This is a genomic window from Desulfothermus okinawensis JCM 13304 (assembly GCF_054654515.1).
The window spans coordinates 1-57,432 of the sequence record NZ_BAAIEW010000025.1 but is presented as its reverse complement, the minus strand read 5'-3'; the positions used below and the strand labels follow the sequence as shown (position 1 = coordinate 57,432).

The window sequence follows — 57,432 nt, the reverse complement described above, 5'->3', positions numbered from 1 at the left end:
TACTTTTGATTTTATAATCTACTAACTTTAAAGCCTTTTTGCCCATTCAACTGTCAAAGTCGGGAAATATTTCAATTTTTTGCATATTGTAACCTATCTTCTAGAACCTGTTTGATTAAAATTTGTAGTATTATAATAAATTTTTCATAAGAGCGGAAAAAATAAAATTATAACTATATGTTAGTCCCAATTTTGACAAACTTGGGCTAAACTTTTAGATAAGAACTAATATCATGTCAAAAAAAATATGTCCTTGCAATAGATCAGGGACAACAAGCTCTAGATCAATTATATTTAATGATAAGGGAGAAATTATTCACAAAAAAAAGGGGGCTTAGCCCCCCTTTTTTAACTAAAACACTGGATCATTTGGAACAAGATTCCATATTCCACAGGGACATACATCAGCACAAAAACCACAACCAATACATCTATCCCCATCAACTACCAGTTCAAAATCTCCATTATCCAGCGTAACCCTGCTAATTGCTGCTTGGGGACAAAGGGTTATACAAATACCACAATCCCTGCACTTTCCACAGGACATACACTGATCTGCACATTCTTTCACATCCTTAAATGATACCAATCTTGGATCAAAAAAGGCAGGGTTAACTCTGTTTTTGTCAATTTCAGGACGCTTTTCTATTATTGGTGCGTCTCCTTTAGAAAGGCTATCAATTGCATTTGCTGCTACCCTGCCTGAACCTATTGCATCAGTAATAAGTCCTGGTTTTACAACATCACCAATTGCAAAAACCTTTGAATTTGAGGTTTGATAATATTCATTGGTTTTAATAAAACCCCTTTCTGTCTCTATATCTTCTGGCAAGAAATCCAGCTCTGGCACATCACCAATGGAGATCACAACTGTATCTGCTTGGATTAACTCGCCTGTGTCAGTAATAACCCCTTTTTCAGTTATCTTTTTGGTAAAAACAGGCCATTTAAACCTGGCTCCAGCCTTTTCTGCCTCCTGTCTTTCCTTACCAAAGGATGCTGGTTCCTGGATATCAATAAGTGTAATCTCTTTGGCCCCAAGTCTATGTGCCTCAGTTGCCACATCACAACCCACATTTCCTGCACCTATAACAACAACTTTTTCACCTGGATCTATTTTATCCTTTTTGCTTTTAGAGAGAAATTCCAAAGAAGTAATGAGCCTCTCTTTTCCCTCCACAGGTAAAATCCTGGGTTTTTGAGCGCCAATTGCTATAACCACATAATCATATTCTGAAAGGATTTCCTTAAATTGATCCTTATCTATATTTTCACCTAACTGAACATGTGGGATTACCTTTCTTATCCTCTCTAAGTCCTTTTTCAATACATCCTCAGGTATCCTTGTCTTTGGAATATACTCAGCTATCTTACCACCAAGCTCCTTGTTTCTATCAAATACCACAACATCGTGTCCTTTGAGCCTAAGCTGCCAGGAACAGGATATACCTCCAGGCCCACCACCAATAACAGCCACCTTTTTTCCTGTAATTGGTGGGAGATCTGGCAATTTGGCCTCCATGGATGCCTTTCCAAGCAAAGTTACATCAACAGGAGTCATATTGAATTTCTGTTTTGTGCAATTTTGCATACACAGGTTTGGACACAAAAAACCACATACTGTAGTTGGAAATGGGGTATAAAAAAGGGCCATATCTGCCGCTTCTTCAAATCTCCCTTCCCTTACAAGTGCCCACCGCTCTTGAACTGGAATACCAGTGGGACACGCAGCTTCACATGGTGCTGCATATTTCCTGTTTTCCCAAACAGGTTTAAAACGCCTGAGGTCTCCAGTGGTGATTACAGGTATGGGGCTCCTGTCAAAATCAACAAGATCTCCAATTAGACCACCTTCTCCCAATTCCTTGCACCAGACATTTTTGTAAAAATCTGACATGGGTCTAAGTACACTGCTCCTCTTTTCCTGGGGAGATCTTGCTACAATCAGATCCCAATCTTCATATTTTGCCAGTTCTTCATATAGTTCTTCTCGATCGATTTTCTTTAAAAATATCTTTAAGTTTTCACACAGCCACTTCCAGTCCTCTTCTGAGATCTGAACTCTTTTTGCATCTTTTTCACTAAATCCCAGATATTTTCCCCTGACAAAGATTTTTCCACCTACCATTCCAACACACGGTCTATAACCAAGGACGTTTTCTGGATTTTGGGGATTAAATCCGCAAATTACTGCAATTCCACCTGCCATAAACTCAGCAAAATAGTCTCCTACTGATCCCAGCACCCATAGTTGTGGGGGAGTAAACCTGGGGTTAAACTTTGTCATGGTCATGCCCCGGGCACCGATATTTCCTGCAATATAGATCTTGCCCTGGGCCATGGCATTGGCTACTCCATTTGAGGCATGGCCGTGAACTACAATTTCAGCACCTGCATTGAGCCACCCAACATCATCTGAAGCATTTGTGAGCACCTCAATCCTGGTATTTGGAAATCCCATGGAACCCACCCTTTGTCCAGGAGGTCCGCTGACAAATACAACTACTTCTTCATCTCTTGCCTTCCAAAGCCTACCTCCAATACCATGTTGACCACATGCCTCAACCTCAATCTTTCTATATCCCTCTTCAACGGCCTTTTGAATCCGTTCTTCGAGTATTCTGGAATCCACTCTTTTTCCATTTTCCCTTCCAGGGATAAAGTAGGCATCTCTTATCTTTTGTCCCATGACTTAAATCTCCCTTTTAATTAGAACATAGCGTATATACAACTAATTATGATGCTTTAAACAACATATTTAATTTTAAGTCTTTCAGCAGCATGATAATCGTCTATTCCAAGTGCATCTGACATACCTATTGGCAGTGATGTTGACCTGCCAAGGGGGGCAACTATTTTCTTAAGTTCTGTATCAAAGCTTAGGAATACATCTACTAGCCTTTCTGCAACTTTTTCAGGATCCAGTCTTCTGTATATCCTTGGATCCTGGGAAGTAATTCCCTTTGGACAAAGCCCAATATTACAGATATTACACCTATCGGTTTCAGATCCAACACAACCAGCAGCAGCCTGCATAATGTATTTTCCCACCTGGACCGCACTGGCACCCAGCATAAAGAGAGCTGCTGCATTGGCTGCAAGGTTTCCCCTCTTACCTACACCTCCAGCACCTATTATTGGTATCTCATTTTGTCTTCCAAGCTTAACCAGGTTTAGATAGCAATCCCTCACATTGCTGGCTATGGGATGTCCCATGTGGTCCATGGAAACATTGTATGCTGCACCAGTTCCACCATCTTCACCATCTATGGCAAGGGCTCCAGCATAAGGATTTCTCGTTAAATTATTTAGAACAGCAAGTGCAGTGGATGTTCCAGATATCTTAGGATAAACTGGAACCCTGAATCCCCATGCCATGTACATGGATTGGATCATCTTGGCAACAGATTCCTCAATTGAATATTTTGTCTGATGTGTAGGAGGACTTGGCAAACTAACCCCTGGTGGAACACCCCTAATAGCCGCAATTAATTTGTTAACCTTATACCACATAAGGAGTCCGCCATCTCCAGGTTTTGCGCCCTGTCCATATTTTATCTCTACTGCGCAAGGATCTTCTTTCATCTCTGGGATTGCATGAATTATTTCGTCCCACCCAAAATATCCACTGGCAATCTGTAATATAATATATTTTAAAAACCTTGACCTGAGAAGCCTTGGAGGACACCCACCTTCTCCTGTACACATTCTAACAGGCATTCCAAGCTCTTCATTTAAATATGCAACCCCCATAACCAGCCCTTCCCACATATTTGGTGAAAGGGCACCAAAGGACATTCCACCAATTATTAAAGGATAAATTTCTCTAACAGGGGGAATCCATCCATTTTCTTTATAACATTTTAAATTCTCTTCTGGGGGAAGCACCCTGCCAAGGAGTGTCCTTAACTCAAATTCATGCCTTCCAGCGTCTAAGGCTGGATCAGTTAACATAGAGATCCTGATAAATTTAATTCTGTCCAAAATTGTTGTGGGCACATTTCTTCTTCCACCGCGTCTTCTTGGCTGTCCACCTAAGTTTATGTGGAATCTGAGCTTGTCTGGCTCTTCATTGTGATAGGGGACTATTGCGTGATTTGGACACACAGTGGCACACAGTCCACATCCAATACATGCATGGGCTGGATCTGTTTTTTGTTTTATTCCATAGTAAATTTTGTAAACACTGGTATGTGCATCCTTATTATTTATTGGAGTCTCTACTACCCTCTGTCTGAAAGTACCAAGCTCTATTGCCCTCATGGGACATGCGGCCACACATCTCCCGCAGAGCTGACATTTTTCTCTATCCCAATATATAAGCCATGGAAGGTCCTTTAAGCCTAGTTGGGAAGGTGTAATGGGTCCATTTGAGAACACTTTTTTACCTCCTTACGATCTGCAGTGACATACACTGTATCAATATACATTGGTTGAAAATATTCAAAATTATTTTCCCCTAGTTCTTTCTTAAGTACATAATCAAGGCCACATACTTCAGAACAAAATACAAAAAATCCTTTTTTCCCACCTACAATACCAGGTCTTAATTTCTTCCTATCCTGAACCATAACCAAAGTCTTATCTGGCATACATCCAATAACACAATTGGGGCCATCAATTATGAGTCTTCTACAGGAATATTTGAGCCTTCTCAAAAATTCACTATTTGGATGTTTTTTTAGATCCTCATCCTGGAGAGGGGTTATTATGTGTTTGTAAAATTCCACTGGTAGTCCCAGAAAATTGAGCATGTAATGGAATATATGGGTGAACACCTCAGAATCTGATTGATATCCCATATAACCTGGAAATCCCCTTGACTCTAAAAATTCTCTTATGGGCACAAAGGCTGTATTTTCTCCATTGGTCATAGATGCAATACCCTGAATAAAAAATGGATGGCAGGCATATAAATTTATTGCATAATTTGTATTTTGTCTGCCCTGAGCCATAACAATACGTGCCTTCAGGCCCGCTTTGTCCAGGTCAAGATATTCAGCAACAGCCATGGGATCCCCGATTTCTTTTAAAAGTATTGAATCTGGCCAAAAAGAATACACTATCATACTTTCATCCTTAAGGCCCATTTCCCTCAACTTGAGCCTTATCATCATGAGCCTCATCTTTTTTTCTTCAAAAGAAATATCTTCCCAGTCTTCTGGATATTCATATGCCCTGATATGGTACATATACCGTCTGGGAACACCTTTTGGAGGATCTTTTTTAACCTTTATGGAATGATTGTATTTAGTCTTAAATCCCATGGGCATTAGATATTCATCAAGTTTCTTCATGCCCTCTTTTGTGAATATCCCTGATAAAATTGGATATTCTTTTAATTCCTCAAAAACCCCGCCTAGATCTGTTAAATAAAGTCCCACTCCAGAGCCATCATGTCCCTCTTTCATGACATCTAAGGCTTCAATGGCAACCGTTGGAGATTTTGGGACATCACTAGTTAAGGCAAATAATCGGCACATAGTCTATCTCCATTTGTTTTATGAAAATAACCTTAAAGCTATATTAACAAAATTTTGAAATGACATTTTGCCAGAACCTATCCACAATCTTTTTATATTTTTGGATGTCTTCAAAATTTTCTATAAGAGCTGCAACCACTGGTCTTTGTTTGGTGTGTGTGGGTGGCCACAGTCCCGTCTGAATGGCATCTAAAAATTTTTCCTTTGTGATACGGGATGAATTCAAATTTGTCAAAAGCTGAATCCTCTGGATCAAATATAACCAGTTCATATGTATTTGAGATAGAATATTAACAGACTCCTGGTCTTTGCCAAAGGCTGATAGAGACTCAATTAAAAGGGAATTGTAATTTTTAATCGCTATATCATCTAATGGAATTTCACCTGTTAACAACATACCCTGCACAAAAAATTCCAAGTCTATAAGCCCTCCCCTACCAGTCTTAATATCAACTACATGAGATAATTCTTCAGACCTCTCCTTAACAATCCTTTCCCTCATATGGGATATCTTTTGCCAGACTAACTTTTTGTCAAAATTTTGGGAACAAAAATGAAATTTCAGTCTTTTAATTTTATCAGAAAGTGACAGGTTACCAGCTATTGGACGCAATTTTAAAAGGGATTGGATCTCCCATATATCTGCTTCATCCCTGTAATATTCTTCCCATCTCCTTAACGTCACAATTAAAGGTCCATAATTTCCTGTGGGTCTAAGCCTTGCATCCACTTCATATCCTGGACCTTCTTGAAGGGGCATCCTGAGGGCGTTATTAAACCTCTGAACTATATTTCTCACCTTTTTTGGGATAATATGAGGATCTTCTCCCAAAGGTGGTTCATATACATACATGAGGTCAAGGTCTGAAAAATATCCCAACTCCCTTGAACCTAATTTCCCCAGTCCCAAAATTACAAGAGGAAAATCTTCAGGTATATCCAGATAGTCAAGGACCTTTTTATAGGTAATTTTAACAACAAACTCAGCAAGATCTGTCAGGGCCTCAAGTAAATCCTGGATGTTAATTTCACCTTTTAAATCCAAAATGGCCAGTGATAGCATCCTTTCGTTTTTTATCTTTCTTATCCACTCAACTGCACCTTCAAAATTTAGTGGCTCTAAAATATCCTTTGCATACTTTTTCCACAAGTTACAGGATGGTTTATATTGGTCATTGACATGATTTGTTATATCGTTAAGCACCCCTTCAATTAAAGAAGGCTGTTGGCTTAAGAGATTGAATATAAATCTAGAACGTCCAATGGCAGATAAAATTTCAATGGTCTTATTTTGGTTTTGCTCCAAAAATTTTATTAATCCAGGTCTTTTTTGGACCTTTGACAAAAAAGATCCTATTCTCATTGCAAAGCCATAAAACGCATCCCTGGACAATATCCCATTTGACTCATCCAAGAGATTTTTTATTTTTGAGGAGAAGTTCTTATCAAGGTTGCCTATTGGAACTTTGGCTCTTTTGTCTTCAAACTTTACTTCTAAACATGAGTCCTGTTCCTTGATAACAATTCCTTTTGCACCTGAGCTTGAGCTGTCCTGAAAAAGTTCTTTAAAATGTTGATGTATGTTTTTAGAGTGAATCTTTAACTGGTCAAAAAAATCTTCAATATTTTTAAAGCCAAGAGAACAACTTAGTCTCTCTCTGTCTTGAATTGACCTTGGAATTTTTGCCGATTGCCTATTTCTGTCAATCTGAATCCAGTGTTCAACTCTGCGTAAAAAAATATAACCTTGTTTTAGCTCATCTGTTACTTTCCCAGGCATTAAATTTAGTTTTTTCAATTTATCTAAACAAAGAAGTGTATTTGTTTCAGATAGCTCTGGGTATCTGCCTCCATATATTAGCTGAAATGCCTGCGTTATAAACTCCACCTCCCTGATTCCCCCTATACCCAATTTGACATCTTCAGGATAATCTCCTTTCACCTGTTCTGTTTCTTCTAAAATTTTGTCTCTCATGAATTTTATTTCTTCAATTGCCTGAAAATCCAGAAATCTCCTAAAGATAAAGGGACGGACTTCAGTCAAAAATAAGGAGGCGAGATTTCTATCCCCAGCAACCCCCCTTGCCTTTAAGAGGGCCTGTCTCTCCCATGGTTGCCCTGAAATAAGATAATGGTCCACAGCACCTTCAAAAGACTGGACTAACTCGCCATATCTACCCTCTGGCCTCAGTCTCATGTCCACTCTAAATACCCTGTCTCCTTCAAAGTGATCTCCTATAATGTCATTTAATTTTTGGGCCAAAATTGTACAAAAAGAACATGAAATAGAGCTATCTTTTGGCTGATAGATATAAATTAAATCAATATCTGAGGCATAGTTTAGCTCTCTTCCCCCTAATTTACCCAGACCAAACACCACAAATCTACAACTCTCTGCCTCTTTTTTGGTTATATCCAGTGAAAGAAGTTTGGGTTGGCCAAGCAAGAGCTCAAGTCCTGTCTGCAGACACACATCAGCTATATTGGATATCTGTAACACCAGGTCTTGAAATGTAATATTCCCCAACAGGTCCCGAGCCCCAATGCGAAGAAAATGTCTTTGTTTAAATCTCCTAAATGCCCTTTTTATGTCATTTAAGCTTTTAAACCCTAAGACCTCATTTTTTAGCTCTTGATAGAGGTCCATCATGGGATAACTCTTGTAAATAGCTCCCTTAAAAAGCCAGGACCTATAATCCTTATTTTCATATAATCTACCTAAATATCGGGAAAACTCCTGGAGTTGTTCTAATTTTTTTATTTCATTTTCCATCATCTTATGCACATCTTTTTAACATATTAACATGTATAGAAAAATTAAGCCTGCCCATGGACATATGGACAGGCTTAATTTTATACAACTATTTTCTTTAAATTAGATATCATAATATAACATAAATTCATAGGGATGTGGCCTTAATTTAATGGGATCAACCTCATTTTCCCTCTTATAATTAATCCAGGCATGGACAACTTCTTCAGTAAACACATCACCTTTAAGCAAAAATTCATAGTCATTTTCAAGGGCATCCAGGGCTTCTTCCAGGGAACCTGGAGTGGATCCAACATCCTTTAACTCTTCAGGAGATAGGGAATAGATATCCTTATCAAGAGGATCACCTGGGTCAATTCTATTTTCAATTCCATCCAAAACAGCCATAAGCAAAGCACTAAAGGCCATGTATCCATTACAGGATGGATCAGGGAACCTCACCTCAATCCTCTTTGCCTTTGGTGATGGCGAATACATAGGTATCCTTATTGCAGCACTCCTGTTCCTGCTGGAATATGCCAGATTTACTGGAGCCTCATACCCTGGCACCAATCTCTTATATGAATTTGTTGTTGGGTTTGTAAAGGCGCAAAGTGCCTTTGCATGTTTTAGTACTCCACCAATTGCATAAAGGGCTGTTTCACTAATTCCTGCATATTTGTCCCCAGCAAATGTTGGTTCCCCGTCTTTCCAGATACTCACATGGGTGTGCATGCCAGATCCATTATCTGCAAAAAGGGGCTTGGGCATGAAAGTAACTGTGCGACCATGTTTTCTGGCAACATTTTTAATTATATATTTAAACCACATAAGTTGATCACCCATAGTGACCAATGGGGCGAACCTCATGTCTATCTCAGCCTGACCAGCAGTGGCAACCTCATGGTGTTGACACTCAACATATATTCCCACTTTTTGCATTTCCAGAACCATTTCAGTCCTTATATCCTGAAATGTATCTGTTGGAGGAACAGGAAAATAACCTTCTTTGTAACGGGGTTTATAACCTAAATTTGGATTTTCTTCTCTCCCTGAATTCCATATGCCCTCAATTGAATCCACAAAATAAAAACTATAGTTGGAACTGGAATCAAACCTTATGTCATCAAAAATAAAGAACTCGGCCTCAGGACCAAAGTATGCAGTGTCACCAATACCTGTGAACTTTAAATATTCCTCTGCCTTCTGGGCAATGTATCTTGGATCCCTGGAATATTTTTCCCTTGTAATGGGATCTACAATATTTCCAATAAGTGCCAGGGTTGGAACTTCAAAAAAAGGATCTATCACAGCTGTATCTGGATCTGGGATAACCAACATGTCACTTTCATTTATTGACCTCCATCCCCTAATACTTGATCCGTCAAAACCAAAACCATTTTCAAAAGCACCTTCATCTAACTCTTCCATTGGAACTGTAAAATGTTGCCACACACCTGGGAAATCCACAAATCTTATGTCTACCATTTTTACGTTGTTCTCCTTGGCAAAGGCCAATACTTCCTTTGGATTCATCAGTGTCCTCCTAATTTTTTTTTCATATTTTTTTAGCACATTAAATATGCTATTTTTGTGCCACAACCAGATTTTATTGATTTTTAGGCCTTTTTATTTAAATATACAATACAAAAATGTACCTAATTAAAAAAAGAATACAATTTTGCACTATTTTTTTAAACTTTTTTCCATAAGCTTTGCTATTTCCATAAAATCTAAAAAAGAAGAATTGTAAGTTGCTATCCTGTCTAGTTCTCTTGCGACTACTTCCTTACAATGATTATTTATAAATTTCTTTGAGCCAAAAACAGCGTCCTTTGGATTTTCACATATTTGTCTTGCAATTTTTAAAGAGCTATCCAAAAGCTCTTCCTTGTTTTCAAAAATCTCATTTATGAGATTAATTTCCTTTGCCTTTTGTGCTCCAATATCCATCCCTGTATAGGCAAGATATTTTGTATTACCTATGCCAATTATATAGGGAAGGCGCTGCAAACTCCCAAGGTCTGCAACTATGCCAAGCTTCGTTTCTCTCAGAGAAAAGATTGCATCCTGTGATGCAAACCTTAAATCACAGGCTGCAATAAGATCCAGGGCACCCCCAATACAATATCCGTGAACAGCTGCAATATATATCTTTCTTCCTTCAAATATTAAGTCCATACCAAGCTGCATCTCTTTTATTAGTTTATATAATTTGGTCCTGGCAGATTTTCTGGAAGTATCTATTAAATCTGGATATTTGTTTGCAAAATCAAATACATCCAGTCCAACAGAGAAGTGTTTTCCAGTGGAATAAAAAACAACCACAACAACTTCCTTATCTTCTTCAGCATATTTTACCACATCAGGCAACTCTTCAAAAAAATCCATTCGCATGGCATTGTATTTTTCATTGTTCTTAAAGGATATCTTCAATATCCCCTGATCCTTTTCCAGGTTGAAAAATTTAAACTCCATATTTATCTCCTTGTTTTGTTTTTTAAAAAGTACATTTTTGTAATTTTATAACTTAAAACCATGTGCTATTGGAAATCTCCATCCAATTCCAAATGCCCTTTTTGTGACTTTAAGAACTGGAGGAGTTTGTCTTCTCTTGTATTCATTTATTTTAATCATATGAAGTGTTGTCAAAATCATATCCCTGTGTCCAAGTTCTCTTACTATTTCAGAAAAGGACTTTCCCTCTTCAATGTAAAGCTCAATTACTTTATCCAAAAAATCATACGGAGGAAGAGAATCCTCATCTTTTTGATTGGGCCTCAGCTCTGCAGATGGTGGCTTTGTAATTATCCTTTCTGGAATATATGAGAATTTCTCATTTATTCGTCTGGCAATCTTATAGACCCAGGTTTTTTTTGTATCTCCAAGGATGGAAAGGGCCCCATTTGTATCCCCATAAAGGGTGCAATATCCAACTGCAAGTTCAGACTTATTTCCAGTATTTAGGAGAAGACATCCAAATTTATTGCTAATCGCCATAAGAATTATGCCACGGAGTCTGGACTGTATGTTTTCTTCTGTAACGTCTTCTTTCATACCTGAAAAAACAGGTTTTAATGTGTTTTTTGAAGTAGAAAAAAGATCTGTTATAGGCACTACGTGAAATTCAATTCCCAGATTTTTGGCAAGCAAACTTGCATCTTCAAGGCTCTCTGGTGAGTTATAAGGACCTGGCATGGCAACACCAATGACATTTTCCTTACCAAGGGCTAAGGTTGCAAGACAGGCAACAACAGTTGAGTCTATACCTCCGCTAAGTCCAATTACTACTTTTTTAAATCTTAATTTTTTTAAATAATCTGAGATACCAAGACACAGGGCAGATATTAACTCATCTTCTAGATCCATGGATGTTGTTTCTTCTTTTGAATATGCTTTTTCAGTGTCATATACAATTAAATCCTCTTCAAAGTCATTTGCTTTTAGAATCATCTTTCCATTTTCATTAAACACCATTGAATGACCTTGAAAGATTAGCTCATCATTTGCCCCTACTTGGTTTACATAGATCATTGGAACCTTATGTTTTGTGCAATGTAAGTTAATTAATTTTTTTACTTGATGGATTTTTTTTGCAAAATAGGGAGATGCAGAAATGTTTATTATTATTTGAGCTCCTCTATTTGCAAGTTCTGAAACTGGATCCTTAGAATATTTAAAGGGATTAAACCCTTTAATGGTCCACATATCCTCACATATTGTAATACCTATTTTAGTGCCCATTATATCAAATATTCCAACTTTGTCGCCAGATTCAAAGTATCTGGCTTCATCAAATACATCATAGGTTGGTAAAAGATTTTTGTTATATGTGAACACCACTTTTCCCTCTCTCATCAATACAGCAGAGTTGAAAAATGGTTTGCCGCTTTTTTCGTTAGCAGTAACAGCACCAATCAAAACAAATATATCTTTTGTTGCACCTGCTATTTGCTTCAAATATTCAAATGATTTTTCTGCAAAATCCCTTCTACTTAAAAAATCTAAAGGTGGATAACCAAGTAGAGACAACTCTGGAAAAACCACCAGATGAGCCCCAAGATCTCTGGCCCTATTCATAAATGCAATAATTTTATTTGTATTATACTGAAAATCTCCAACTATTGGGTTTATTTGTGCTAATGCTATTTTCATTGGATTTCTCCTTACAATCATTTAACCAGCTATTCACTTAAAAAAAATCTTTAAAGCCTGATTTAATTCTTCTTCTAAGAACATATCACAGTAAATAAATTTTTCACCAAACTTTTCATAACCCCAAAATTTATAATCATCTAATATAACAAACTCTTCTATGCTTGAGTGAGATGCAAGATAGTCCTCTATTTCTTCACATCTATTTGACATATTGGGAGTTGTATCAATGAGAAATTCATCCAGGTCATGGATTTTGAAAAGTCTTTTTAGCTCATCAAGTGTTCGACCCCTTTTCCAGTCAGAGCTAAGCACAATTTTTGCGCCTGTGTTGTTAAGTAGGGTTTTTAAGTTTTCCACAGCCTTAAGTTGCCAGTCATAATAAACTGCTCCAATATCATATTTATTTAATTTAAGAAATCCTGAATCATTGTATTTTTGTGCCAGGCCAGCCTGGAGTTTGTCCAGATCATGCTTAAACCTTCTCTGATAATAAGAAGGCTGCAACACCCCATCTATATCTAAAAATACTATTTTCATAACGCCCTTTCTTTTTTATTTTGTGCGAGAAATTCTAGGGTAGGGTGAGGAACTTGTCTCCTCCTGCCTTATGGATGGATCTGTGACTGAATTTATTTTTCTAATCAAAGATACACTTATATCCATATACCTCCCTCTCTATACACTCGTTACAGCCTTTTACAGCCCACTATTAATTTATATTTGCTACTCTTTATATTTTAGCCAATATCCTTAAAATAAGATGAAATTATCTTTTTACACAATACATACCTTAAGTACGCTTGAAAAATCAGTCTGTCCTTTAAATACCTTTATGATACCATCCTGTTTTAGGGTCCTCATTCCCTCTGATATCCCTGCTTTAAGTATCTCTTCAACAGGAGCACCTGAAACTATTAGTCGTTTAATCTTTGGAGTAGCAACTAAGAGCTCGTGCAGGGCTGTTCTACCAGAATATCCAGTCTTATTGCACTCATCACAACCAACAGGCCTGTATAATAGGAGTTCAGGAGAATATTCAATCCCCAGTTCAGGGAATATATCTTCTCCATATTCTTTTACCAATGTATCAAATTCTTCCTTTGAGGGGTGGTAGGATTCTTTGCACTTTTTACAGAGGGTACGAACCAGCCTTTGTGCCAAAATCCCCAAAATTGCATCGGCAAAATTAAATGGGTTCATGCCCATGTCTATAAGCCTGGTTATTGTTTCTGGTGCTGAATTTGTATGGAGGGTGGATAGCACTAAATGACCGGTTAAAGATGCCTCCAAGGCTGTGTGGGCTGTTTCCTTATCACGCATCTCCCCTACCATAATAATATCTGGATCTGCCCTTAAAAAAGATCGCATGGCATTTGCAAAGGTGTAGCCTATTTTGGGATTTACCTGAACCTGTCTGAGTCCTTTTTGTGTTATTTCCACAGGATCTTCTGCTGTCCATATCTTTTTTTCCGGGGTATTTAATCTTCCTAAAACAGAATGCAAGGTGGTGGTTTTACCAGAACCTGTTGGTCCTACTACGAGAAAAATTCCATATGGTTTGTGGATAATATTAAGAAGCTCATTTAAATTCCTCTGTGTAAAATTCATTTTCTCAAGGGGAATGGGTTTACCAGCAGCTAAAATACGCATTACAACGTCCTCAATTCCCCCAACAGTTGGAGTTACTTCTACCCTGAGTTCCACAACACTATCTTTATATTTTACTTTTATTTTTCCAGACTGAGGTATTCTCTTTTCTGCAATATTTAAATTACTCATTATTTTGATTCTGTTTATAAAGGCCTTAATATGGGTTGCTGGAATTTCTATATATTGAAAACACACACCATCTTTTCTAAACCTCACCTGGGCGGGTTCTTTTCCTGGCCCAGGCTCAATATGTATATCTGATACCCCCATCTCATATGCATCTTTTATAATCTTTGTAACCAGCTTTATAACAGCAGGGGCATCTTCACTGATAAACTCCTCACTAACATCTGAGTCTGCAAAGGTATCTTCCTCTTTTAACTCACTTAACACATCTCCCAAGGACTGGTCTCCAAATACCTCCTGCTCTTCAAACCTTGTTAAAAATTTTACAATATCTTCTTTTAAACTAACACAAAATTTAATATTATCCCCTATTCCAGAAAAATATACTTCCCTCTTTTTCTCTTCATCTGATGGATCATCTATTAAAACTATTATATTTCCTTCCTGATATTTATAGGGCATCCAGAATCTGGACTTTAAGTACTCAATATTTAACCTCTTTAATAAGTCAGCAGGTAATATGACCTTATCTGTATATGGGATAAATTCAGTATTATAATATTTAGACAAAGCCTGACCTATATCTTCTTTTGACACATTGAAATCATTTATCAGTACCCAGGCTACATCCTGTTCAATGGGAGTTTTCCCATGACGTGCCTTAATTATAGCCATATCCAGTTCAGAGTAAGTTAGTTTGTGCATTTCTATGAGATAATCAAATTTCCCAAACTTTCGCTGATACATAAGCAGATGATAAAATGCACCAGCAAGGGAAGGAGAGAGCTTTTTTATCAACTTTTCATCTGTATCATCAAAAATTCCTCTATCTTTTTTGTTAACCAGCTGGAGCACACCAACCAGAAATTTCCCTTTAAGAATAAGAGGAGATGCTAGAATAGACCTGGTCCTAAAACCAGATTTTTTGTCCCAGCTTGAGTCAAAATTAAGACCAGGATAACTTTTTGTTATTTCGTCCAGGTCATAGACATCTTTGACATTTACCATACACCTGTGTTTTGCAACAAAACCAGCAATGCTCTTTTCATCTATGTCAACTCTTATCTCAATTGGCTCTTTTCCTGTCTTAATTCTGGAATAAAGCTGGTTTCTCTTTTTATCCACTGCATAAATGGTTATCCTCTCACAACAAAATAGATTACATAGTCCATCTTTTAGGTCCAAAAATATCTCATTAACATCTTCTGCCTGATTCACTGAACAAATCAAGTCATTTATCTTTTTCTCTTGCAGATATAATTTTTCAAAATCCTTGCTGGCCATAATATAAACCTACATCTTTAAATTCATGTGCAACATATAAAGGTTTCCAACAATAATAAGTACCCTATTGAAAAATTTGACCACATTTAGAAATGTTCCAAGAAGGAAGAAGATGATTAAAATTAAACCTTAAATCAAGTTTAGCAACCTTGAAAGATCATTTATAACGATTTTCTTTTTGTCTTTTGTTAAGATCCCCTGCACCTTTAATCTCATAAGCTCCCTGTTTACTGTCTCCCTGGTAACACCAAGCATAGCTCCGAGATCCCTCTGGGTGAGTTCAAGGTCAAGGATAATTTTTTCCCCTTTCTTCTTTCCAAATCTATTGGAGAGATCAATAAGTGTCTTGGCAAGCCTTTTGGGAAAATTAGTATAACAAAGATCAGTTAGAAAATCATCGGTTTTCCTCAGCCTCTCGCATAGTGCAGCCATAATGGCTTCAAGAGCCTCTGTTTTTTTGAAAAGATAAGAATAAAATGTGTCCCTGTGGAGCACAAAAAGCTGGGTATCTGTAATTGCTATAGCGTCAGCAGAACGAGGAGACTTGTCCAGAAGAGATAGTTCTCCAAAAAAATCTCCATCACTAAATATTGAAATTATAAGTTCTTCTCCCTCTTCAGTTGGTATGGAAATCTTAATCTTACCTTTTTTTATAATGTATAGGGCATCTCCCATATCTCCTTTAAAAAAGAGTACCTGGTCTTTTTTTACTAACTTCATGGCCATCTTTGAACACATATCTATTAGCAACTCATCAGACATTTTCTCAAAAATAGGGATTTTTTTTAGTTCAAGGGGATCCATATGTTTCCTCGCAAAAACTTTTAAATAAAATCAGTTATAACTTTTGCCACCTCTTCTGGTGCCTCTTCAATTAGAGAATGTCCCTTACCTGGTATAAAGATTACCCTGTTACAAAGTGGTGAAAGTGATAAAATTTCCTGTATCCACTTTTTACTCGCAAGGGCATCCTCGTCTCCAACAATAATCTTATAGGGTCTATTTATGGCACTTATTAACCCTTTAACATCTGGATAAGGCAATATGGAATCAATTAATTTTAACAGGTTTTCCAGTTTATTTCTTTCAATTAGTGCGTCTATTATAGAATCCACCTTATCCTGATTTTGTTCTATAAAAGTGGATGAAAATATCCACGGGATTATGAATTTAAAAAGTGCAAAATCCCCAAGTAGTTCCAGGGTGTTTTTCCAATCATCTAAAATCATCTGCATCCTGGCCCCACCACATATACCAAGTAGGGCCAGTTTATTGACACGCTCTTCATAGTTTATTGCAAACATAGATCCAATAATAGATCCCAGGCTCATACCTACTATACTTATTTTCTCCAATCTAAGATGATTCATTAAGTGGAATAGATCCAGAACGTGCTTATCCAGGGAAATGGTCTGGTCCTGTATCTTACTCTTTCCCTGACCACGTAGGTCATAGAAAAGTAAGTTGGATTTATTATCTAACTGATCTATTAAAGGATACCAGTTAAAAATACATTGAAAAAGACCATTTATAAAGACAATTGTATCTCCTCTGTTATTATCAATATACTCAAAAAATAGTTCTACCCCGTCCTCAACCAAAATAAAGTCCCTTGTCTTTTTCTTTTCTCCCACAGTATATTACCTCTTTATTTAGCCGTGTATTGGCATTGACAGAGCCTTTAGGGAAAGCTCATGGAAAATTTCTGAGAGCGTGGGATGGGCAAAAATAGTCTTTTCAACATCATCTATCAAAGCCCCTTTTTGCAGTAAAACACACCCCACACCAATTAGTTCTGATGCATGTGGCCCAATTATGTGTATTCCTAAAATTTTTCTTGATTTTTTGTCAAACACTATCTTGGCATCTCCACTGATTTCCCCTGAAGTATGAGACCTTCCAATTGCACGGAACATAACCTGAGAGATATCAAAATCAAATCCCTGTTCCTTTGCCATCTCCTCTGTTATCCCTACACACCCTATCTCTGGATTTGTATAAACAACGCCTGGTACCCTATCATAGTCCATCTTTTTCTTCCCACCAAAAATATTTTCTATACAGCAGATAGCCTCGTGCATGGCAACATGGGCAAGCATAGGCCTTGTGGGACCAAGGCAATCACCTATTGCATATACATTGTCAATAGATGTCCTGAAAAATTCATCTGTTTTGATCCATCCATTTTCTGTTAACTCAACCTGACATTTATTAAAAAACTCCCCTGGTGCCCTTCCAATACAAACAGCCACCTTGTCACACAAGATTTCTTTTACCTCTTTTTTGTTCTTATCTACATATCTTACTTTCAATTTTCCGCTATCCAATTTTTCCACAGCATTAACTAAAGAATTTAAGCTGATTGATACCTTAAGTTTTTTCATTTCCCTTAAAATTAAAGAAGATGCAAAATGATCAATACCTTTAACAGGAAGCAACCTATCTAAGGCCTCAATAATATAAACCCTGCATCCCAAAGAGGCCAGGATATAGGCAAATTCACAACCAATCACCCCACCTCCTATAATAACCATACTCTCTGGAACTTCATTTAAACTTAATAAATCATCACTTGATAATATATACTCCCCATTAAATTCAATCCCCTTAAGGGGCCTTGGAACAGACCCAAGGGCTAATATAACACTATCGCCTTGAAAGGATTTTTCTCCCTCCTGCATCTTAACTGAGATGGAATCTGGACCTTTTAGCTCAGCCACCCCATGTACAATCTCAATTTTGTTCTTTTTTATTAGTGCTTCAACACCCCGCCTTAGGTTAGTTACAATTTTTTCCTTTCTCTTAACTATTCTATCCATTGAAACAAAAACATCCTTAACCTCAATTCCAAACTCCCGTGATTTTTTAATCTTATTAAATAGGTCCACAGAACTGATAATGGCCTTTGTTGGGATACAACCATAATTTAGACACGTACCCCCAACTTTGTCTTTTTCAACCAAAAGAACCTTTGCGCCCATCTGAGCTGCCCTGATTGCAGCAACATATCCCCCAGGCCCTGCACCTATAACAATTACCTTTTTCATAAAAAACCTCCTATTTTTTATTTACTCCAGTTAAAATAAATTGTCGACACTTAACTACGTGAATTAATTAAAAATTATTTTTTCATAAAAAAATTACATTTTTTTTATGTGTTTGTAAATTTTTTTATTAAATTTTTACAAAAAAATAAAATACCTCTTGACAAAATCTAGGATATTTGAAAAGATTATCACAGGATAAAACAGTGTTTATTTAAACCATAAAATAAATGGGGATGTGGTCATGAAAAAATATACACCACTATTTAATTGGCACAAGGAGAATAAGGCATTATTTGCCCTTTTTGGGGGATATGAGATGCCCCTTTGGTATGGTTCTGCAAAAGAAGAGCACCTATCTGTTTTAACCTCCTGTGGTATATTTGATACCTCTCACATGGCTGGAGTCCTTGTAAAAGGAAAGGATGCTGAAAAACTATTAAATCTCTGTTTTTCCAGGGACTTAACCAGGTGCGTGAAAAATGGAGCCATTAAATCTTCTTATTTAGTGTATGGAGTTTTTCTATCAGAAAAGGCCCATGTGATAGACGATGCCACTTTATATAAGGTCAATGATGAATTGTATTTTGTAGTGGTAAATGCCAGCATGGGAGACATAGTTGCAGATCATTTAAAGGAGAATAAAGGAGAATTTGAGGTAGAGATAGAAGATTTAACAGACAAACTTGGTAAAATGGACATCCAGGGTCCCACTGCCCCCAAAATTATGTACTCGTGTCTAAAGGATCCAGACAGGGTGTTTTCCCATTTTCCCTATTTTACATTTAAGGGATTTTTTGAGTCCTTTGATGAAGATGTGGACTCCAGTGTGGGAATGGTTCAACTGATAAATGGCAAAAATATCCTTCTCTCCAGATCAGGCTATACAGGGGAGATAGGATTTGAGATTTACTGCAGGGCTGAAGATACCGTTGAAATATGGGAGCTTCTAATCGGTAGAGGTAAAGGATTAAACATTACCCCCTGTGGTCTTGCAGCAAGGGATTCACTCAGGGCTGGTGCAAAGCTACCCCTATCCCATCAAGATATTGGCAATTGGCCTTTTTTAAACAATCCCTGGGATTTTTGCCTTCCCTGGAAAGAATACAAAAAAACTTTTACCAAAGATTTTATTGGGAGAAAATCCCTTGAGGAACTTTTACCGTCCTATTCTGTTTATACCTATCCATTTCTTGGAAAGGATTTAAGAAAGGTCAATCTAGAGGATCATCCCAGGGTTGTAACAGAAGGTGGTGAAGACATAGGTGAAGTTCTCACATGTTGCACTGATATGGGGATATCCCTTGTTAATGGTAAGGTGGTGTCTATTAATTCCAAAGACAAGCCTGAAGGTTTCAAGCCAAGGGGGCTTTGCTGTGGTTTTGTCAAAGTTAATAAACATCTCCCTCTAGATACCTGGGTGTATCTTAAGGACAAAAAGAGGAAGCTACCAGTAAAAATAGTGGAAGATATAAGGCCTGAGAAGACTGCAAGGAAAAACTTAAAAAACTTTTTATAATTTAGGAGGTGTCAAATGAAAGAGATTCAAGAATTAATTATTCCAGAGGACCTAAAATATACAAAAGAGCATGAGTGGGCAAGATTAGAGGGGGACAGGGTGCGTGTTGGAATAACTGATTTTGCCCAAGATCAACTTGGAGACATTGTGTTTGTTGAACTGCCAGAGGTGGGATCAGAATTTAATAAAGAGGAGCAGTTTGCCACTGTGGAATCGGTAAAGGCTGTATCTGAAGTATATATGCCTGTATCTGGAAAGATAGTAGAGATAAACCAGAATATTGTTGATAGCCCAGAGCTTGTAAATTCATCTCCCTATGATAAGGGATGGTTTGCTATCGTAAAGCCCAGGAACCTATCTGAATTAGATGAGCTTATGGACAACAAAGCATATCTTGAACTTTTAAAAGGAGAAGAAGAAAAATGAGGTATTTGCCACATACCCAGGACGAAATAAAAGAGATGCTAACCCTTTGCTCTGCAAGGGAATTAGAGGAACTTTTTACTACTATCCCTGAAAATTGCAAAAGAGATAAAGAATTAGATATCCCTGGTCCTTTAAGTGAATTAGAGCTATTAGACCACATAGATAAACTGGTTAAAGAGACAAAGACCACAAAGCAGGTAAAGTCCTTTATTGGAGCCGGGAGCTATGAACACTATATACCATCTGTAATACCATTTCTTTTACAGCGCTCGGAATTTTTTACTGCCTATACCCCCTATCAACCAGAAATAAGCCAGGGGACACTTCAGGCAATCTTTGAATATCAGACCCTTATGTGCAAACTCCTTTCAATGGAAGTATCCAATGCATCCATGTATGATGGGGCAACTGGACTTGCTGAGGCAATTTTCATGGCACTAAGGGTAAAGAAAAATAAAAATCTAGTAGCCATATCGAATACCATCCATCCCCATTACAGGGAAGTCTTAAATACATATTTTGAGACAAGGGATATAAAAGTTATAGAACTTGGATATACAAAAGATGGAAGAACTGATTTAAGCAGCCTGGATAAAAAAGAGGGTATCTGTGCAATAGCTGTTCAATCCCCAAACTTTTTTGGGTGCATTGAAGACCTAAAATCTGTATCTGAAAAAGCAAAGGAACTTGACGCCCTCTTTATCTGTTCATTTACTGAGCCCCTGGCCTATGGCCTGTTCAGGCCGCCTGGGGAATTTGACGCAGATATTTGTTGTGGGGAAGGCCAGTCCCTTGGTCTAAACCAATCCTTTGGCGGGCCGTCCCTTGGAATATTCACGTCAAAAATGAAGTATGTGAGAAATTTACCTGGCAGACTCGTTGGCATGACAAAGGACAGAGAAGGTAAAAGGGGTTTTGTGTTGACCCTATCTACAAGGGAGCAGCACATAAGACGTGAAAAGGCCACATCAAATATCTGTTCCAACCAGGGACTTTGTGCACTTACTGCTGCAATGTATATGGCCGTTATGGGTGAGAAGGGAATAAAAGAAGTGGCCTCACAGTGCTATCACAAGACAGAATACCTAAAAAAAGGCCTAAAAGAAGCAGGATTTAAAATTTCATTTAATTCACCTACATTTAATGAATTTGTGGTAGATTTTAATGGAAAGGGAGAAAAAATATTCAACATACTTAAAGAAAAAAATATAATTTTAGGCCTGCCCATAAAAAAATTTTATCCTGAGCTAAATGAACCATATCTAATAGCAGTAACAGAGACCAAGACAAAAGAAGATCTGGACACCTTAATCAGGGAGGTTTCATCATGTTAAAGGAATATAATGCCCAGGGAACCACAGGGCTTTTAATGGAAGAGGTACTCCTGTGGGAGACCGGGAAAAAGGGCAGAATAGGTTACAGCCTGCCTGCTTTAGATGTTGATGAAGATAGTAACATCCCCGGGGAACTTATAAGAGATAAGCTAGATATACCTGATTTGAGTGAAGTAGATGTGGTAAGACATTATACGCGCTTATCTACATGGAATTTTGGAGTGGACACAGGGACATATCCCCTTGGATCGTGCACAATGAAATACAATCCAAAAATCAACGAACAGATAGCATCAATGGATGAATTTTCAAAGGTGCATCCTCTATTTCCCGAAGATATGTCCCAGGGACCCCTAAAGCTCATGTACCATCTTCAAGAGCTTTTAAAAGAAATAACAGGACTGGATGGAGTAACCTTGCAACCTGCAGCAGGGGCCCATGGGGAATATACTGGAGTTCGAATTATATATGCGTACCACAAAAAAAACGGCACACCAAAGAAAAAGATGCTCATCCCTGACACTGCCCATGGAACCAATCCAGCATCCTCTGCAATATGTGGTTATGAACCTGTAAAGATCAAGTCTAATGAGCAGGGTATCTTATCAGTTGAAGAAGTTGATAAATACATGGATGAAGATACTGCAGGGATTATGGTAACCAATCCCAATACCCTGGGACTTTTTGAAGAGAATATAAAGGAAATAGCAGATATTATCCACAAAAGGGGAGGTCTGGTATATTGCGATGGCGCGAACCTGAATGCAATTATGGGGATAGTTGACCTCAAAAAATCGGGGATTGATGTTCTCCATATAAATCTCCACAAGACCTTTTCCGCTCCACATGGAGGAGGAGGCCCTGGCTCTGGTCCTGTGTGTGTAAGAGATCATTTAGTTGAATTCTTGCCTATACCAAGGATAATAGAGCAAGATGGGAAATATTTACTCTCTTATGACCACCCAGACAGTATTGGAAGGGTCCACTCCTTTTATGGAAATTTTTCTGTTATGGTAAAGGCCTATTGTTATATACTATCAATGGGAAATCTACTTAAAAAAGTAAGTGAACTTGCTGTATTAAATGCAAACTACATAAAAGAACAGCTAAAGGATACCCTTTATTTGCCCTATGATAGACCATGTATGCATGAGTGTGTTTTTACTGATAAAAATTTAGCAAAGTATAAGGTAACTACACTGGATCTAGCAAAAAGGTTGATTGACTATGGATTTCATCCACCTACTATATATTTCCCACTTGTTGTGCATGGAGCAATAATGATAGAGCCAACAGAAACAGAATCAAAGGAAAACCTTGACAGGTTTATCTGGGCTATAAAACAGATAGTAAAAGAGGCAGAACAAAATCCTGAGATTTTAAAAGAAGCACCACAAAATACAAAGGTAAAGAGGTTAGATGAAGTTCTGGCAGCAAGAAAGCCCATTTTAAAGGGATATTAACAATGTCTCATATACATAGAGAATGTAAAATCTATATTATTAAAGAACCAGTTGGATATGAGAAAATATGGAAAATTCAAAAGCACATTGTAGCAGAAAAAACAAATAGACTAAATAGGGAGGATGTCTTATTAATACTTGAGCACAAATCTGTTTACACCATAGGAAAAAACGGAAATAGATCTAATTTCCTTATTTCTGAAGAATTTATAAAAAATAAGGGAATAGATCTATATGAAATAGAACGTGGTGGAGATATTACATATCATGGTCCAGGTCAGATAGTTGTATATCCAATTTTTAACCTAAAATCACTAAAGATAGGTGTAAAGGATTTTGTATATCTACTTGAAGAAGTGATGATAGAAACAGCAAACTCATTTGGCATTGTCCTTACTAGAAGGGATATAAATAGGGGTGTTTGGTATAAGGATAAAAAAATCGGATTTATTGGGATATCAATTAAAAAAGGTATCACCTATCATGGCATTGCCCTGAATGTCTCCATGGATTTAACACCATTTTCCTGGATAAATCCATGTGGACTCAGGGGAGTTGAACTAACTGATTTCTCAAACATCATAGGAAAAGTTATTGATATAAATAAAGCCAAAGAAATTATAAAGGAGAAGTTTGTAGATGTTTTTAATATAAAGCCAGTTTTAACACAATATCTAACAACCCAGGATATAAATTATGAATCCTTTAAATTCACATCAGAAAAAGCCAGAGTGGCTTAAAAAAAAGCTCCCCTCCTCTCCCTGCTTTGGGAGGACAAAATCCTTTTTAGAGAAAAATCACTTAAATACAGTTTGTGAAGAGGCAAGGTGTCCCAACAGGTGGGAGTGCTTTACCAAGGGCACTGCCACCTTTTTGATTATGGGACCATACTGCACAAGGAACTGCAGGTTTTGTTCTGTGGAGCACAAAAAGCCTGTACCCTTAAGAGAAGATGAACCATATGGTATTTTAGAATTTATAGAAAAGATGTCTCTGAAATATGTGGTAATAACTTCTGTTACCAGAGATGATTTAGAAGATGGGGGTGCATCACATTTTGCAAAAATAATAAAACTCATTAAGCAAAATTGTCCAGGAGTAGGGGTGGAGGTGCTTGTGCCTGATTTTTTGGGAAACATATCTTCCTTAAAAACCGTATTAGAGGCAAAGCCAGATGTTTTTAACCACAATGTGGAAACAGTAAAAAGATTATATAACAAGGTAAGACCTGGAGCAGATTATGGTAGATCAATTGGATTGCTAAAAAATGCCAAAGACATTGCCCCAGACATTCCAACAAAATCAGGCATTATGGTGGGTCTTGGTGAAACCATAGAAGAACTTGTAGAAACTTTTTTTGACCTGAAAAACTCAGGTGTGGATATTTTAACCATTGGACAATATTTAAGACCCACCAAGAGACAGGTGGAGGTATCAAAGTATTACCATCCCCAAGAATTTATAGAACTGGAAAGGACAGGCAAAAAGATTGGATTTAAGGAGGTTGTCTCAGGGGTGTTTGTTAGAAGTTCATACAGGGCCCATGAGACATTTATTAACATAAAAGCCTAAAATAGGAGGGGTTATGAGAATAGGTTGCCCAAAAGAGATCAAAAACAACGAATTCAGGGTGGGCTTAACACCAGCTGCGGCAAGGGCCTATGTGGAAGCAGGACATGAAGTCTTTATACAAAAAGGAGCAGGAGTGGGATCTGGAATAGAAGATAAGGAATACCAGGCAGTTGGTGCAAAGATCTTGGAAACTGCAAAAGATGTCTGGGACATAGCTGAGATGATAGTCAAGGTAAAGGAACCTTTGCCTGATGAATATGAGCTCATGAGACCTTCTCAAATTTTATATACATATTTTCACTTTGCAGCGGACAAAGAGCTGACCAAGGCATGCATGGAAAGGGAAATAATTGCAATTGCCTATGAGACTGTCCAGGAGACAGATGGTTCTCTCCCCCTTTTAAAACCCATGAGCGAGGTAGCAGGGAGAATGGCACCACTTATGGGGGCATATTTTCTGGGAAAACCTCGTGGAGGAAGAGGTATCCTGACCACAGGGGTTCCTGGGGTATTTCCTGCAAATGTGCTTATTATAGGTGGTGGTACTGTAGGTACCAATGCAGCCAAAACTGCAGCAGGGCTTGGTGCAAATGTTACGGTCTTAGATATAAATGTGAACACATTGGAACATCTTGAAAATATCCTTCCTCCAAATGTATTTACCCAATTTAGCAACGCCCATAACCTGGAAGTTGCCCTGCAAAAGGCAGACATGGTGGTTGGTGCAGTCCTAATCCCTGGGGCCAAGGCTCCAAAATTGATCACAAGGGAGCATCTAAAGATCATGAAACCTGGTTCAGTGATCGTTGATGTATCAATTGACCAGGGTGGGTGTGCAGAGACCTCTAAACCAACTACCCACAGTGATCCTGTATTTGTGGTGGATAATATAGTTCACTACTGCGTTGCAAATATGCCTGGTGCCTATGCAAGGACTTCTACCTTTGCCTTAAACCACGCAACAATAAAATATGGTCTGGAAATAGCAAATAAAGGAGTAAAAAAGGCCTGCCTTGAAAACCCAGCTATCTGTAAGGGACTGAATATGGTCAAAGGAAAGCTTACCTGTGGACCTGTTGCAATGGCCTTTGAAATGGAAGATGCTTGCATACTACCAGAAAAGGCCCTGGAATTGATCTAAATTTTTTAATCCTCAAGCCAAAATTAGTTGAAAAAAAAACAAATTTGGTTTAAATATCCCATTTAAATTTTTAATAAAGACAGTATTGTCAAAAATCATGAACATAAAAGTAGATGAAATAAATTTAGAAATTATAAAAGAGCTGAGGGAAGGTAGAAAGTCGTTTAAGAAAATAGCTAAGAAACTTGGCATTACAGAAAATACTGTAAGGGCCAGGGTTAAGAAAATGGTGGATGCAGGTCTGCTATCTATAGAAGGCCTGGTTGATATTGAGGGAATACCTAATCACCAGTTGGTAATAATAGGTGTGAAATTAAAGACCACTGACATGTTCAAAAAAGGAGAAGAATTTAGCAGACTTAGAGGTGTTGTATCTGTAAGTGTAGTAACTGGAAGGTATGATCTCATGTTATTTGTCATATTCAACGATAAATATGGTCTCAAAGAATTTTACGCAGAAGAAGTGAGCAAAATAGAGGAGGTCCAGTCACTTGAGACCTTTGTGATTTATAAAGGGTATAATGTTAGGGTTCCATATGTATTGTAGGTTAAAAATTTCTAACCAAGATTTAAGGAGGACCTTATTATGATGGATTTGTTAAATGCCCTGGACAGTTTCATGTGGGGTAAGTACATGATGGTTGCCTTATTTTTCACAGGTATCCTGCTTACCATTAGATATCGTGGCATTCAATTTAGAAAACTGGGTTTAGCCCTAAAACTCGCCTTTACAGGTGCATCCTTTAAATCCAAGGCAAAGGGTGAAGGGGACATCACCCCTTTTCAGGCATTGATGACCACCCTAGCTGCAACAGTGGGTAATGGAAACATAGCTGGTGTTGCAACAGCAATTGCCTTAGGCGGTCCTGGTGCAGCTCTCTGGATGTGGATCACTGCCCTGGTGGGTATGGCCACAAGGGCCACAGAGGCACTTTTAGGTGTCAAATACCGCAGAAAGGCAGAAGATGGCACTATGATTGGTGGTGCATTTTACTATTTGGAGGATGGGGCTTCTCAATTTTTGGGAAAACCCATTGGAAAAATCCTGGCCATTGCCTTTGCATTTTCAGGTATGATTGCTGCATTTGGTATTGGATGTATGGTTCAATCAAACAGTGTAGCCCTATCAGTTGCAAAGCTCTTTCATATACAAAATGTAACAACAAGTAACTATATTGTTGGGATAATTTTGGCTGTATTTACAGCCGCAGTAATCTTGGGTGGTATCCAGAGATTGGGACAGGTTACAGAATTCTTTGTTCCTTTTATGGCCATTATCTATATCTCTGGTGGACTTCTCGTAATCCTTCTAAACATTGGAAATATTGGCACTGCCCTGGCAATTATTTTTAAGAGTGCATTTACTGGTCAGGCTGCAGTTGGTGGATTTGCAGGGGCAACTGTTGCAAAGGCACTTCAATTTGGTGTTGCAAGGGGAATCTTTTCAAATGAAGCAGGTCTTGGTACTGGTTCTTTGGCCCATGCTGCAGCAAAGACCGCTGATCCTGCAAGGCAGGGACTTGTTGGAATGGTTGGTACCTTTATTGATACCATTGTCACATGTTCAATTACTGCCCTTGCAATTGTTATGACTGGGGTTTGGTCAAATGGAGAAACTTCAACAGCCCTTACAATCTCTGCATTTAGTTCCACACTGGGGACTGCAGGTGCTTACATAGTAACTATTGGCTCAGCTCTATTTGGATATTCCACAATCCTTGGATGGTCCTATTATGGTGAGCAATGCACAGAATATCTTTTTGGCTCCAAGACCAATATTCCATACAGGATACTTTTTGTAATAGCTGCCTTTATTGGTGCAGTTGCAAAACTGTCATTTGTATGGACATTATCAGATGTCTTAAATGGCTTTATGGCAATTCCAAACTTAGTGGGTCTTATAGTGCTAAGCGGTGTTGCAGCCAGGACCATGGATGAGTACTTGGATAAAATGAAATCAGGTCAAGCATAAAAATTAGAGGGGGCGTCTTTAAAGCCCCCCTTTTCTAAAATATTGTGGATATATTTTCTTTCTCAAAAATAAATAGATATAAAAAAATAGTACTTACCCTGGCAAAATACGGATTTGAAGATATTGTATCTAGACTACAAACCTTATATCCATTCAAGATATCCCCTAAAAAAACAAAAGAGATACCAAAAGATACCTATAAAAGGATTAGGCTGGTACTTGAAGAGCTTGGTCCCACTTTTGTTAAATTTGGACAGATCCTGAGCCTTAGAACAGATTTAATACCAGTTGAACTGGCAAATGAACTAAGTCAGCTTCAAGATATGGTGGAAGGGGAGCCATTCCACGTAATTGTTGTTCAAATAGAAAAAACCCTACAAAATAAGGTGGATGAAATCTTTTCTTATATAAGTCCTGATCCAATTGCTGCAGGTTCCCTTGCCCAGGTCCATGGGGCTATTTTAAAAAAAGAAAATATCCATGTTGCCATAAAAATCAAACGGCCTAACATTGAAAATACAATAAAGACAGATCTGGCAATCCTGGAAGAGATTGCAAATGTAATCAATGAAAAAATAGAGCTTTTAAAGGTCTACAGCCTTCCAGAGATAGTTCAAGAAATAAAAAAGATGATATTAAATGAACTGGATTTTAAAAGAGAGGTCAGAAATATCAACATAGCTTCTCATAATTTTAGAGATGACAACAAATTTTATTTGCCAAAGATATTTGGAGAGTATTGCACCAGGGAAATCATTGTAATGGAAAAATTAAAGGGGAAAAGCCTAAAAATAGCTATTTCCAACATGGATTTTGATACCAGAAAAAAAGTAGCCCATCAACTCCTTGATATTTTTATAAAACAAATCTTTGAACACGGTTTTTTCCATGCAGACCCACATCCTGGAAATATCTTTATATTAGAAGACAATAGAATCTCTTTACTTGATTGGGGCATGACTGGAAGACTATCTAAGTCCATTAGATTTAAATTAATTGACTTGGTAGAAGGAGTTGTTAAAAAGGATATAGAACAGGTAATGGATGTGGTCCTCTATATGTGTTACCAGAGCCAAACCTCTGACTTAATCACCCTATCCATGGAAATTCAGGATTTTATTGATGAGTACTATTCCCTTGCATTAAAAGATATTCACCTGGGAAAGATGCTGATGGAAATAACCACCATATTGCACAGACACAAGATGCGAATCAGACCTGAGGTTGCAGTGTTAATCAAGGCCTTTGTTACAAGTGAAGGATCAGGTAGACTCATCTATCCCGAGGTTGACGTAATATCTGAACTAAAACCATATGTAAAAAAGTTAGTGTTAACAAAGATGTCTCCATCAAACATGTACTTTGAATTTAAAAAGGGGATATCTTCATTCCTACTTTTAAAAGAATATCCAAGAAAAATAGATAGACTCTTAGATAAACTGGACCAAAACAAGCTATCAATTGGGTTTGAACACAAAAAATTGGACAATCTAATAAAGACATTGGATAGGATAACAAACAGGTTGACCCTTGCCCTTTTAACTGCAGCAATGATACTTGGATCTTCTATAATAATAACAACAAAAATTCCCCCACTCTTATTTGGATACCCTTTAATTGGACTAATTGGCTATCTATTTTCAGCCTTTTTTGGAGCATGGGTAATCTTTGATATTATAAGGCGAAAAAAATTTTAAATCTGGGGAATCAATATGGATCAATTAAATAATTTTAACTTTCAGGAAATAGAACACTTCTTTAAAGTGTTGATGGAACACAATCCAGTTTTGGTGTGTTTTAAGGATAAAGATGGAAGATGGATTTTTGCAAATAAATATACATTAGAACTTTTTGGTTTAACTGAGATAGATTACAGGGGAAAGACAGACCTGGATTTAATAGAATACGCTCCTTTTCATAAACAGACATTTGAATATTGCACAGTAACAGATAAAATATCCTGGGAAAATAGACATATTACAAAAACAATAGAAAAGATTGAAAGGCCAAATGGGGAAGATGTCTTCCTTGAACTTCTTAAGATACCTTTGTTTCACAAAAATGGAACTCCCAAAGGACTAATAGTAGTTGGGAATAATGTCACGGAATTTATTGAGAAGAACAATAGATTAACATTAAAAAATCAACTTTTAATCCAGGCAGAAAAAGTAGCAAAAATGGGAAGCTGGCTCTGGAATATAAATTCAAATGAAGTAGAATTATCAGAGGGAATTAAAACACTTCTCAATATAAAAGTTGAAAAAAATAGGATTCCCAAGGAAAGATTTTTAGAGTTTTTCTCTGAGGATGAAAAGAAATTCTTAAAAGAAAATATATTTAATCAAAAAGATTTTACCACCTGTGGATTTCAAAGAATATTTAAAAAAGATCTTGTCTTTTTTAGGCATTTTATATCCTGCATTACAGATCTTAATTACGACCAATCAGTCATAGGGATAATCCAGGATATAACAGATATATCGAATATGTCATATAAACTCCAACTTGCCACTATAATATTTAACAAGGCACTGGAGGGAGTAGTTATAACCGATCCTGAAGGAACTATAATTGATGTAAATCCAGCCTTTACTAAAATAACAGGTTATACAAAACAAGAGGCAATTGGCAAAAATCCCAGAATACTTAAATCAAATAAACATCCTCCTGAATTTTATAAGAAGATGTGGGAGGACTTAACTAAAAAAGGGTGGTGGGAAGGTGAAATATGGAACAGGAGGAAAAATAAAGAAGTTTATCCTGAAATATTATCAATACATGCCATTAAAAACAGAAATGGAAAAACTATTAATTATGTATCTGTATTTTACGATCTAACAACCCAGAAAAGAATAGAGGAGGAATCAAAATTTTTTCGTTTTTACGATCCATTAACTGGTCTTATGAACAGAGAGTTCTTTGTAACCAAGATAAGGGAGTTAACAGAAAAAAAAGAAAAGGAGAGGTTTTGTATAATTATTGCAGATATTGATGACTTTAGACAACTAAATGAAATTTATTCATATACCCTGGGAGATCAAATATTAATAGCAAAAAGCAAAGGACTTATCAACCTCTTTGATAAAGAGCACGTTGCAAGGATAGGAGAAGATACTTTTGCTATTATTTATAAATTCAATAAGCTGTCAAATATTGAAGAGGCAATCCGCAAGATGAAGTCGAATTCTTACGAAGTGGTATTAGAAGGCATTAAATTAAACCTGACCTGCTCCTATGGAATCAGCATATATCCTGATGATGCAACTGATGCAAACGACCTGTTGAGATATGCAGAGTCTGCTTTAAGTCTTGCAAGAAAAAAAGGCCCAGGTAACTATATGTATTTTAATAGAGACTTTCTAGAAAGATCTCAAAAAAGATTCTCAACTATAGAGGAGTTGAAAAAGGCAATAGAAGCACAGGAGTTCGTACCCTTTTATCAACCCAAAGTAGATGCCAGTTCTGGGAAAATTAAAGGTTTTGAAGCCCTTGTAAGATGGATTAAACCTGACGGTTCTATAGTTCCCCCAGCACAGTTCATCCCCCTTGCTGAAGAAACAGAACTAATAGTCCCCATGACTATAAATATGGCGAGAAAGATAGCAAAAGATATGAGCATAATTTTAAAAAAATTTCATAAGAAAAAAATAAAATGTGCCATAAATCTATCTGTGTGTTGTATAAACAAGATTAATTGGCTTGAGTATTTTCAAAAATTATCTAGAGAATTCCATATTCCACTTAGCAGTTTTGAAGTAGAGGTCACAGAGACCATGGTAATGACAGATGAAGTGGAAATAATAAACCAGCTTAATATCCTATCACAAAACAATATAACTATTTGCCTGGATGACTTTGGTACAGGATATTCTTCACTATCTTTTTTAAAAAGGCTTCCAGTGGGCCTTGTAAAGATAGATAAATCTTTTATCAATAACCTAACCTCTTCAATAGATGACCAGAATATAGTAAAGGCGATAATTGAAATGAGCAAGGCATTGGGCAAAAAGGTATGTGCCGAAGGGGTAGAGACTCAAGACCAACTGAATATATTAAGGATTTTGGGCTGTGATCAAATACAGGGATATTATTTTAGTCCCCCTGTAAATTTTGAAAGCACACTTAACTTACTAAATAGATTCAGTTAAATTCACACACTTATAGCCAGGTTTATCACTTTGATAACTCTGGGTCAGGAGGAGACCATATGGACAGAGGAGAAGCATTAAAAATTTTAACCAATCACATCCATGAAAAGTCTTTAATATTCCATTCCCTAGAGACAGAGGCTGTAATGAAGGCACTGGCCAAACACTTTTCTGAAGATGAAAATTTGTGGGGAATTACAGGTCTACTTCACGATATTGATTATGAACAAACCAAAGACAACCCTGAAAAACACGGTTTTATTGCAACTGAAAAAATCTTAAAAGACAAACTCCCTGGGGATGCGTTACATGCCATTGCTGCCCATAACATGGAATACACCGGGGTACAACCTGAGACAAAAATGGATTTTGGGCTAAGATGTGGAGAAACTGTAACAGGACTAATCAGGGCCAATGCCTTAGTTAGACCAACAAAGATGAAGGGAATGAAGGTTAAGAGCTTAAAGAAAAAGATGAAAGATAAAAGCTTTGCAGCAAATGTATCCAGGGAAAGGATAATGGAATGCGAAAAACTAGGCCTTGAATTGAGTGAATTCTTGCAAATCGCAATATCTGCGATCTCGGATATAGCAGAAGAAGTTGAGCTGGTTTAATTTTATCTTTATAGCTATGATTTAAAGATAAGTGAATATAAGACACTTTCTGTAAAATCAATGGATGTAATAGACGCAAGTTCAATACCAATTGCATCCACTGAAGGCCTGATTTTCCCGGGCATTAAACATCTTTGATTAATTTCAAACGCACAGTTTACACACAAGTTGCAACTCCCAGGAAACAGAGAAAAGCTATAAGGATTACCCATGGAAAATAGTTCTTTTTCCCTATGTAAAAGGTAATGGATAATATTTCTTTTATCCTGTTCAAAATTTTCTCTACTTACTAAAAATTTTATTAAAATTGCTGTACTATAACTTTTAACCCAATTTCTCGCCTCTTTCCACGAAGGAACAAAGGGAGGACATGTTGGCCGGGCCCCATGCATGGGACATGAGACACATTTCCATACAGGACGTGGGGATACAACTATTTTACCAGTGGATATTTCTTCTTCAAAGACTATTTTTACTGATGAACTGTCCATGTCATGGAAGGATAAATAAATTAAAGTTAATTTACAATAAGTTTTTAAGCAGGTAAAGATATGGATCAAGGATGCATTTTTTGTAATTCAAAAAATTTTCTTAAAACTCATTTAATCTATTCTGGAATCAATCTATACGCCATATTTGATAGCTATCCAGTGTCTCCAGGACACGCACTTGTTGTTCCTAAAAGACATATACCTTCTATGTTTGATTTAACTACCAATGAATGGAGGGAACTATTTAATATCCTGATAATTGTGAAAAAATTGATTGAGCAAAAAGATTTAAAAGGACTATACATTGAATTAATAAAAAACTCCAAAGATAAAAAAGCCAACTTCTTTTACAATAATATGCTAAAAAAACTTAACAAAAATTCAAGAATAGAAGGTTATAATATTGGTATTAATGAAGGAGAAGTTGCAGGACAGACAATTGATCACCTGCATATCCACATTATCCCCCGTTATCTAAACGATGTCCCCAATCCCATAGGGGGTGTGAGGAATGTAATACCTGAACTGGGAGACTATAAAAAAGAAATTTTCCCATCTAAATAACAATAGAAAAAATTAACTATCCTGGACTTTATTTCTTCTTGCAAATCTAGCTAGATATCTATAACATTTGGCTCTTGGGAAATTACTGTAAACTTAACCAAAGTTTTATAAACTTGGGTTAAAAGGGGTATTTAGATGCTTAACAAAGACCTTCTCAAAAGATATGCAAGGGTGCTGTTTTGGGGGCTTGAGACAGCAAGACTGGATAAATTCTCCAAAGAAGACATAATTTTAGTTAGATACGACCTGCCTGGAAGGGAGCTTGCGAGCGTTGTATTTAGTGAGGTATTAAAAAGAAAGATGTATCCTATCCAGAGGATAACCCTCTCTCCTTCAATGGAATATTCCTTCTATTTAATTGGTGATGAGGATCAAATATCTTTTATACCACCTGGAGAAAAAGAACTCTTCAGCAATTTAAATGGCCTTATCTCTATTCTGGCACCAGAGTCCCTTACCCATTTAAAAGACGTTGATCCAGGGAAAATTGGGAGGTCCCTTATATCTAGAAAGTTCTTAAGGGACATTTTAGATGAGAGGGAAAATAAAGGCCTTTTTTCATGGACCCTGTGTTTAATGCCAACAGATGAGCTCGCTAAAAATGCAGGCCTTAGCATCTCTGAATATACAGACCAAATCATTAAGGCATGCTATTTAGATTATGAAGAGCCAGAAAAAAAATGGCAGGAAATATTTGAAAATGCAAAACACATAAAGGAATTTCTAAATTCCCTTGAAATAGATACCCTACACCTTGAATCTGAAAGGTGCGATTTATATGTAACTCCTGGTAAAGACAGGAGATGGATTGGAATATCAGGACACAATATCCCCAGCTTTGAGATCTTCACCTCTCCAGATTGGCGGGGCACAAAAGGTGTTTTTTACATGGACCAACCTTCATTTAGATCTGGGAACCTGATAAAAGGGCTTAAGTTAGAATTTAATGAAGGTAGGGTTGTTAAATTCACTGCACAAGAAGGGGAACTTTTTGTGGAAAAACAGATCCATGTAGATGACAATGCATGTAAAATTGGAGAATTCTCATTAACTGACAAGAGATTTTCAAGGATAGATAGGTTCATGGCACACACCCTTTATGACGAAAATTTTGGAGGGAAACAGGGCAATTGTCACATTGCACTTGGCGCTTCATATGCTGAAACATATGTCCATGGAGGAGAAAAATTAACCAGAGATTTGAAAGAGGAGTTGGGATTTAACGACTCTGCCCTCCACTGGGACCTAGTGAACACTGAACAGAAAAAGGTAACAGCCCACTTAAGGGGCGGAGGTAAAAGGGTAATCTACCAGGATGGTGTGTTTGCCATATAACTTTATTACCTTAGGGAGCTTATAGTTTAATGCATGAGATGTCCATTGCTCAGGGGATTATGGATATAGTTAAACAGGAGATGTCAAAAAATAACATGAAAATTCTCCTGAAGGTCAAGATCAGGACAGGTAAATTAAATGCAATTGTACCAGAGGCACTACAGGTGTGTTTTGATATATTACTCCAGGACACCCCATGGCCTGGTGCCATGTTGGAGATAGAAACAGTGCCAATTAAACTCAAGTGTTCAGGCTGTTCCCATGTTTTTTTACCACAAGACCAGGAATTTATAGGTTCAATAATACAGGCCCCATGCCCAAAATGTGGAGCTGAAGTTGGACACCAAATAATCTCTGGGAAAGAGCTTTTAATTGAATATATTGAAGCAGAATAAAAGGAGTAAGAAGCATGAAAATTCCAGTAATTAGGAAAATCTTGGAAATAAACGAGGAAAAAGCCAGTGAACTAAAGCAAAAATTCGACAAAAACAATACCCTTGTACTCAACTTAATCAGTTCCCCTGGAGCTGGAAAAACCACCTTACTGGTAAGAACCTTATCAGCTTTAAAGGAAGAGTTTTCCATGGGGGTTATAGAAGGGGATATCCAGACCACTACAGATGCTGAAAAGATTGCAAAGACAGGAGTTCAGACTGTTCAAATAAACACAGAAGGTGCATGCCATTTAGACAGCAAAATGATCTATGCAGCAACAGAAAAGATGGACATTGATGGACTCGACATCCTTTTTGTTGAAAATGTTGGAAATCTGGTCTGTCCTGCTGAGTTCAAGGTTGGAGAAGACTATAAAATAGCACTCTTAAGTATCCCAGAAGGCGATGACAAGCCAGAGAAGTATCCCTTGCTCTTCTCAGAGGCCAGGGTACTGCTCTTAAATAAGATTGACCTACTTCCCTATCTTGATTTTGATGTGGAAAAAGTAAAAAACGTAGTCAAATCCTTAAATAAAGATATTGAGATATTCATGGTTTCTGCCAAAACAGGAGAAGGATTTGATGATTGGCTAAATTGGCTTAAAATGAAAGTAAAAGGAAAAAAAGAAATATAACAAAAAACAAAAAGGCAGAGGAATTATTCCTCTGCCTTTTTAATATCCATTCACTATGACTCAATGGGGATCTTCTTGCCCCTTGCCTCTTCTTTTTTGGGTAGTCTGATTTCCAGCACACCATTTTTAAATTTTGCAGAGACCTTGGATTCGTCAATCTCTGTGGGTAATGGTATGGACCTATAGAATGAACCATAGCTGCACTCAATCCTGTGGAAATTGTCCTTTTTCTCCTCTTCTTCTAATTTCTTTTCTCCCTTTAAAATCAATGTGTTATTTTGAATTGTCAGTTCTACATCCTTTGGATCAAGACCCGGTAGCTCTGCCCTGACCTTGACCTCCTTTTCGTTTTCACTAATGTTCACAGCGGGATATGTTACATCTCTAAATAGAGAGAAATTAAAGGGATCCCTCCACAGATTCTCCATAAGATCAAAGATAGATTCTGTCTTTGCTACGTCGTTCTCCTTCCTCAGTGCTGGCAGAAACCTTAATCCTAACATATCCCATCACCTCCTTTTATAGGTTTTCTTGCTCTTTCTAATATTAGAAATAAAAGGGAGGTGACAAAAGTCAAGGGCTATTTATAAAATTTTATTCCATAATATTCCAAATATTTTGCATAGTTAAACCACTATCCACAGCCTCTTTTATCTTATTTTCATTCCCCATAACCACAACCACGCCCCTTTCTTTTAGATGCGATATATACTCTGCAAAGGACTTAAAGTCAGATTTTTTGCATGATAGAACTTCATCCCTTATTTTTTGTCTTCTATCTACACTATCACCCACAATATATCTCATCAATGCAACAAGCCCTTTGGCATCTGGAAGTCTATATGCATCAATATCTGACATGGTGCCAATAATTGCCTTTTCAATCTCTGAATCATCAATTTCTATTTTCTTTAAATAATTGGCAGTTTCATCGTATACTTTTAATGTGTTCAAACAATTTGGATCCCTGTATGAAACAAAATTAAGTATTTTTGAGAACCTATCCAGACTTATAAAACCTCCATATGCACCACCTTCCACCCTCACTTTGTTCCAGATATATGTATTTCTAAGATAGCGTGATACAACCAGGTGAGATCCCTTAAATTCATATCCCACATCCTTTAAATTCATTCCCTTGCCAACATAATTTACCTCTGCAGGCAAGACCATACCCTCATTTCCCTCCACAGTCTGGTATATCATCTTGTGAATATATTTATTAGTAGTAGAAATTTCTCTACCCAATTGATTTATATGGGAATCTGCCCTAGATATAAGGTCTCCATCACCTGTTAAATTAAAAATTATATTAGATGAATGGTATAGACACTTAAATGTTTCTTCTAGATCATTTAATACCCCATCAAAATTATTCTGGACCCTATTTATCAAGTATCTTAAAAACAACAAATAACTTACACCACCTATTTGTTCATTTATCCAACCACTTAGGTCCAATTTGGCCTTGAGCCTTGTGGAAACAACCATATGACCTGCTGGTATGAGCATAGTTTCTAATTTTGCCTTTTCCTGCATCAAAATCTGCAAAAATCTCTCTTTATTACCAAGGGAGGGTTGGGTAAAAATTTCTGTTAAAATAGCAAACAGATCAGATATATTGTTTTTAAGGACCTTTGATCTAATAAATAGATATCCAACACTTTCTCCTTCTACATCCCTTGATACAAAGGTCTCGTGATGAATACCTCCTGTCTTTGCCTGTATGAGTTTATCCAGAGATACATAGTCGTGTTTTTTTGTGCCCATTTCAGCTAGTGCACGACCAATTAGATTAACATATCCAAGATATTTTTGGGGAACTGATTTTAGGTCAAAAGCTATGTCAACATATAAGATATTATTGGTATTTATATCGTGTAATAAAACATCCCCATATTGGGTCTTAGATACAGTTGTTGGGATTTCTTTTTCTTCCCTGTGAATATCCTTTATCTTAATATGAGGAATCTTCGATAAATCTTCTTTTCTGTCTTCCTTTTTCTGATAATCTTTTAATCTGTTTAAATCGTCCAGTAAAACCTTTTTGTCTTGTATATTAGATAGAATCCTCTCAACCCTCTTTTGTTCCTGTATGGCCAACTCTTTTGCAAGCTCCTGTTTGGGAAGTAATTTTACAGTTGTCCTGTGGGTATTATTTAAAAAGTATTTTGCAACTAATTCCTCAAATATCCTCTCACCTTGAGCAATATTTTGCTTAATTAAGTTCAAAGGTTTTTCAAAACAAAGGGTTAGAAGGGGATCTTCTTCGTATAGCCATGTGGCTAATACCTTAAACATTACTACAAGTCCCCTTGGATAGTTACCAGTATTTAGTTCCCTTAAATCAAATTCAAAACTATTTATAGCAGCATCTACTAAGTCTTCTGAAAAATTGTTTTTATATGTATCTTCCAGTGTCTTGTTTACTATACTCCACACTTTTTTAAAATCTTTACCATCAATACCTTTGAGCCCTGTTGAAAAATACATCTGCCTTAAGCCTTCTTCCAGTCCAACACCACACAGCCCTTCTCCAAGACCAGATTCTATTAGATTTTTTTTAAGTACAGATGAATCCATATTGATGAGCAAATACTCAAGTATCTGCATCCCAAAGTTGATATATAAAAGAGAAGTCTCATCAACGAGCCAGTTAAAGGTGATAAATGACTTTGATCCATCAGAAGCAGGATAGAAATACTCAAACTCCCTGGGATGGGTAAATTTATTTTGCAAGGAAATAGTGGAAGATATCTTTTTTTCGTCAAAATTTGTCAAATACTCATCTAGAATTTTGAGTCTTTCTTCCTCAGGGTCATTGCCCCAAAAAAATATCCTTGAGTTGGAGGGATGATAATAGGTCTTGTGGAACTGGATAAAATCTTCGTATGTTAGATTTACAATTTCATCTGGATGTCCCCCAGAGTCAAAACCATAGGGGGTCATTGGAAATAGGGTTTGTTGGGAATATTCCATTAACATGGAATCAGGGGATGAATATGCCCCTTTCATCTCATTGTAAACAACACCAACTATTTTTGCCTTGTTTAAATCCTCTCCTTCTACCTCTAAGTGCCATCCTTCCTGCAGAAATATTTCCTTTGTTAGGAGTGGATTAAAAACAGCATCTAAGTACACATCTACCAGGTTATAGAAATCCTTTTCATTTTGGGAGGCTACAGGATATACAGTTTTGTCTGGAAATGTTAGTGCATTTAAAAATGTTTGCATAGAACCCTTTAAAAGCTCAACAAAAGGCTCTTTAACTGGATATTTCTTAGATCCACAAAGAACTGAATGTTCTAAAATATGGGCAACACCTGTTGAATCCCTGGGGGGAGTCCTAAAAGCAATTCCAAAGACTTTATTTTCATCGTCATTTTGAATGGAAAGTATCTCTGCACCATTTTTTTTATATCTATAAAAATTTGCAATTGAATTTAACTCCTTTATCTCTCTTGTCCAAATTAAATCAAATTTATCTTTTAACATACTAATCTCCAATTAGTTTAAATTAAAAATTGAGCGTCCCAGGGGTCCTTGGAAAGGGGATCACATCCCTTATGTTTGATACTGATGTCAAAAACATAACAAGCCTATCAAATCCAAGTCCAAAACCAGAATGCGGAGCTGTTCCATAACGCCTTAAATCTAGATACCACTCATAATCATCTCTATTTATTCCCAGTCTATTCATATTTTCAATAAGCACATCAAGCCTCTCTTCCCTTTGACTTCCCCCAACTACCTCTCCCACCTTTGGCAGCAAGATATCCATTGCAGCAACTGTTTTATTATCGTCATTTAGCCTCATATAAAAGGGTTTTATCTCCTTTGGATAATTATACACAACCACAGGACCTTTAAAATATATTTCAGTTAAATACTTCTCATGTTCTGTCTGCAAATCCTCACCCCATTTGGGTTGAAACTGAAAGTGAACTCTTTTGTCTGCCTCACTTAAAACAGATATGGCCTCACTGTATTCTATTCTCCTAAAGGGCTCACAGATCACCTTCTCAAGTCTGGGTTTTAAGTCCTTGTCTAAAAATCTTGAAAATAATTCAATGTCATCTAATCGAGTCTCCAGAACTCCTTTAACCACGTATTTTATAAGTTCCTCAGCAAGATCAATATCATCATCCAGGTCAAAAAACGCCATCTCAGGCTCTACCATCCAGAATTCTGCCGCATGTCTTGGTGTATTTGAATCTTCTGCCCTAAAGGTAGGCCCAAAGGTGTAAACCCTTCCAAGTCCAAGACAGATAGCTTCTGCAGTGAGTTGTCCTGAAACTGTTAAGTATGCATCTTTTTTAAAAAAGGTATCCTTTTTCTCTCCTTTTTTAATTACCTGAAATAGTTCCCCTGCCCCTTCACAATCTGATGAGGTAATAATAGGTGTATGTATATAAAAAAAATCTTTCTCCTGGAGAAATTTGTGTATAAGATAAGCTGCAGTGGATCTGATTCTATTGATTGCTCCATATTTATTTGTCCTGACCCTTAAATGTGCTATTTGTCTCAAAAACTCATCTGAATGTCTTTTCTTTTGCAAAGGATAGATAAGGGGATCAGCCTCCCCCAGAATATAGACCTCTTTTCCCACTACTTCCCATTTCTGTTTTTTTCCAGGAGATTCAACCACATCTCCCACTATCTTTACTGAACACCCCGTGGTCATCCTCTTCAAATCCCCTGCAGATACTACCGAATGATCAATTACAACCTGTAAATTCTTGAGACATGAGCCATCATTTACCTCAAGAAAAGAGAACCCCTTAGAATCCCTCCTTGTTCTCACCCAACCATTGATTTCAATGTTTAAAATCTCTTTATCTGACTTAAAAATATTTCTAATTGTCTTTTTTTCTTTCATAGTAGACTCACTTTCTAAATAAGTAGAATATCAATGAAAACAAAACACTTAACAAAAGACATGTAACCCATGGAAAATAAAATTTAAATCCTGGTTTATCAATATAAATATCTCCAGGTAGCCTACCAAGAAGGAATTTACCTCCAATGGGAAACTTGGAAAAAATAACCAAGATTATCCCAATAAATATCAAAACAGACCCAATTTGAATAAGGAGCTTTCCTATATCCCCCATGGCTTCTCTCCTTGAATTAACTCAAAAAATCAATGTAGCATATTAGTACATTAAAATTTCAAGGTATACTTATCCCACTGGTCTTTTAAATACAACCTTAAACTCCAACTTTTCTACATCATTATAAAAATCAACATCTACACTAGACTCATTACATTTATTAATAATTCTTGGTATTCCTCTTCCCATACCACTATATCTAAAATCTCTGTCTTTTTCTAAAAAGTTCAGAATGATTGGATTCCTTTCATTGTGAATTCCGCTTTTAATTGCTTCAATAGTCAAGGTATTTGGGAGTTTACCTGGATTTCTCACTTCCACTCTATCATCCCATATCTCAACATAAATAGGGCTTTCTATAAAATAGTCTCTGTGTACTATGGCGTTAGATATGGCCTCCATCAATGCTTCTTCTGGTATTTCCATTGTTGATGGAGCATTAACATTTCCCCTTTGTATTTTTCTAAGATTTCTTCTGAGGAAGTCCATAGATTTTTTAAATTGTTCAATTAAATTTCCTGCAATCTCTTCCTTATCTTTAAAATTATCCTCATCTTCCCAATACACTGTTTTCACAATAAATTGAGGTTTTATAAATTCTGGACTCTTACCAAACAAAAGAAGGCCAGCAAGGGTAAATTTGGTACCCTTTGCCAATTTCCAATTATTAAAAAGGGTTTTTATATCTCCTTTTTCAAAATTAAACTCATATTCTTTTGATTCTCTAAACCACTTGATAAAATATTCTATATTCAAGTTAGTTTCATTAACATCTAAATCAACTTCATTTTCTTCTGCCCTTAGTCGTCCTGATTCTTGCAAGAGTCTTGAGATATCTTCTATTGTAGCTTTTCTTTTGTCGCTACCCACCTTAATCCACACATCTGTCTTATTAAGGGCATAGGGCTTATTTTCTCCCCTGGGGACATTAATTATTAAAATATTTCCACCTTCACAATTTATTGTCTGAGTTTTTACAACAGATGCAGGATATATTTTGTTTCTACATGCATTACTTATCCATTGATTTAAACTATCAATCTGAGAACCAGTAAGTCCAACAATTTTTCCTGAATTAGTAACACCAACAAAGATTCTACCACCGTCGCTATTTAAAAAGGCCACTATCTCCGATGCAAGTTTATCTATGCTCTCAAAGTTTAATTTAAACTGGTTATTATAATCTTCTCCCCTTGAAATAATAACAAAAATGTCTTCGCAGGTTAATTCTTCCATGCAACTATCTCCAAATTTTGTATATTACCCCTCTTTTTTCAAAAGCTTCTTTACCGCCTTCCATAATATCTATAATTTCCTCCTGTACTTTTTCACTATCCACACTTCCATTATTTAACATTAATTTTTCGTTTTCATTTTTACATACAAAAACATTGTCACTATCTCCTAGAACCACTATATTCGAGTTATGTGTTGCAAAAATAAATTGAATTTCATTCTTTCTTTCTAATATAGTTTTAATAATACCCTCATAAATAGTACTATTGTCAATGTCATCTTCTGGTTGGTCAATGATCACTGGTTTATTCTGATACAGTAATATTATTGCTAGAACAGCAGCAGCCCTCTGGCCAATAGAGAGTTTTTCAAGAGGTTTATATTCATTGTGATTTAATTTATACTCTATAATAACCTTGTCAGGGGCAGTCTCTACAATAAATAAATCGGGCTTTTCCAGAATCTTTTCTTTTAATTTATAAAAATCATTTTCCCCTAACAATTCAATTAGCCTATTATCCTTTATTTTTGTAGATTTATAAAGAGAATATCCATCAGAAAAAGTTTCTACAATTTTTTTAATCTTGTTCCTTCTAACGTTACTTCCTTTTAAAAGGCTCTCCAGAGAGTTACAAAATACCTCTGTATCGCCTCTATATTCAATCTTTACTTTCAGGAAATTTATTTTTTCTTGAATGGTTTTTGCAAATTTATTTCTTTCTTGACTTATCCTTCTATGTAATTCATTCAACTCTCTAATATTTTCTTCAAGATGCTTTTGCATATTTTCTAATTTGCCCTTTCTTGTTTTTATTTCTTTGATTTTTATCTCTAACTGCTGTATTTTCTTCGAAGTATTTATATAAAAATTGGCATCAAGGTTACTGTCTATCTCTTTTTTTAATTTGCTTAATTTATCCTTTAGTTCTTCTTCTTTCTTTTTAGCATTTTCCTGTTCTTCTCCTATTGACCTATCAAAATCATAAAAGAGCTTTTCTATTTGTAAAAATTCTTCTAAAAGATCATTTTTTAATTTTATCAATTTATTCTTGAATATTTCACCATAAAATCCAAATTCATATTCTAATAACATATTAAAGGACTGCTCAATAGAATTTCTTAATGTCTTTATCTCTATCTTTTGTTCTTTTATTGCAGATAAGACAAAGTTAAACTTTTCTTTCTCTTTCTGAAAATTTATTTGTTCTCTTAATAGATTATCAACACCTTTTTCTCTAAATATCTTTATTTTTTCTTTTAAAACAAGAAGCTCATTTTCTATGTCTTCAATCCTTACTTTTTCATCCTCTAATTTTTTTATCTCCTTAGATATTTCCCTAATTGTATTTTTTAAATTATTCTCCTTTGATTTGAGACTATATAGTTTATCTTCAATAAAACTATCAATCAATATTAATTGTTTTGTAGTTTGTTCAGCTATTCTTGATAGGTCTTTCTGACCAAAATAAAGAAAATCAAAAAGAGCTTTTATATCTTTAATGTTTACTTTATTACCATCTTGATCTAACACTATAGGATAAAAATCCACATAACCCTTTTTGATTGTATAGAAAAAACCATCCTTAGTCCTGAATTTTAGTATAACTTCACCACTATTTCCAAGTGCATGTTGAACAAGACTATTTTTATACTTCTCATCAGAATCATAAAGAGGTTCTTTACCGACTATCCATCGCAATAGTTCTATCACCGAAGATTTTCCACTCCCCCGAACTCCAATAAGCGTATTTAAACATGGATTAAAATTAAAAACCTTTTCTTCTATAAATTCTCCATCTTTAATTTTAAGAGAAATTATTCTTGGATGTGCAAGGTTAGGAATCTCATTACTGATACGCAATTCATGATTTAAAAAAGAAAACTTAAGGGCAGAAAAATTAAATGCTCCTATTTTAATATAGGTCTTTTTATCTTTATTTATAATATCATCAATAGATCCAGGATCAATGAATGAAACATATGCAGGTTTATATTTTCTCCAGTTATCCTTATAAATTTTTCTTATTTCATTTTCAAAGCTTACTTGCAAAGAGTTATTTATGTCCTGCAGGCCCAAAATGATGTTTCTGAAATATCCCTTCTCTATCCAATTATTATAATTTGCTGGTTTTAATTCTTTTAAAAAACCTTTGTCACTACTCACATGGGCAAAAATTAATATATAGTCCTTTTTTAATTCATTTAAGTCAGTTAATATATCTTCAAGTTTCTTGTTTGCTTTGCCTGTTTGAAGATCAAATTGTCTCATTATAAAATTATTGATAAAATTCTTTTCCTCTTTTAACGCATTATCATCAAAAACAACAAGAACATGCATACCCCTTCCGCCGTCTGAAATCTCTAATTCTACACCAGGTAAAAGCCAGATATCGTTCTTCTCTGCCTCCTGTCTCAACTGAATATATTCATTGTAATCGAACTTATTGTGATTGGTAATTGCCCCAATCTTTATTCCAACTTTTTTTAAAGCATGAATATAATCAGTTACAAAATCACTCCCATTGTACTTAAATCTATCTCCGTCATTTCTTGTGTGCAGGTGCAAATCTATTCTAACCCATTCATTACCCCGTTTAAAAAAATTATTTCTCATAACAAATTTTAGTATGCAATTTTTCAATGTATTTTAGTTTGTTGTTATGCATTAAAGACTAAACTTTCACTGCATAACACTGTTAATTTATCATGTCCATCTTAATCCAGGCTTATCAAAGTGGTAAACCTGGATTAAGGTCATGTGCTATTACAAATTATTCTTCATCCTCTCCATGGCCTTTACAACATTTTCTCTGAAATTAAATGCACTTAGTCTAATATATCCCTGGCCACATTTTCCAAATCCACTACCTGGAGTGCATACCACCCCGCATTTTTTCAAAATTATATCAAAAAACTCCCATGAGTCCATATCTCCCTTTACCCATACATAGGGCGAATTCTTACCACCTGCACATACAAAACCAGCTCCTTTCATGGACTCTCTGATAATCCTGGCATTTTCCAGATAATAATCCACAAGTCCCTTTACCTGCTTTTTGCCCTGTTCAGAATATATTGCTTCTGCACCCCTCTGAACTATGTAGGAGACACCATTGAATTTTGTTGACTGCCTCCTCAGCCAGAGATCATGTAAATATACTTTTTTCCCATCCCTTGTGTATCCAGCACACTCCTTAGGTACCACAGTATATGCACACCTAACCCCTGTAAAACCAGCTGTTTTTGAAAAACTCCTGAATTCAACTGCCACTTCTTTTGCACCTTCTACTTCATAAATTGAATGGGGGACATCTTTATCCCTGATAAATGATTCATATGCTGCATCATATAAAATAATGGCTTTATTTTCCCTTGCATAATCCACCCATTTCTTTAACTCATCCTTGGTAATAGGAGCTCCTGTTGGATTATTTGGAAAACAGAGGTATATTAAATCCACTTTTTCATCTGGTATATCTGGAATAAATCTGTTTTCATATGTACATTCAAGATATTTAATTTTGCTGTACCTTCCATCGATTAGCTCCCCTGCCCTTCCAGCCATGACATTTGTATCCAAGTACACAGGATATACAGGATCTGGGATGGCCACTTTTATGTCCTGGGGAAAAAGTTCCTGAAAATTAGCTGTATCGCACTTTGCACCATCACTTACAAATATCTCATCCTTTGATATATTCATACCTCTATCTTGAAAATCAAATGCAGCTATTTTCTCACGCAAAAATTCATAACCCTGCTCAGGACCATATCCTCTAAAGGTAGATGGATCTCCCATCTCCCTTACAGCCTTCTCCATTGCCTCAATACAAACCTCAGGCAAGGGCAGGGTAACATCTCCAATCCCCATCCTTATTATTTCCATATCTGGATTTTTCCTTTGAAAATCCTCTACCCTTCTGGCTATTTCAACAAACAAATATGACTTTTGGAGTTTTAAGAAATTTTCATTAACAAGTGTCATATATGGATACTCCTTCTGGTTATAAATTCCCTTTTATCTTTATTCCATTAACTCCGAAGTCTCAAGCTTTGATGTGTCTGTGTATGTGTATGTGATCTGTAACTTTCACATACATCCTTCATCCTTCTACCTTCACCCTTCTACCTTCTACTAATCACTAAAGACTAACAGCTAAAAACTAACAACTAATCACTAATCACTATTCACTATCACTTAACCCATAACCCAATCAATAAGCGGAGCTAAAGAAATAGGCAGGTTCCCTTTTATCCATTTTGAACCTTCTTAAAGTCATTTAAGAACTTCTCCAGTCCAATATCAGTTAGGGGATGTGATGCTAATTTTTTGATCACCTTAAATGGAATGGTAGCTATATGTGCACCATATAGTGCTGCTTGTCTTACGTGTTCTGGGTGCCTTACACTGGCAACAATTATCTCTGTCTTAAAATCATAATTTTTATAAACAGTTACTATTTCCTGTATTAAATCCATACCCCGTTGACCTATATCGTCCAGTCTCCCTACAAAGGGACTGACGTAAGATGCACCAATTTTACCAACTAAGAGTGCCTGATTTAAAGAAAAGACCAGTGTTACATTGGTTGGAATACCTTCCCTTTCCAAAAAATATGATGCCTTGATCCCCTCTTCAGTCATTGGGATCTTAATAACTACATTGGGACCATATTTTACCAGTTCTTTTGCCTCTTTAACCATGCCCTCAAAGTCTGTGGAAAGCACCTCTAAACTAACTGGTCCATCTACTATCTCACATATCTTTTTTGCAATCTCATCTACATTTCCACCTTCCTTTGCCATGAGTGATGGATTAGTGGTAACCCCATCAATAAGCCCCATTTTTTTTGCTTCTTCAATTTCTTTGATATTTGCTGTGTCAATAAAAAACTTCATCTTCAATACCCCCTAAGTTATCTATTTTTTTGTAATCCCATTCCCTTTTCCATAAAAACCCCTGTTAAGGTTGTTTCATACCCTCCAAGTTCTCTAATTTTGGCCTTAAAACAGTCCCTTGAAATTATATCTAAAAGTGTTTTAATTTTTGGATCATCCAAAAAGGCCTTTGGGATAACAAGGTCGTATCTTTCCTTAGCCACTTCTATAAAGTCAAGTCCCAGTGCCTTGGCAGCTGCAAAAATACCCATACCAACATCAGCTGTACCTGACAAAACATTTACACCAACCTCCATGTGGGTATATTCTTCCCTGTTATAACCCCTTATTTTATCTGGCGATATATTGTTTTTTTTGAGAAGATCGTCAAATAATATCCTTGTTCCAGAACCCCTCTGTCTATTAACAAACACCACATCTTCCCTGAGAAGGTGCCTTATGTTATGAATATTTTTAGGGTTTCCCTTTTTAACCATAAATCCCTGATGCCTTATGGCAAGATTTACTACTACAACCTCTTTATCAGGGATGTATTTTTCAATAAATGGGAAGTTATAATCTCCAGATTCAGGGTCATATAAATGGGATCCCGCAAAATGGCATGACCCCCTGGATATGGCAACCAGACCACCGACACTTCCCACATGGGAGGACGTTAGCCTAATAGGATTTTCCCTCTTCATGAGCTCATTTTTGATAAGATCCAAGATATTGTCATGGCTCCCCACACACATAAGGGTGTTTTCGATTAAACCAATATCCACCAGAAGTTCAGCATCAACATAGGATCCCTCTTTTATTCCTTCCACATCTTCTGGAACCTCAACTATCCCCTGGGCATTTACCAGTGTTGTGATCTGGCTGGCTCCCCTTTTCATTGGATTGGCAACAAATATATCCCCTACCCTGGCAATGGCAACCCTCACAAATTCCGTTATTCCCAATTTTGATGGAAGCCTCTTATTTAGCATTACCTTTATTTTTGGGTTTTCTTTAACCAGCCTTGAACTCAGGTGATGGACAATGGGCTTTAGTAATTTATCAAAGCAAATAACTGAACTAACAGGATATCCTGGTGCTCCCACCATTAGCTTGTTGTATTTTTTGCTGTATGCAAGGATACTTGGTTTTCCTGGCATGGCAGAGATGCCGTGGACAATTACCTCTCCAAACCTCTCCATTGCCCGTCTGGAATAATCTTTGTCCCCTGCTGAAGACCCTGCACCTATAACCACAATGTGCGCATCTGATTTAAGCTCTTTTTCCAGGGCATCACATATCCTGTCTAAATTATCCTCAACTGGAGGTATCCTTTTAACTCTACATCCCCACTTTTCTGCCATTGCCTTTAGCATCATGGAATTGCTCTCTATTACCTGTCCTATAGCAGGAACTGGCCTGAGCTCAAAGTTCAACACCTCATCCCCTGTTGGGATAATTGATATTTTTATCTGTTCTTTCACAAAGAGCTCATATATTCCACCAGAGAGCAATGCACCAATATCATAGGGAGTTATCTCATGATTTTGGGGAATAATCATCTCAGTTGCAACTATATCTTCCCCTATCTTTCTAACATGCTCATAAGGGTATGCTGCCCTTTCTATGGCAACAAAATCCTGGTCAATTTTTTGAACATATTCAATCATTATCACCGCATCAAATCCATTGGGTATTGGATCTCCAGTATTAACATATAAAAAATCCCTGCCTTTTTTTAACTTCACAGGAAACCCTTCCCTTGCACCAAAGGTGTCCTTTGCCCGAACACAAATTCCATCCATTGCAGCACTGTGAAAGGTGGGAGAGGAATACCTCGCGTAAACAGGCCTTGAAGTAATCCTGCCAAGAGCCTTTTGTGTTGGAATAACTTCCTCTTTTAATTTAATATTCAGCACTTCCTTGATCTTCAAAATTGCCTCTGGTATGGAAATTGTATTTAGGTATATGCTACGCTTGTCTCTCATGGAATCTATCCTTATATTTTTTTGAAAGGCAAGGTTAATCATTGTTGAAACTATTGGCAAGAAATTATCACAGGTAAAAAATGGCAAAGTTTAACTTCAGACTCCAAAGGATTCTTGACTACAGGGAACAAATTGAAGAGCAGGCAAAGATGCGCCTGGCAAAGGTAATGTCAGAGCTCTCTAAAAAAAAACAAGAGCTTAAGGATTGCGAAAAAGAGCTTGAACAAATTTCAAAAAAAATATCAAGTGGGAGTCTATCAGGTGATACCATATGGCTCTATAAAGAAACAGAAAAAAATATCTTAATGTATATTGATCAATTAGAGAAAGATATAAGTGAGTTGTCTGTAAAAATAGAATTCTTACGCCAGGACCTTGTCTCAAAGACAATAGAAAAGAAAAAACTAGAAAAATTAAAAGAAAAAGACCACAAAAGGTTTATCTATGAAGAGCAAAAAAGAGAACAAAAAGAAATCGACGAAATATCTACACTTAAATATGAAAAGTCTCTTATTTAGTGTGGTAACACTAATTATTGTGACATCCCTCTTCAAGGCATCGTACCTCATCTACATTATTGTAAAACAAACAAATCCAATAAAACACATTGATCAAATAACTAATATTAATCTTGTGGAAAATAATAAAAATATGCAGGTGTCAGATACAGTTTTCAGGGTAAAATCTGCACAGGCTGCAGAAACAAAATCTCAGGATATTCCAAAGCCATCAGACAAACTCCTGGCTGAACAATGGGAAAAATTAAGGGCAAAGGAAGCGGAGCTGAAACTAAAAGAAGAACAATTAAAAAAATTAGAGAAAAAAATAGAGCAAAAACTCCAGGAACAAAAAAAACTGGCCTGGAAAATTGAAGAACTAATTAAAAAGGCAGAAGTGCTAAAGAATAAAAAAATCAAACACTTAGTTCAGGTATATTCAAACATGGATCCTGCTAGGGCTGCAAAGGTCTTAGAGACTCTTGACAAACAGCTAGCTGTCAAAATACTGGCAGGAATGAAAGGAAGGACTGCGGGAGAGATATTAACAAACATGGATCCCAAAAAGGCAGCTGAGCTATCAGAGGCACTAACAGAATTTCAAACCCCTTTTGGCAAGTAGTCTATTTAACCATGCCCAGATTAAAGCTTAAAATTTCCTATTTAGGTACTAACTTTGCTGGCTGGCAAATACAGAGAAACCAGAGGACAGTTCAGGGCTGTATAGAAGAGGCCTTAAAAAAAATTGTTGGGAAAAGGCTGGTAGTACATGGAGCAGGAAGGACAGATTCAGGAGTCCATGCCCTTGGACAGGTGGCACATGTGGATATACCAGAAGATAAAAAAAATATCCCATGGCAAAGGGCCTTAAACAGTCTCATTCCAGAAGATATATCTATTATAGAAGCCTCATATGTAGATCAAAATTTTCATGCCAGATACATGGCTAAAGCAAAAATATATTCATACACAGTATGGACAAACTCTGATTTTATCTATCCAATGAGATCACCTTTTTGCTGGAAAACAGGAAAACTTGATATTGAGCTTATGTTGAAGGCAGCAAAGCATCTTGAAGGTGAGAGGGATTTTAGCTGTTTTCAAAACACAGGCTCAAATGTAAAGAATACAGTAAGGACCATATATAAAATTTTTTGCACCCCTGGCATGTTTGAAGATGAGAAGGTGTTTTATTTCATTGGGAATGGCTTTTTAAAACAAATGGTTAGAAATATAATGGGATCTCTATTTAGAATTGGCAAAAAAAAGATGTCCTTGAGTGAATTTTTAACTCTCATAAACCAAAAGGACAGGACCCTCCTTCCAATGACAGCCCCAGCTCATGGATTATGTCTAGCGGATGTGCTTTATTAGATAATAAAAAATTTAAATTTACCCAAAAAACTTACTTGACCTAACAAAAACCATAACCTAAATATAATTTTCCAAAAAATACTTTAGGTATATGGGGCCTTAATATGGAAATTATAAAAGATCCACAACAGATTCAAAACCTCACCTTAAAACTTAGATGTTCAGAGAAAATTGTATCCTTTGTTCCCACCATGGGATATTTCCATGAAGGACATCTATCCCTTATGAGGTGGGCCAGGGAAAATTCTGACATTGTGTTTGTGTCTTTGTTTGTAAATCCCACTCAATTTGGTCCAAAAGAAGATCTAAATAGATATCCCAGGGATTTTGAAAGGGATACAAAACTGGCAGAAGAAGCTGGTGTTGACTACCTCTTTGCTCCAGAAACCAAAGATATGTACACGGAAGATCACTGCACCTGGGTTAACTCTCCAAAACTCTCCCAATATCTCTGTGGAAAAAGCAGACCAGGGCATTTTCAGGGTGTATGCACCATTGTATTGAAACTTTTTAATTTAGTTAACCCCCACCTTGCGATTTTTGGTGAAAAGGATTATCAACAACTTATTATTATCAAAAAGATGGTGGAAGACTTAAATATTCCGGTTAAAGTGATTGGTAGGCCAATTGTGAGAGAGATAGATGGGCTTGCCATGAGTTCTAGAAATGCCTATTTAACAGATGAGGAGAGAAAAGAGGCAGCTCACATTTACAGAGGTCTTAAAAAGGCCCAAAAATGGGTACAAAATGGTCACAAAGATAGCGAATCAATAATCTCCAAACTAACTGAGTGTTATATGGAGAATATACCTTCAGGCCATATTGACTACATTGAAATTGTAGATCCTGAAAATCTAAAACCCGTAGAAAAAATTGAAAACAGGGCATTACTTGCAGTAGCAATTTATCTTGGAAAGGCCAGATTGATTGATAATATTATGTTGGAGGTGAAAAAATAAAATGGCATTTAGATGTTTCTTACAGGCAAAAATCCACAATGCCACTATAACAGAGGCAAATGTCAACTACAGAGGCTCAATCGCTATTTGTCCAAAGCTACTGAAGGCGTCTGGAATAATGGTAAATGAACAAGTTGATGTCTATAATAGCACAAATGGAAACAGGCTTACTACATATGTAATTGAAGGCAAAGAAGGGGAAATTTGTCTAAATGGTGCAGCGGCCTTAAAGGGATCTGTAGGTGATAAGATAATTATAGCAGCTTACACATACTTAAGTAGTGATGAAATAGAAAAGCATAAGCCAACAGTGGTAATTGTGGGAGAAAATAATACCATAGAAGAGATAATGTAACCAATTATTTCTAGATTAAAGTAGCAAGGTCCATGCCGCCTTGCTACTTTTTTATTTATCCATATATTAAATTTATTTTTGTCCTTACCTCTTCCATTGTTATTTGAGCTTGTTCCCTGGCCTTTTTTGTACCTTCCATTAAAATATCCATGATCGTGGTATCTTTTTTAAGCTCTCTTCTTTTTTCTTGGATTGGTTCCAGAAGTGCAGTTATTTTTTCAAAAAGTAATTTTTTGCAATCTGTACATCCCCTGGTTGCATTTTTACATCCGTCTATGACTTCTGTTAAATCTTCTTTGGGATCTAGAGTCCTTAAATGGGGAAATAAGTTACAGTTTTTAGGATCACCTGGATCCTTTAGTCTCTTCCTATTTGTGTCTGTTACCATTGAAAAGACCTTTTTCTTAACAGAATCAAAATCTTCTTTTAAAAATATTGCATTTCCATAACTTTTACTCATTTTTCTTCCATCAAGACCAGGGAGTCTTGCTGCTTCTGTTACCATTGACTGTGGTTCTGGGAATGTCTTTCCATATAAGTGATTAAATCTTCTAGCTATTTCCCTGCAAAGCTCCAGATGTGGAAGTTGATCTTCTCCAACAGGCACCTTTGTTGCCTTGTATATTAAAATATCTGCACTCATAAGCACTGGATATCCCAAAAATCCAAAGGTATTTACGTCCTTTTTAGAAGAAAGCTCCTGCTTTGTTTCTTTATATGTTGGGTTTCTCTCAAGCCATCCTAAAGGGGTTAACATTGATAAGATCAGATTCAACTCTGCGTGTTCTTTTACTTCTGATTGTATAAAAAATGTGGATTTTTCTGGATCAAGACCAGCTGAAAACCAATCTAGTGCTAGTTCAACAGAAAACTCTCTTATTTTTTTGGGATCTGCATATTCGCTTGTCAATGCATGCCAGTCAGCAATAAAGAAAAAACACTCAAACTCATTTTGAAGTTTTATCCAGTTCTCAATAACTCCAAAATAGTGTCCAAGGTGAAGGGGACCTGTTGGCCTCATCCCTGATACTATTCTGTTTTTAGCATCATTCATACAACACTCCTTAAATTCAGATACTTAGTTAGCCTGGAAGTAAGATTGAAACCAAAAAATAGAGGATGGGCAGTATGGCTTTTTGAACAATACCTGTTAAAAACAGAATAAATATTATAATTATGCCATATCTACCTATCTTGCCATATGAAATTGCCATATCCCTTGGAAGGACTGCAATTACCATATTACTTCCGTCTAGCGGTGGAATTGGAATAAGATTGAATATTCCAAGACCAATGTTTACAATTACCCCTGCTGACAATATATCTATTAAAATAGAAAAAAGATGAACATATCCAGGGTCGTGGATTCCCCCAAAAACAAAGAGTATCCCTTTAATGATAATTGAAAACACAATTGCAAGTAAAAAGTTACTAAATGGGCCTGCGAATGAAACCAAAAAGAGATCTCTCCTTGGCTTTTTAAAGTATAGGGGATTTATAGGTACAGGTTTTGCCCATCCAACTTTCACGATGAGCAGGGCTATGGCCCCTATTGGATCTAAATGTTTTATGGGATTTAGAGAAAGTCTGCCTGCCCTCTTTGCTGTGGGATCGCCCAACACATACGCAGTATAGCCATGGGCCACTTCATGGAAGGTTATGGCAATTAAGACTGGAACAAAATATATTAAAATTTCCTGTATGATTGACAACTCACTGTGCATGGGGAGTTGGTAGCACTAAATCCTCTGGTTATCAAGGGAAAACCTTTCTCCAGCTATCCTTTGGCGTTAAATTGTAGCTTATAACCATGGACCAGTCCAATTGCACCAGTTAGCATCATATCCCCTCCTGGAGCTATGAACTTAAGTGGATAGCCATGTAATAAATTTCTCTTTGGCCCAATTACATATGTATCAGAAAAATCGAATCTTTCCAGCTCATTCTTATAAACACAACCATGGCCCATATCATCAAAAACCTCTTTATTTGTGAGCTTTCCTTTTTTAAACCTGTGAATATGGTCCCACAATTTATCTTTACTTAAAAGCCCTGTGTGGTGTTCATAAATTCCATAAATCTTGTCTTTGAATATGAGAAATCCAAGGGTGTGGCTGTTTCCAATATTAATAATACACACCCCAGATGTTTTTGATGCTTCATATACATCCTTCTCATACAGGGCCCCTAGAATCGCTGCACCCCCAGTATCTGCAACAAATCCTCCACCAGTAATCCTGTGGATTGTCATAAGTCTAGTAAACCTCTTATCTGGAACCTTATAGATTAGATTATAAATATCACCCTTTTCTTTTAAAAACTTCTCCCATAACTTAAATCTCCCCTGCCTATTACTTATATCTGGGAAAAATCCATGGTCCTGGGCAGCAATCATTATAACATCAGGATAATCCAACCCCACAAAATTTAATAAACCTTGCCAGAAACCAGGATCGTAGTCTGTTAAATACAAAGGTACATACCCCCTGGGAGGAATATCCATGATTTCTATTCCCATACCTTCTACCTTTTTCAAATTATCTGAAATAGCATATGCCGCTTGTTTTGAACAAGCCACTTTGAGTCCCGCATCTTTATGGGAAATTAGAGCACTTTTGAATCCCCCTCCCATATTATGCCCATACAAATATATATTTTTATTCCTATTGGTTAGTTCTTTAATTTTATTAAAAACAGATACTGCTGGAGATGGCAATATAAACTTTGGACAATTTTCCAGCTCCCTATCATCAGAATAATACAACACATCCTGGGTCCCACTCCCAACATCAATGGCCAATATTTTCATAATCTTCTCCAGAAACTTTATTTTTTCTCTTATAAATCCAAAAATAAATAAAACTCACAACCAATACAAATATAATAAGGGAGATACTAACTATATGAAGATGTTGTTTCAATAATTCCCTGTTTATACCAAAAAAATAACCAAGCAATGCCAAGACTATTACCCATATACCTGCCCCAAGTGCAGTAAATATGGAAAACAGCCAGATATTCATTTTTGCAAGTCCTGCAGGTAGAGAGATATACTGCCTTATCCCTGGCAGTAGCCTTCCAACAAAGGTAGAAATATGTCCATGCACCTCAAAAAATCCCTCTGCCTTTTTTAAAGAATTATGGCTTACAAAAAAATATTTCCCATATTTATAGAAAAAGGGTCTTCCAAGATATAAGGCAAGATAGTAATTAAAAATAGCCCCCAGTAAGCTACCCACAATTCCGGATATTATGACTAAATATAAATTCATATCCCCACGGGACGCAAGATATGCAGCAGGCGGTATCACCACCTCACTTGGGAATGGGAAAAAGGAGGATTCTAAAAACATAAGTACCACTATGCCTGTGTATCCCATATTTCCCACAGTAGACATTATAAAGTTTACTATCTCATTAAATACCATGATTATATATCCTTGTTAGTTGGAATAAAGATACATTATGGCTTATTTATAAATCGCAACAATTTTTTATAGAAAAATTTATACACGTGTGCTACACTTCATCCTCAAGTCTTTTCAACATGTTTTCAATATCCCATATTGTATGAACTTTTATATCTCTTCTTGCTTGAGGTATCTTTCCTCCGTATACAACTGCCCCTCCCCATGGAGTATATTGATATAATCTAAAAAATTTTTTTATGCCTTTAAAAAAATCTTCCACTACAGTTGCTCCAGCCTTTACCTCAATAGGAAATAGATCCCTTCCCAATTCATATAATATATCAACTTCATTACCTTTGCTATCACGATAAAAATAAAGGTTACTTTTTTTACCTCTATTATATCTGTATTTTAGAATTTCCATTAACACCATATTTTCAAAAAGACTTCCCCTTAATGGATCTCTCATTACCTGTTTCTCATTTTCAAGTCCAAGGAGATAACTTGCCAGTCCCACATCATAAAAATATATCTTTGGTGATTTTATAAGTCTTTTTGACACATTACCAAACCATGGTGGCAATAAAAACACTATAAAACTTGCTTCAAGCAAACTTATCCATGCCCTTGCCGTTGAGTGAGACACTCCAACATCATTTGCAAGGCTGCTGAGATTCAAAACTTGTCCTATTCTCCCTGCACATAATTTCAAAAATTTTTCAAAAAGACTTAAGTCCCTGATATTAACAATCTGCCTTAAATCTCGTTCAACATAAGTTACAATATAATCACCCAGGGCCTGTGTTGGATTAAGGGACATATCATATATTCTGGGATAAAATCCAGTTAATATTAATTTGTCAATAGAAGAGACGTCATAAGAGCCCTGAATTTCTGAAATGCTAAAAGGAAGGAGCTTTAATAAAGCGGTTCTACCAGCAAGGGTCTGGGTTAAGTTACTGATTACTTCAAATTGTTGGCTTCCTGTTATTACGAACTGACCAGGCTCATTTCTCTCATCCACAACAACCTGTATGTATGAAAGTATCTCTGGTGTCCTTTGGATTTCGTCTAATATAACATGATGTCCATATTGTTCAAGAAATCCTCTGGGATCATTTTTAGCAAAATCCCTTATATCCAGAGCCTCTAAATTCACATATTGATAATCTGGAAAAGCAAGTTTACATAAAGTAGTTTTCCCACTTTGTCTTGGTCCAGTGATGGTAACAACAGGATAGTGTGAAATTAACCTCTTTAAGACAGGTTCAATTTTTCTTTTTATCATAAGATTATATTAAACCAAAATGGGACAATTTGCAAATAGAATTTTCAAAATTACCCTGATGGGAGTTAAAATAATTTTGTGTAAAGAGGGAATAGATGATAATATGGAGAACATAAAAGGGTATGGAAAAAAAAGATAGAGGTTCCCTATAGGGAACCTCTGCGAAAAACTCACTCCAAAACAAAATA

At 36.5% G+C, this 57,432-nt stretch carries 48 protein-coding genes; 21 read left to right on the top strand and 27 right to left on the bottom strand.

Annotation, left to right across the window (positions count from 1 at the left end; genetic code table 11):
* Window positions 1-352: 352 nt before the first annotated feature.
* From ACYQ0O_RS10240 to lpdA, 12 genes are all read right to left on the bottom strand, one after another.
* Entirely contained in the window at window positions 353-2,689 is a 2,337-nt protein-coding gene (locus tag ACYQ0O_RS10240; protein WP_459892728.1) for an FAD-dependent oxidoreductase, read from the bottom strand.
* A 56-nt stretch (window positions 2,690-2,745) separates the two neighbouring features.
* On the bottom strand, window positions 2,746-4,380 hold the full coding sequence (locus ACYQ0O_RS10235; RefSeq protein ID WP_459892726.1) for a glutamate synthase-related protein: 1,635 nt from the start codon (window positions 4,378-4,380) through the stop codon (window positions 2,746-2,748).
* The gene (locus ACYQ0O_RS10230) at window positions 4,344-5,483 is read right to left on the bottom strand and encodes a class II glutamine amidotransferase domain-containing protein (RefSeq protein WP_459892724.1); all 1,140 of its coding nucleotides are present in this window, start codon (window positions 5,481-5,483) and stop codon (window positions 4,344-4,346) included. The genes ACYQ0O_RS10235 and ACYQ0O_RS10230 overlap by 37 nt, the downstream gene beginning before the upstream one ends.
* A gap of 43 nt (window positions 5,484-5,526) precedes the next feature.
* Window positions 5,527-8,259 (bottom strand): [protein-PII] uridylyltransferase family protein, encoded by a 2,733-nt coding sequence (locus tag ACYQ0O_RS10225; RefSeq protein WP_459892722.1) that lies wholly within the window; start codon window positions 8,257-8,259, stop codon window positions 5,527-5,529.
* A gap of 99 nt (window positions 8,260-8,358) precedes the next feature.
* A complete protein-coding gene (glnA, locus tag ACYQ0O_RS10220) occupies window positions 8,359-9,771 on the bottom strand; it encodes a type I glutamate--ammonia ligase (RefSeq protein ID WP_459892720.1) in 1,413 nt (470 codons plus the stop codon).
* A gap of 150 nt (window positions 9,772-9,921) precedes the next feature.
* Window positions 9,922-10,713: an enoyl-CoA hydratase-related protein gene (locus ACYQ0O_RS10215; RefSeq protein ID WP_459892719.1), complete on the bottom strand. Its 792-nt coding sequence runs from the start codon at window positions 10,711-10,713 to the stop codon at window positions 9,922-9,924.
* A 45-nt stretch (window positions 10,714-10,758) separates the two neighbouring features.
* Window positions 10,759-12,390 (bottom strand): NAD+ synthase, encoded by a 1,632-nt coding sequence (locus ACYQ0O_RS10210; RefSeq protein ID WP_459892717.1) that lies wholly within the window; start codon window positions 12,388-12,390, stop codon window positions 10,759-10,761.
* 33 nt (window positions 12,391-12,423) lie between these two features.
* Window positions 12,424-12,930: an HAD domain-containing protein gene (locus tag ACYQ0O_RS10205; RefSeq protein ID WP_075069198.1), complete on the bottom strand. Its 507-nt coding sequence runs from the start codon at window positions 12,928-12,930 to the stop codon at window positions 12,424-12,426.
* 237 nt (window positions 12,931-13,167) lie between these two features.
* Entirely contained in the window at window positions 13,168-15,453 is a 2,286-nt protein-coding gene (locus ACYQ0O_RS10200) for a GspE/PulE family protein (RefSeq protein WP_459892714.1), read from the bottom strand.
* Window positions 15,454-15,582: 129 nt separating this feature from the next.
* Window positions 15,583-16,257 carry a Crp/Fnr family transcriptional regulator gene (locus ACYQ0O_RS10195; protein ID WP_459892712.1) on the bottom strand — a complete coding sequence of 225 codons (675 nt, stop codon included), beginning with the start codon at window positions 16,255-16,257 and terminating at the stop codon, window positions 15,583-15,585.
* Window positions 16,258-16,277: 20 nt separating this feature from the next.
* Window positions 16,278-17,087 (bottom strand): alpha/beta fold hydrolase, encoded by an 810-nt coding sequence (locus tag ACYQ0O_RS10190; protein ID WP_459892710.1) that lies wholly within the window; start codon window positions 17,085-17,087, stop codon window positions 16,278-16,280.
* 18 nt (window positions 17,088-17,105) lie between these two features.
* Complete coding sequence (gene lpdA / locus ACYQ0O_RS10185; protein WP_459892708.1) at window positions 17,106-18,500, bottom strand: dihydrolipoyl dehydrogenase; 1,395 nt, start codon at window positions 18,498-18,500, stop codon at window positions 17,106-17,108.
* Window positions 18,501-18,741: 241 nt separating this feature from the next.
* On the opposite strand from lpdA, the gene ACYQ0O_RS10180 reads away from it, so the two are divergent.
* The 12 genes from ACYQ0O_RS10180 to ACYQ0O_RS10125 all read left to right on the top strand — a co-directional run bounded on the left by ACYQ0O_RS10180 (window position 18,742) and on the right by ACYQ0O_RS10125 (window position 32,686).
* Entirely contained in the window at window positions 18,742-20,016 is a 1,275-nt protein-coding gene (locus ACYQ0O_RS10180; protein WP_459892706.1) for an aminomethyltransferase family protein, read from the top strand.
* Window positions 20,017-20,031: 15 nt separating this feature from the next.
* Window positions 20,032-20,442: a glycine cleavage system protein GcvH gene (gcvH, locus tag ACYQ0O_RS10175; protein ID WP_075069194.1), complete on the top strand. Its 411-nt coding sequence runs from the start codon at window positions 20,032-20,034 to the stop codon at window positions 20,440-20,442.
* Complete coding sequence (gene gcvPA, locus ACYQ0O_RS10170; protein ID WP_459892702.1) at window positions 20,439-21,776, top strand: aminomethyl-transferring glycine dehydrogenase subunit GcvPA; 1,338 nt, start codon at window positions 20,439-20,441, stop codon at window positions 21,774-21,776. Before gcvH ends, gcvPA begins: the two co-directional genes overlap by 4 nt.
* Window positions 21,770-23,239: an aminomethyl-transferring glycine dehydrogenase subunit GcvPB gene (gene gcvPB, locus ACYQ0O_RS10165; RefSeq protein ID WP_459892700.1), complete on the top strand. Its 1,470-nt coding sequence runs from the start codon at window positions 21,770-21,772 to the stop codon at window positions 23,237-23,239. The genes gcvPA and gcvPB overlap by 7 nt, the downstream gene beginning before the upstream one ends.
* Before the next feature lie 2 nt (window positions 23,240-23,241).
* Window positions 23,242-23,979, top strand: a complete 738-nt coding sequence (gene lipB / locus ACYQ0O_RS10160; protein WP_162507322.1) for a lipoyl(octanoyl) transferase LipB — start codon at window positions 23,242-23,244, stop codon at window positions 23,977-23,979.
* Window positions 23,936-24,811: a lipoyl synthase gene (lipA, locus tag ACYQ0O_RS10155; protein ID WP_459892698.1), complete on the top strand. Its 876-nt coding sequence runs from the start codon at window positions 23,936-23,938 to the stop codon at window positions 24,809-24,811. The genes lipB and lipA overlap by 44 nt, the downstream gene beginning before the upstream one ends.
* 13 nt (window positions 24,812-24,824) lie before the next feature.
* The gene (gene ald / locus ACYQ0O_RS10150) at window positions 24,825-25,952 is read left to right on the top strand and encodes an alanine dehydrogenase (RefSeq protein WP_459892696.1); all 1,128 of its coding nucleotides are present in this window, start codon (window positions 24,825-24,827) and stop codon (window positions 25,950-25,952) included.
* 97 nt (window positions 25,953-26,049) lie between these two features.
* Window positions 26,050-26,499: an Lrp/AsnC family transcriptional regulator gene (locus ACYQ0O_RS10145; protein ID WP_459892694.1), complete on the top strand. Its 450-nt coding sequence runs from the start codon at window positions 26,050-26,052 to the stop codon at window positions 26,497-26,499.
* A gap of 39 nt (window positions 26,500-26,538) precedes the next feature.
* Entirely contained in the window at window positions 26,539-27,924 is a 1,386-nt protein-coding gene (locus tag ACYQ0O_RS10140; RefSeq protein ID WP_075069193.1) for an alanine/glycine:cation symporter family protein, read from the top strand.
* Between the two features lie 44 nt (window positions 27,925-27,968).
* Complete coding sequence (locus tag ACYQ0O_RS10135; protein ID WP_459892692.1) at window positions 27,969-29,621, top strand: ABC1 kinase family protein; 1,653 nt, start codon at window positions 27,969-27,971, stop codon at window positions 29,619-29,621.
* Between the two features lie 15 nt (window positions 29,622-29,636).
* On the top strand, window positions 29,637-32,072 hold the full coding sequence (locus tag ACYQ0O_RS10130; protein ID WP_459892690.1) for a sensor domain-containing protein: 2,436 nt from the start codon (window positions 29,637-29,639) through the stop codon (window positions 32,070-32,072).
* Window positions 32,073-32,131: 59 nt separating this feature from the next.
* On the top strand, window positions 32,132-32,686 hold the full coding sequence (locus tag ACYQ0O_RS10125; RefSeq protein ID WP_459892688.1) for an HD domain-containing protein: 555 nt from the start codon (window positions 32,132-32,134) through the stop codon (window positions 32,684-32,686).
* Between the two features lie 14 nt (window positions 32,687-32,700).
* Here the strand turns inward: ACYQ0O_RS10125 and ACYQ0O_RS10120 are convergent, their stop codons facing one another.
* On the bottom strand, window positions 32,701-33,177 hold the full coding sequence (locus tag ACYQ0O_RS10120; protein WP_075069205.1) for a DUF2284 domain-containing protein: 477 nt from the start codon (window positions 33,175-33,177) through the stop codon (window positions 32,701-32,703).
* A gap of 60 nt (window positions 33,178-33,237) precedes the next feature.
* Between ACYQ0O_RS10120 and ACYQ0O_RS10115 the strand changes: the two genes are divergently transcribed.
* From ACYQ0O_RS10115 to hypB, 4 genes are all read left to right on the top strand, one after another.
* A complete protein-coding gene (locus ACYQ0O_RS10115) occupies window positions 33,238-33,741 on the top strand; it encodes an HIT family protein (RefSeq protein WP_459892686.1) in 504 nt (167 codons plus the stop codon).
* Between the two features lie 135 nt (window positions 33,742-33,876).
* Window positions 33,877-35,076, top strand: a complete 1,200-nt coding sequence (locus tag ACYQ0O_RS10110; RefSeq protein ID WP_459892684.1) for an aminopeptidase — start codon at window positions 33,877-33,879, stop codon at window positions 35,074-35,076.
* 29 nt (window positions 35,077-35,105) lie between these two features.
* The gene (locus tag ACYQ0O_RS10105) at window positions 35,106-35,471 is read left to right on the top strand and encodes a hydrogenase maturation nickel metallochaperone HypA/HybF (RefSeq protein WP_459892682.1); all 366 of its coding nucleotides are present in this window, start codon (window positions 35,106-35,108) and stop codon (window positions 35,469-35,471) included.
* 14 nt (window positions 35,472-35,485) lie between these two features.
* Window positions 35,486-36,145 carry a hydrogenase nickel incorporation protein HypB gene (gene hypB / locus ACYQ0O_RS10100; protein ID WP_459892680.1) on the top strand — a complete coding sequence of 220 codons (660 nt, stop codon included), beginning with the start codon at window positions 35,486-35,488 and terminating at the stop codon, window positions 36,143-36,145.
* A gap of 53 nt (window positions 36,146-36,198) precedes the next feature.
* On the opposite strand, the gene ACYQ0O_RS10095 is transcribed toward hypB, so the two are convergent.
* The 9 genes from ACYQ0O_RS10095 to ACYQ0O_RS10055 all read right to left on the bottom strand — a co-directional run bounded on the left by ACYQ0O_RS10095 (window position 36,199) and on the right by ACYQ0O_RS10055 (window position 49,361).
* Window positions 36,199-36,648, bottom strand: a complete 450-nt coding sequence (locus ACYQ0O_RS10095; protein ID WP_075069182.1) for an Hsp20/alpha crystallin family protein — start codon at window positions 36,646-36,648, stop codon at window positions 36,199-36,201.
* Between the two features lie 91 nt (window positions 36,649-36,739).
* Window positions 36,740-39,640 (bottom strand): insulinase family protein, encoded by a 2,901-nt coding sequence (locus tag ACYQ0O_RS10090; RefSeq protein WP_459892678.1) that lies wholly within the window; start codon window positions 39,638-39,640, stop codon window positions 36,740-36,742.
* A gap of 22 nt (window positions 39,641-39,662) precedes the next feature.
* Window positions 39,663-41,024, bottom strand: coding sequence for an asparagine--tRNA ligase (gene asnS, locus ACYQ0O_RS10085; RefSeq protein WP_459892676.1), 1,362 nt, complete (start codon window positions 41,022-41,024; stop codon window positions 39,663-39,665).
* A 7-nt stretch (window positions 41,025-41,031) separates the two neighbouring features.
* Window positions 41,032-41,259, bottom strand: a complete 228-nt coding sequence (locus tag ACYQ0O_RS10080; protein ID WP_075069181.1) for a DUF2905 domain-containing protein — start codon at window positions 41,257-41,259, stop codon at window positions 41,032-41,034.
* A gap of 69 nt (window positions 41,260-41,328) precedes the next feature.
* Window positions 41,329-42,495, bottom strand: a complete 1,167-nt coding sequence (locus ACYQ0O_RS10075; RefSeq protein ID WP_459892673.1) for an RNA/DNA-binding domain-containing protein — start codon at window positions 42,493-42,495, stop codon at window positions 41,329-41,331.
* A 4-nt stretch (window positions 42,496-42,499) separates the two neighbouring features.
* Window positions 42,500-45,109 (bottom strand): TrlF family AAA-like ATPase, encoded by a 2,610-nt coding sequence (locus ACYQ0O_RS10070; RefSeq protein ID WP_459892671.1) that lies wholly within the window; start codon window positions 45,107-45,109, stop codon window positions 42,500-42,502.
* 150 nt (window positions 45,110-45,259) lie between these two features.
* Window positions 45,260-46,480, bottom strand: coding sequence for an LL-diaminopimelate aminotransferase (locus ACYQ0O_RS10065; RefSeq protein WP_459892669.1), 1,221 nt, complete (start codon window positions 46,478-46,480; stop codon window positions 45,260-45,262).
* A gap of 266 nt (window positions 46,481-46,746) precedes the next feature.
* Window positions 46,747-47,394, bottom strand: a complete 648-nt coding sequence (gene fsa, locus ACYQ0O_RS10060) for a fructose-6-phosphate aldolase (protein WP_459892667.1) — start codon at window positions 47,392-47,394, stop codon at window positions 46,747-46,749.
* A gap of 17 nt (window positions 47,395-47,411) precedes the next feature.
* Window positions 47,412-49,361 carry a molybdopterin biosynthesis protein gene (locus tag ACYQ0O_RS10055; RefSeq protein ID WP_459892665.1) on the bottom strand — a complete coding sequence of 650 codons (1,950 nt, stop codon included), beginning with the start codon at window positions 49,359-49,361 and terminating at the stop codon, window positions 47,412-47,414.
* Between the two features lie 80 nt (window positions 49,362-49,441).
* Here ACYQ0O_RS10055 and fliJ point away from each other — a divergent pair, with 80 nt between their 5' ends.
* The 5 genes from fliJ to panD all read left to right on the top strand — a co-directional run bounded on the left by fliJ (window position 49,442) and on the right by panD (window position 52,546).
* A complete protein-coding gene (fliJ, locus tag ACYQ0O_RS10050; RefSeq protein ID WP_459892663.1) occupies window positions 49,442-49,879 on the top strand; it encodes a flagellar export protein FliJ in 438 nt (145 codons plus the stop codon).
* A complete protein-coding gene (locus tag ACYQ0O_RS10045; protein WP_459892661.1) occupies window positions 49,860-50,480 on the top strand; it encodes a MotE family protein in 621 nt (206 codons plus the stop codon). Before fliJ ends, ACYQ0O_RS10045 begins: the two co-directional genes overlap by 20 nt.
* 11 nt (window positions 50,481-50,491) lie before the next feature.
* Entirely contained in the window at window positions 50,492-51,232 is a 741-nt protein-coding gene (gene truA, locus ACYQ0O_RS10040) for a tRNA pseudouridine(38-40) synthase TruA (protein WP_459892659.1), read from the top strand.
* 104 nt (window positions 51,233-51,336) lie between these two features.
* Entirely contained in the window at window positions 51,337-52,191 is an 855-nt protein-coding gene (panC, locus tag ACYQ0O_RS10035) for a pantoate--beta-alanine ligase (protein WP_459892657.1), read from the top strand.
* Window position 52,192: 1 nt separating this feature from the next.
* Window positions 52,193-52,546 (top strand): aspartate 1-decarboxylase, encoded by a 354-nt coding sequence (panD, locus tag ACYQ0O_RS10030; RefSeq protein WP_075069172.1) that lies wholly within the window; start codon window positions 52,193-52,195, stop codon window positions 52,544-52,546.
* 55 nt (window positions 52,547-52,601) lie between these two features.
* Here the strand turns inward: panD and trpS are convergent, their stop codons facing one another.
* From trpS to ACYQ0O_RS10005, 5 genes are all read right to left on the bottom strand, one after another.
* On the bottom strand, window positions 52,602-53,600 hold the full coding sequence (gene trpS / locus ACYQ0O_RS10025) for a tryptophan--tRNA ligase (RefSeq protein WP_459892655.1): 999 nt from the start codon (window positions 53,598-53,600) through the stop codon (window positions 52,602-52,604).
* A 28-nt stretch (window positions 53,601-53,628) separates the two neighbouring features.
* On the bottom strand, window positions 53,629-54,270 hold the full coding sequence (locus tag ACYQ0O_RS10020; protein ID WP_459892653.1) for a site-2 protease family protein: 642 nt from the start codon (window positions 54,268-54,270) through the stop codon (window positions 53,629-53,631).
* A gap of 53 nt (window positions 54,271-54,323) precedes the next feature.
* Window positions 54,324-55,355: a DUF1786 domain-containing protein gene (locus ACYQ0O_RS10015; protein WP_459892651.1), complete on the bottom strand. Its 1,032-nt coding sequence runs from the start codon at window positions 55,353-55,355 to the stop codon at window positions 54,324-54,326.
* Window positions 55,336-55,974 (bottom strand): DedA family protein, encoded by a 639-nt coding sequence (locus ACYQ0O_RS10010; RefSeq protein WP_459892649.1) that lies wholly within the window; start codon window positions 55,972-55,974, stop codon window positions 55,336-55,338. Before ACYQ0O_RS10010 ends, ACYQ0O_RS10015 begins: the two co-directional genes overlap by 20 nt.
* Window positions 55,975-56,065: 91 nt before the next feature.
* On the bottom strand, window positions 56,066-57,244 hold the full coding sequence (locus tag ACYQ0O_RS10005; RefSeq protein ID WP_459892647.1) for an ATP-binding protein: 1,179 nt from the start codon (window positions 57,242-57,244) through the stop codon (window positions 56,066-56,068).
* Window positions 57,245-57,432: the final 188 nt, after the last annotated feature.

Excerpts from the sequence above, each read along its gene's own strand:
- lpdA (WP_459892708.1), bottom strand. The coding sequence starts at position 18,500 with ATGAAAAAGGTAATTGTTATAGGTGCAGGGCCTGGGGGATATGTTGCT.
- ACYQ0O_RS10015 (WP_459892651.1), bottom strand. The coding sequence starts at position 55,355 with ATGAAAATATTGGCCATTGATGTTGGGAGTGGGACCCAGGATGTGTTG.
- truA (WP_459892659.1), top strand. The coding sequence starts at position 50,492 with ATGCCCAGATTAAAGCTTAAAATTTCCTATTTAGGTACTAACTTTGCT.
- fliJ (WP_459892663.1), top strand. The coding sequence starts at position 49,442 with ATGGCAAAGTTTAACTTCAGACTCCAAAGGATTCTTGACTACAGGGAA.
- ACYQ0O_RS10230 (WP_459892724.1), bottom strand. The coding sequence starts at position 5,483 with ATGTGCCGATTATTTGCCTTAACTAGTGATGTCCCAAAATCTCCAACG.
- ACYQ0O_RS10130 (WP_459892690.1), top strand. The coding sequence starts at position 29,637 with ATGGATCAATTAAATAATTTTAACTTTCAGGAAATAGAACACTTCTTT.
- gcvH (WP_075069194.1), top strand. The coding sequence starts at position 20,032 with ATGAAAGAGATTCAAGAATTAATTATTCCAGAGGACCTAAAATATACA.
- ACYQ0O_RS10065 (WP_459892669.1), bottom strand. The coding sequence starts at position 46,480 with ATGACACTTGTTAATGAAAATTTCTTAAAACTCCAAAAGTCATATTTG.
- ACYQ0O_RS10095 (WP_075069182.1), bottom strand. The coding sequence starts at position 36,648 with ATGTTAGGATTAAGGTTTCTGCCAGCACTGAGGAAGGAGAACGACGTA.
- ACYQ0O_RS10215 (WP_459892719.1), bottom strand. The coding sequence starts at position 10,713 with ATGGAGTTTAAATTTTTCAACCTGGAAAAGGATCAGGGGATATTGAAG.
- ACYQ0O_RS10120 (WP_075069205.1), bottom strand. The coding sequence starts at position 33,177 with ATGGACAGTTCATCAGTAAAAATAGTCTTTGAAGAAGAAATATCCACT.
- glnA (WP_459892720.1), bottom strand. The coding sequence starts at position 9,771 with ATGAATCCAAAGGAAGTATTGGCCTTTGCCAAGGAGAACAACGTAAAA.
- ACYQ0O_RS10125 (WP_459892688.1), top strand. The coding sequence starts at position 32,132 with ATGGACAGAGGAGAAGCATTAAAAATTTTAACCAATCACATCCATGAA.
- ACYQ0O_RS10075 (WP_459892673.1), bottom strand. The coding sequence starts at position 42,495 with ATGGAAGAATTAACCTGCGAAGACATTTTTGTTATTATTTCAAGGGGA.
- panD (WP_075069172.1), top strand. The coding sequence starts at position 52,193 with ATGGCATTTAGATGTTTCTTACAGGCAAAAATCCACAATGCCACTATA.
- ACYQ0O_RS10115 (WP_459892686.1), top strand. The coding sequence starts at position 33,238 with ATGGATCAAGGATGCATTTTTTGTAATTCAAAAAATTTTCTTAAAACT.
- ACYQ0O_RS10210 (WP_459892717.1), bottom strand. The coding sequence starts at position 12,390 with ATGAAAATAGCATTAGCACAAATAAACCCAATAGTTGGAGATTTTCAG.
- ACYQ0O_RS10225 (WP_459892722.1), bottom strand. The coding sequence starts at position 8,259 with ATGATGGAAAATGAAATAAAAAAATTAGAACAACTCCAGGAGTTTTCC.
- gcvPB (WP_459892700.1), top strand. The coding sequence starts at position 21,770 with ATGTTAAAGGAATATAATGCCCAGGGAACCACAGGGCTTTTAATGGAA.
- ACYQ0O_RS10080 (WP_075069181.1), bottom strand. The coding sequence starts at position 41,259 with ATGGGGGATATAGGAAAGCTCCTTATTCAAATTGGGTCTGTTTTGATA.
- ACYQ0O_RS10240 (WP_459892728.1), bottom strand. The coding sequence starts at position 2,689 with ATGGGACAAAAGATAAGAGATGCCTACTTTATCCCTGGAAGGGAAAAT.
- gcvPA (WP_459892702.1), top strand. The coding sequence starts at position 20,439 with ATGAGGTATTTGCCACATACCCAGGACGAAATAAAAGAGATGCTAACC.
- ACYQ0O_RS10010 (WP_459892649.1), bottom strand. The coding sequence starts at position 55,974 with ATGGTATTTAATGAGATAGTAAACTTTATAATGTCTACTGTGGGAAAT.
- fsa (WP_459892667.1), bottom strand. The coding sequence starts at position 47,394 with ATGAAGTTTTTTATTGACACAGCAAATATCAAAGAAATTGAAGAAGCA.
- ACYQ0O_RS10205 (WP_075069198.1), bottom strand. The coding sequence starts at position 12,930 with ATGAAAATAGTATTTTTAGATATAGATGGGGTGTTGCAGCCTTCTTAT.
- asnS (WP_459892676.1), bottom strand. The coding sequence starts at position 41,024 with ATGAAAGAAAAAAAGACAATTAGAAATATTTTTAAGTCAGATAAAGAG.
- ACYQ0O_RS10200 (WP_459892714.1), bottom strand. The coding sequence starts at position 15,453 with ATGGCCAGCAAGGATTTTGAAAAATTATATCTGCAAGAGAAAAAGATA.
- ACYQ0O_RS10020 (WP_459892653.1), bottom strand. The coding sequence starts at position 54,270 with ATGCACAGTGAGTTGTCAATCATACAGGAAATTTTAATATATTTTGTT.
- ACYQ0O_RS10195 (WP_459892712.1), bottom strand. The coding sequence starts at position 16,257 with ATGGATCCCCTTGAACTAAAAAAAATCCCTATTTTTGAGAAAATGTCT.
- lipB (WP_162507322.1), top strand. The coding sequence starts at position 23,242 with ATGTCTCATATACATAGAGAATGTAAAATCTATATTATTAAAGAACCA.
- ACYQ0O_RS10005 (WP_459892647.1), bottom strand. The coding sequence starts at position 57,244 with ATGATAAAAAGAAAAATTGAACCTGTCTTAAAGAGGTTAATTTCACAC.
- lipA (WP_459892698.1), top strand. The coding sequence starts at position 23,936 with ATGAATCCTTTAAATTCACATCAGAAAAAGCCAGAGTGGCTTAAAAAA.
- ACYQ0O_RS10105 (WP_459892682.1), top strand. The coding sequence starts at position 35,106 with ATGCATGAGATGTCCATTGCTCAGGGGATTATGGATATAGTTAAACAG.
- ACYQ0O_RS10055 (WP_459892665.1), bottom strand. The coding sequence starts at position 49,361 with ATGAGAGACAAGCGTAGCATATACCTAAATACAATTTCCATACCAGAG.
- ACYQ0O_RS10145 (WP_459892694.1), top strand. The coding sequence starts at position 26,050 with ATGAACATAAAAGTAGATGAAATAAATTTAGAAATTATAAAAGAGCTG.
- ACYQ0O_RS10045 (WP_459892661.1), top strand. The coding sequence starts at position 49,860 with ATGAAAAGTCTCTTATTTAGTGTGGTAACACTAATTATTGTGACATCC.
- ACYQ0O_RS10110 (WP_459892684.1), top strand. The coding sequence starts at position 33,877 with ATGCTTAACAAAGACCTTCTCAAAAGATATGCAAGGGTGCTGTTTTGG.
- trpS (WP_459892655.1), bottom strand. The coding sequence starts at position 53,600 with ATGAATGATGCTAAAAACAGAATAGTATCAGGGATGAGGCCAACAGGT.
- ACYQ0O_RS10180 (WP_459892706.1), top strand. The coding sequence starts at position 18,742 with ATGAAAAAATATACACCACTATTTAATTGGCACAAGGAGAATAAGGCA.
- ACYQ0O_RS10090 (WP_459892678.1), bottom strand. The coding sequence starts at position 39,640 with ATGTTAAAAGATAAATTTGATTTAATTTGGACAAGAGAGATAAAGGAG.
- ACYQ0O_RS10070 (WP_459892671.1), bottom strand. The coding sequence starts at position 45,109 with ATGAGAAATAATTTTTTTAAACGGGGTAATGAATGGGTTAGAATAGAT.
- ald (WP_459892696.1), top strand. The coding sequence starts at position 24,825 with ATGAGAATAGGTTGCCCAAAAGAGATCAAAAACAACGAATTCAGGGTG.
- panC (WP_459892657.1), top strand. The coding sequence starts at position 51,337 with ATGGAAATTATAAAAGATCCACAACAGATTCAAAACCTCACCTTAAAA.
- ACYQ0O_RS10140 (WP_075069193.1), top strand. The coding sequence starts at position 26,539 with ATGATGGATTTGTTAAATGCCCTGGACAGTTTCATGTGGGGTAAGTAC.
- hypB (WP_459892680.1), top strand. The coding sequence starts at position 35,486 with ATGAAAATTCCAGTAATTAGGAAAATCTTGGAAATAAACGAGGAAAAA.